Origin of the sequence: Leptospira interrogans (assembly GCF_900156205.1) — a bacterium.
GTDB classification, from domain to species: domain Bacteria; phylum Spirochaetota; class Leptospiria; order Leptospirales; family Leptospiraceae; genus Leptospira; species Leptospira interrogans.
Window position 1 is genome coordinate 17210 of the sequence record NZ_FTNA01000019.1, and the last position, 45876, is coordinate 63085.

36 protein-coding genes and 2 pseudogenes are annotated in these 45876 nt (G+C 34.7%); 18 read left to right on the forward strand and 20 right to left on the reverse strand.

The features are described from left to right. Positions 1-285 precede the first annotated feature (285 nt). Positions 286-561 carry an RNA recognition motif domain-containing protein gene (locus BW942_RS14710; RefSeq protein WP_001028883.1) on the reverse strand — a complete coding sequence of 92 codons (276 nt, stop codon included), beginning with the start codon at positions 559-561 and terminating at the stop codon, positions 286-288. 89 nt (positions 562-650) lie between these two features. Between BW942_RS14710 and BW942_RS22140 the strand changes: the two are divergent. Beyond that, positions 651-864 (forward strand): annotated as a pseudogene (locus tag BW942_RS22140) (hypothetical protein). 1172 nt (positions 865-2036) lie between these two features. Beyond that, positions 2037-3632, forward strand: coding sequence for a BTAD domain-containing putative transcriptional regulator (locus BW942_RS14715; RefSeq protein WP_000355585.1), 1596 nt, complete (start codon positions 2037-2039; stop codon positions 3630-3632). A 173-nt stretch (positions 3633-3805) separates the two neighbouring features. Here BW942_RS14715 and BW942_RS14720 read toward each other — a convergent pair whose 3' ends face one another. The 3 genes from BW942_RS14720 to BW942_RS14730 form a co-directional block, all read right to left on the reverse strand. Continuing rightward, positions 3806-4075, reverse strand: a complete 270-nt coding sequence (locus BW942_RS14720; RefSeq protein ID WP_000276100.1) for a hypothetical protein — start codon at positions 4073-4075, stop codon at positions 3806-3808. Positions 4076-4279: 204 nt separating this feature from the next. Beyond that, entirely contained in the window at positions 4280-5017 is a 738-nt protein-coding gene (locus BW942_RS14725) for a hypothetical protein (protein ID WP_000411557.1), read from the reverse strand. A 46-nt stretch (positions 5018-5063) separates the two neighbouring features. Beyond that, positions 5064-5972 (reverse strand): early set domain-containing protein, encoded by a 909-nt coding sequence (locus BW942_RS14730; protein WP_000898918.1) that lies wholly within the window; start codon positions 5970-5972, stop codon positions 5064-5066. A gap of 153 nt (positions 5973-6125) precedes the next feature. Here BW942_RS14730 and BW942_RS14735 point away from each other — a divergent pair. Further along, positions 6126-9726, forward strand: a pseudogene (locus tag BW942_RS14735) (tetratricopeptide repeat protein). Between the two features lie 538 nt (positions 9727-10264). On the opposite strand, the gene BW942_RS14740 reads toward BW942_RS14735, so the two are convergent. Next, positions 10265-10801 (reverse strand): hypothetical protein, encoded by a 537-nt coding sequence (locus BW942_RS14740; protein ID WP_000701525.1) that lies wholly within the window; start codon positions 10799-10801, stop codon positions 10265-10267. 216 nt (positions 10802-11017) lie between these two features. Here BW942_RS14740 and serA point away from each other — a divergent pair, with 216 nt between their 5' ends. From serA to BW942_RS14755, 3 genes are all read left to right on the forward strand, one after another. Beyond that, a complete protein-coding gene (serA, locus tag BW942_RS14745) occupies positions 11018-12241 on the forward strand; it encodes a phosphoglycerate dehydrogenase (protein ID WP_001982325.1) in 1224 nt (407 codons plus the stop codon). A 159-nt stretch (positions 12242-12400) separates the two neighbouring features. Beyond that, entirely contained in the window at positions 12401-12706 is a 306-nt protein-coding gene (locus BW942_RS14750; protein ID WP_000559149.1) for a hypothetical protein, read from the forward strand. Between the two features lie 861 nt (positions 12707-13567). After that, on the forward strand, positions 13568-13996 hold the full coding sequence (locus tag BW942_RS14755; RefSeq protein ID WP_001115336.1) for a PaaI family thioesterase: 429 nt from the start codon (positions 13568-13570) through the stop codon (positions 13994-13996). 384 nt (positions 13997-14380) lie between these two features. Here BW942_RS14755 and BW942_RS14765 read toward each other — a convergent pair whose 3' ends face one another. The 6 genes from BW942_RS14765 to BW942_RS14790 all read right to left on the reverse strand — a co-directional run bounded on the left by BW942_RS14765 (position 14381) and on the right by BW942_RS14790 (position 20302). Then, complete coding sequence (locus BW942_RS14765) at positions 14381-14596, reverse strand: hypothetical protein (protein ID WP_001157786.1); 216 nt, start codon at positions 14594-14596, stop codon at positions 14381-14383. Between the two features lie 84 nt (positions 14597-14680). After that, complete coding sequence (locus BW942_RS14770; RefSeq protein ID WP_000761157.1) at positions 14681-16018, reverse strand: LIC11996 family lipoprotein; 1338 nt, start codon at positions 16016-16018, stop codon at positions 14681-14683. Positions 16019-16027: 9 nt separating this feature from the next. Then, complete coding sequence (locus BW942_RS14775) at positions 16028-16876, reverse strand: LA_0442/LA_0875 N-terminal domain-containing protein (protein WP_001010148.1); 849 nt, start codon at positions 16874-16876, stop codon at positions 16028-16030. Between the two features lie 327 nt (positions 16877-17203). After that, on the reverse strand, positions 17204-18079 hold the full coding sequence (locus BW942_RS14780) for an alpha/beta fold hydrolase (protein ID WP_001289449.1): 876 nt from the start codon (positions 18077-18079) through the stop codon (positions 17204-17206). Between the two features lie 242 nt (positions 18080-18321). Further along, a complete protein-coding gene (locus tag BW942_RS14785; RefSeq protein WP_000667109.1) occupies positions 18322-18786 on the reverse strand; it encodes a DUF309 domain-containing protein in 465 nt (154 codons plus the stop codon). Further along, entirely contained in the window at positions 18776-20302 is a 1527-nt protein-coding gene (locus BW942_RS14790; RefSeq protein WP_001067923.1) for an aldo/keto reductase, read from the reverse strand. Before BW942_RS14790 ends, BW942_RS14785 begins: the two co-directional genes overlap by 11 nt. A 272-nt stretch (positions 20303-20574) precedes the next feature. Here BW942_RS14790 and BW942_RS14800 point away from each other — a divergent pair, with 272 nt between their 5' ends. From BW942_RS14800 to BW942_RS14810, 3 genes are read left to right on the forward strand one after another with little or no spacing between them, the layout of a single operon-like run. Beyond that, positions 20575-21255 (forward strand): hypothetical protein, encoded by a 681-nt coding sequence (locus BW942_RS14800; RefSeq protein ID WP_000345920.1) that lies wholly within the window; start codon positions 20575-20577, stop codon positions 21253-21255. Positions 21256-21273: 18 nt separating this feature from the next. Continuing rightward, the gene (locus BW942_RS14805) at positions 21274-23187 is read left to right on the forward strand and encodes a fumarate reductase/succinate dehydrogenase flavoprotein subunit (RefSeq protein WP_000050920.1); all 1914 of its coding nucleotides are present in this window, start codon (positions 21274-21276) and stop codon (positions 23185-23187) included. Continuing rightward, a complete protein-coding gene (locus BW942_RS14810; RefSeq protein WP_000364422.1) occupies positions 23187-23918 on the forward strand; it encodes a succinate dehydrogenase/fumarate reductase iron-sulfur subunit in 732 nt (243 codons plus the stop codon). The genes BW942_RS14805 and BW942_RS14810 overlap by 1 nt, the downstream gene beginning before the upstream one ends. Before the next feature lie 197 nt (positions 23919-24115). On the opposite strand, the gene BW942_RS14815 is transcribed toward BW942_RS14810, so the two are convergent. Together BW942_RS14815 and BW942_RS14820 are read right to left on the reverse strand one after the other, a co-directional pair. Continuing rightward, on the reverse strand, positions 24116-24337 hold the full coding sequence (locus BW942_RS14815; RefSeq protein ID WP_000820621.1) for a hypothetical protein: 222 nt from the start codon (positions 24335-24337) through the stop codon (positions 24116-24118). Beyond that, positions 24321-24770 carry a DMP19 family protein gene (locus BW942_RS14820; RefSeq protein ID WP_001038648.1) on the reverse strand — a complete coding sequence of 150 codons (450 nt, stop codon included), beginning with the start codon at positions 24768-24770 and terminating at the stop codon, positions 24321-24323. The genes BW942_RS14815 and BW942_RS14820 overlap by 17 nt, the downstream gene beginning before the upstream one ends. 140 nt (positions 24771-24910) lie before the next feature. On the opposite strand from BW942_RS14820, the gene BW942_RS14825 reads away from it, so the two are divergent. Together BW942_RS14825 and BW942_RS14830 are read left to right on the forward strand one after the other, a co-directional pair. Continuing rightward, positions 24911-25603, forward strand: a complete 693-nt coding sequence (locus BW942_RS14825) for a hypothetical protein (RefSeq protein ID WP_000021692.1) — start codon at positions 24911-24913, stop codon at positions 25601-25603. A gap of 395 nt (positions 25604-25998) precedes the next feature. Further along, on the forward strand, positions 25999-26262 hold the full coding sequence (locus BW942_RS14830; RefSeq protein ID WP_000395359.1) for a hypothetical protein: 264 nt from the start codon (positions 25999-26001) through the stop codon (positions 26260-26262). 100 nt (positions 26263-26362) lie between these two features. Here the strand turns inward: BW942_RS14830 and BW942_RS14835 are convergent, their stop codons facing one another. The 6 genes from BW942_RS14835 to BW942_RS14865 form a co-directional block, all read right to left on the reverse strand. Beyond that, the gene (locus tag BW942_RS14835; RefSeq protein ID WP_000007746.1) at positions 26363-27088 is read right to left on the reverse strand and encodes an acetyltransferase; all 726 of its coding nucleotides are present in this window, start codon (positions 27086-27088) and stop codon (positions 26363-26365) included. A gap of 223 nt (positions 27089-27311) precedes the next feature. Continuing rightward, positions 27312-27443 (reverse strand): hypothetical protein, encoded by a 132-nt coding sequence (locus tag BW942_RS21995; protein ID WP_002082743.1) that lies wholly within the window; start codon positions 27441-27443, stop codon positions 27312-27314. 536 nt (positions 27444-27979) lie between these two features. Then, complete coding sequence (locus BW942_RS14845) at positions 27980-28921, reverse strand: 1-aminocyclopropane-1-carboxylate deaminase (protein WP_001050843.1); 942 nt, start codon at positions 28919-28921, stop codon at positions 27980-27982. Positions 28922-29251: 330 nt separating this feature from the next. Further along, the gene (lepA, locus tag BW942_RS14855) at positions 29252-31054 is read right to left on the reverse strand and encodes a translation elongation factor 4 (RefSeq protein WP_001280999.1); all 1803 of its coding nucleotides are present in this window, start codon (positions 31052-31054) and stop codon (positions 29252-29254) included. 125 nt (positions 31055-31179) lie between these two features. After that, the gene (locus tag BW942_RS14860) at positions 31180-31938 is read right to left on the reverse strand and encodes a diacylglycerol/polyprenol kinase family protein (protein ID WP_000797975.1); all 759 of its coding nucleotides are present in this window, start codon (positions 31936-31938) and stop codon (positions 31180-31182) included. Positions 31939-31949: 11 nt separating this feature from the next. Further along, the gene (locus tag BW942_RS14865) at positions 31950-32300 is read right to left on the reverse strand and encodes an STAS domain-containing protein (RefSeq protein WP_000602531.1); all 351 of its coding nucleotides are present in this window, start codon (positions 32298-32300) and stop codon (positions 31950-31952) included. Between the two features lie 44 nt (positions 32301-32344). On the opposite strand from BW942_RS14865, the gene BW942_RS14870 reads away from it, so the two are divergent. The 4 genes from BW942_RS14870 to BW942_RS14885 all read left to right on the forward strand — a co-directional run bounded on the left by BW942_RS14870 (position 32345) and on the right by BW942_RS14885 (position 37596). Then, positions 32345-32968 (forward strand): hypothetical protein, encoded by a 624-nt coding sequence (locus BW942_RS14870; RefSeq protein WP_000231490.1) that lies wholly within the window; start codon positions 32345-32347, stop codon positions 32966-32968. Next, on the forward strand, positions 32965-33318 hold the full coding sequence (locus BW942_RS14875) for a hypothetical protein (RefSeq protein WP_000865509.1): 354 nt from the start codon (positions 32965-32967) through the stop codon (positions 33316-33318). Before BW942_RS14870 ends, BW942_RS14875 begins: the two co-directional genes overlap by 4 nt. A gap of 18 nt (positions 33319-33336) precedes the next feature. Beyond that, positions 33337-34854, forward strand: coding sequence for an LIC12015 family putative lipoprotein (locus BW942_RS14880; RefSeq protein ID WP_000810942.1), 1518 nt, complete (start codon positions 33337-33339; stop codon positions 34852-34854). A gap of 2334 nt (positions 34855-37188) precedes the next feature. Further along, a complete protein-coding gene (locus BW942_RS14885) occupies positions 37189-37596 on the forward strand; it encodes a helix-turn-helix domain-containing protein (RefSeq protein WP_001969787.1) in 408 nt (135 codons plus the stop codon). 146 nt (positions 37597-37742) lie between these two features. Here the strand turns inward: BW942_RS14885 and clpB are convergent, their stop codons facing one another. Continuing rightward, the gene (gene clpB / locus BW942_RS14890) at positions 37743-40325 is read right to left on the reverse strand and encodes an ATP-dependent chaperone ClpB (RefSeq protein WP_000762669.1); all 2583 of its coding nucleotides are present in this window, start codon (positions 40323-40325) and stop codon (positions 37743-37745) included. A 406-nt stretch (positions 40326-40731) separates the two neighbouring features. Between clpB and BW942_RS14900 the strand changes: the two genes are divergently transcribed. The 3 genes from BW942_RS14900 (at position 40732) to BW942_RS14910 (ending at position 45317) form a co-directional block, all read left to right on the forward strand. Then, positions 40732-42324: a sodium-dependent transporter gene (locus tag BW942_RS14900; protein WP_001969726.1), complete on the forward strand. Its 1593-nt coding sequence runs from the start codon at positions 40732-40734 to the stop codon at positions 42322-42324. Positions 42325-42442: 118 nt separating this feature from the next. After that, positions 42443-44419: an ATP-dependent DNA helicase gene (locus tag BW942_RS14905; protein WP_001082079.1), complete on the forward strand. Its 1977-nt coding sequence runs from the start codon at positions 42443-42445 to the stop codon at positions 44417-44419. A 34-nt stretch (positions 44420-44453) separates the two neighbouring features. Then, positions 44454-45317: a hypothetical protein gene (locus tag BW942_RS14910; RefSeq protein WP_001009261.1), complete on the forward strand. Its 864-nt coding sequence runs from the start codon at positions 44454-44456 to the stop codon at positions 45315-45317. Positions 45318-45876: the final 559 nt, after the last annotated feature.

The following is a 45876-nucleotide window of genomic DNA, read 5'->3' on the forward strand; positions in this document are numbered from 1 at the left end:
ATCTGTGGGAGTTCCCACATTTTCAGGGTTAAACTGTTATATTTGAAATCTGTGGGAGTTCCCACATTTTAGAGTTAAACTATTATATCTGAGATCTGTGGGAGTTCTATTCATCAAATCAAAACCTAACTCTAAACGATGACTCGTATTTTAGGACTTAAGAATAAACAGACAAAAATGAAATGATTAGAATATAGAAAATAAAAATCCTAATCCTCTCCCAATAATACCAAGACCTGTTTTCAGAAAAGGGAGAAAAACAATCGCCTTTCTCCCTTTAAAAGATCAATATCTAGATCTAGATTTTTCGGGAAAAGGCTTTTTGGGAAGCGCTTCATTAACTTTAATTTCTCTTCCACGGATTTGAGTTCCGTTTAAGCCGTCAATTGCCGCATTTCCTTCTTCTTTGTTCGCCATTTCCACAAATGCCAATCCCCGGGATTTGCCGGAAAGCTTATCAGTGATGATGCGTACAGAGGTTACTTCTCCAAAAGACTCAAATGCTTTACGGAGGTCGTCTTCGGTTGCCTGATAGGCGAGGTTGCCTATATAAATGTTCATGAGAAAGGGTCCTTACTAAAAATTACTGGCTCCTAAATTTTAATAGAATGCAAGGTTAGACCAATCAATCGGCGGGATTCGGGAGAGAAATGACCTTTCCTGGTGTTCTATTATTTAAAAGTTCTCAACTGACCCGGGAAAAGGCAGCTTAAGATTCCAGTCGCGCTTACGGTAATCATAGTCAAAAAATTGTCAAGAAAATCTCATATTTTACGAATTGACTTTAAGAAAAACAGATTTAGATTTTTAACCCCCATCAACAGAGTAAAATCGGGTTATAACTTGAATACAAGATGCTTTTAAACATAAGATTTCTTGATTGATCCATCTTAGATTTTGATTTTTACTAAATTTTCGCTATTTTTCTAATTTTTATCCCCAAATTTAGACCTACAAAAGTAGGCTTTCGCGAAAAGATACAAAATCAAAGAATTTACCCTCAATTTTTTAAATTCGATTAGAATAGCACTAAGATCAAAAACCTGGCTTTCGATCGTTTATAACAAAATCACAGTTTTTAGTCTTTTACTTAGAAATTTTAGAGTAAATCGTATACCTCTTACTTATTTTTTAAAAAGAGAATCGAGAACCATTTTTCCTAAGATAACGTGTGTTCGACGTAAAAAATCTATAATTATTTTCTGAACTTTGCAGATTATGTGAGAACTACCACAAATCAAGTTTTTAAAAATAAATTCTAAAATTGTAGGAACTCATACTTTTATAAAATTCTTTCTCAGCCAAATCCACGTTAAAATGCCAAAATCCACTCTCAAATTTTGAATCCAGCTTTGTTTTTTACAAAATTTTAAAAAGCTAAATCACCTTCGAAATCGGAAACACATTTCAATAAAAAGACTGTTTCTAATTTTTACTCAAAACTATATAGTAAAACACCTAATACTTTTATTTAAACAATGTTTTGTAATAAAAATCCAGAGGATTCAATTTTATAGGTTCAGTAATTTCAGATATAAAAAAGCTTTATATTTTAGTTTAAAAGTTCTGAGTAGATAAATGCTCTAAAATGACTATTATATAAATAACTCGCAAAATATTCAATTTATTGAATGTAAAATTTAAATAAACTGTTTTTGCACCAAAACAGTGTTTTGTAATAAAATTTACAGTATTCAATCTTATAGAGATCAGCAATAGTCGAGTAAGAAATGGTATTCTTATTTCTTATGAAACTTAAAATAATTTTATAAAATTTTTAATTCTTTCAATAATCAAGATTTTGGTCTGCATCTTGTTAAGTGAATACTCAAGTCCTTAAGTATATTTTTAGGCGAACCCACCTATTTCAAATCGAATTGGAATATTCTTTATTATCAATTTATTCTTTTAAAAACTTTGCAACATTTATAAACAATAAACCCAACAAAAGAATTTTCGTTGATAAAAATTTATCTACTTATATTCAAAAATGAATTTATAAAGGCTACAAAGACATCAAAAGGAATCGCAAAACAATGGATATAACACTTTATCAAATCTCCTGTTACTTAGTGGCTACCATGCTTACTTTTAAAGCGTTTTATAATTTATTCTTATATTATAAAAACAGAAATCAAATACATTTATTACACTTCGCTTTTTTACAGATAGCTTATGGTTTATACATTTTATTTTTTACACAAACAATCAACACGACAAATCCGGAAGAAGCCTTAATCTGGAAAAGATTAGAAGATATTATACTTCCCATATTTGGAATCTTTTTGATTCTATTCGTAAATTCCTATCTTAAGATTTTCAGCACCGATTTCGTATATTTTTATATACTACTCAACTTGTTATTATCCGTAGCAATTTTATTTGATTTCAATTCATATCATATCGGACTTCTTCACGAAAAAAAAATTTCTTCTCTCGGAATTATAATCTATGAAACCGATCAACCGGTCCTGGTTAATTATTTATATGTTTCTAGAATTTTGACTATCTTTTGGATTTTATTTAAGGTTGTTACTCAATTCATCCATTATCTATTCAAAAATTTATTTTTATTTATAGGATTCACATTGTTTTGTGCAAATGCACTCTTAGACATTTTAGTAACAATCAATTTGATTCCATTACCCTATACTTCTCATTTTAGTTTTTTAATTCTATCGTTCTCCGTTGATTTTTTTCTCAAATCGAACCAATTCGAAAAAAAATCTAAAGAAGAATTCAAACAGATTTTGGCTTCACCTAAAAAACCGACCGCCTTTTCTTTTTTGCCCAAAGTAAAAAAGATAGAATATGAAAACCAAAAAGAAAAAATTCATCCGATCAAAATCAATTCTCCACTTTCCGATAAGAATCCTTTTTTTATTCGCACTCTCGGTAATCTGGAATTAGAAAGAGGAGGAATTCGGATTCCTCAAAAGGAAATCTCTACTAAAAAGAAAATGTTGAAACTTCTCAAAATTCTTCTCATTCGTTTTGAAAAAGGAATTCATAGAGAAGAGTTGCTTGAGTTCCTCTGGCCTAAAATGTCTGAAAAAAAAGCGCTCAATAGTTTACACGCTCTTTGTTTTCGTCTGAGAAAAATTATCGGAAATCCAGAAGCACTCGTTTTTTCGGAAGATCGTTTATTTTTTAGACAGGATTTAGTTCAGACTGACTTTCAACTTTTTGAAAAACACTACCAAGTAGGAATAAAATCTATACGCAAAGGAGATACTGAATTAGCAATTCAAGAATTTCGTTGCGCAAGGAGTTTTTACAAAGGCGTTTTTTTTGAATTCGATCTTTATTTTCCGGAATCGGAAATTAGAAGAGAATATATTCGAAAAAGCTTAATCGAAATCTTCCAATTTTTATGTGAAAAAGATTCAGAGAAAAATGAAATCAAAAAACTTTTAGATGATTCTACGAATTGGATTTATCTAGACGACTTGGATGAAAGAGCTTGGAGATTTCATTTCGAAGCCCTTTTCCAATTGAATCGTAAAAACGAAGCTCTGCGTAAATACCAAGAATTTAAAAAATCTCTGAAGAAAGAATTAGACATCGAACCAGAATCTGCAACGTTCAGTTTGATCGAAAAAATCCGTTCCGGAGAAGTAAGTCGTGTTTAAGAATACAACTAATAGTCCCTTTCGCATTCGTTAACCGAGTTCACGTTGTTCTAAAGTTTTAGGCAAGTTTTAAATCTGCAAAAACTCACATAAAAAAAGAATCGGTGAACTCGACCAACAAACAATGTAGTTTTAGAACAAGTACTCAACTTCAATCCGTTATTGAAATGGATTTAACAATTTTTCCATTTAGTTTTTCTAAGCTCTTTCCAATTTTTATTCCGATCTCTTGAATAACTTTTGTCATCCCAATGAGTTGGAAGCATCCTGTAAGATCTTTTTCTTCTGGGTTGAACTTTGATCCACGATCCGTCTTCTAATTCCCAATCCGTATCGAACGTTTTTCTGAGTTCATTTGTAGTTTGAACTTTTCGAAAATAAGGAAGACGATAACTAAATTTAGTCCGCCAAGGAAACCCTAAATTTTCAAAATAGATATACATACACTAACTTCTCCAAAATGAGGTTAGTGTTTATTAAATTCCTTTTTCATAATATACCGTCTATAACCTGCTTTCATTCTTTATAAATTGAAAATCGATTTTTTCAATAAAAATTCCATATCTATCTATAAACAATTTTTCCATTCGTTTTAATGAAAAAACATAAGAAAATTAATCTTTCAATAACTCTAATAAATATAATTTTCAAGGACGTTCTACAAGTGTTCCTCTTCCTTTTCGAATATCATAAATATAGAATGTGATTTCTGGTAGTTTTACCGTGGCCGCAGATTTTTTCTTTTTAGATTCTTCTTTTTCTTCTTCCAAAGAAACAATCATCACCAATCTTTCTTTTCCGGGAGATGTAAGAAATTTTTCCAAAGAATATTTTTTCGGTAGAACACCTACAAGATTTGCACTCACAGGATTGTAGACAAAAACCTGCTTTCTATCTTTTTGATTTAAAAATCCGTCCTTATTTGTGTCCTCAGTCATTCCAATCAAGATTAGATTTTTTCCGGTGGAAATCCCGGATGCCAAAACGGAATCCAATTCTGATTCTTCCGTAGTATTACCTACAACATCTGTACCAGTAAAATAATCCCAAATATAAACGTTTCTATGAAATAGTTTACGCGGATTTCCTGATTCCAAATCGACTACGGTCAAATTTCTTGCGTGATTCAGAGTTTTTCTATGACCTGCTACAGTTTCTCTGGAAAGTTCAAATGGATAAAAAAGATAACGTTCCCAAAGAACCACAGAATGATTGAGTAAATCTCCACTTCTATCTGCAGGAGTCAAAGGTTCTTCTTTAGAAGAACCAGGTTCGACTAACTCAACTCCTCTGTCTAAAATGAACCAACTTTTAGAAAGTGTAAAAACTAAAATTCCGACTATAACAATTCCAAATGCGTAAACTCCTAGCCGGATTTTTTCCATGAGTAGAAAAAAGCCCGGGAAAAGATCAGGTCAATGAAAAAATAGACTATTTTCTCTCCAAAGCATAAGAACGTTCAGGTACAATCAGATAAGAAGATATTTCACCCGTATCTTCCCTAAGTCTTGTATTTTGATTAAACGTATCTAAAATGATCTTTCCATCTTGTACAAAGTTATAGAGATAATTTCCAGGTTTCATTTTTTTTATGAGAGTAAATACTTCTTTTTCCTTTTTTAAAATGTCTTCTTCCGGATCCCAGTGATTAAAGTCTCCCACAAGAGTAACCATCTCCGCATCTGGAGCATAAATTCTAAATTCCACAGTTCTATATTCTAATTCTTCATAGGGAGAATCTTCCAAAATCCGAGTGGTCACCAATTTATCCGGTCCGGTTGAAATCGCAATCAATCTAGAAATCAAAGAACCGTCTCCGTCTTCCACCGAATCGGGGTTAGACGGATCATGGGTAAATAAACCGTCCACTCTAAATTTATATTCTAGTATTTTGAGTTCTTCCCGAATCGTGTCCCTACTCTCCGGATCAAATACAATATAAAAAACTCCGTGATCGTTTTTTTTCAAAGGGATACATCTCCAAAGAGAAAAGTTTCCACAAACGGAAACTTCCTCGTTCTCAATTCCTTCAAAAGTAAATAAAATTCCCCGGTTGAGAAGTTTTCCAGTTTCTAATGTTAAGGAAGAATCTATATATCGGATATATCTGGGGGCTACCGCCCTTTTCAATTTTTCCATCTGCCAGTAATAATAAATTTTTTCTTTTTCCACTGGTTCTAAAAAATCTTCATAGTCTTCCGATGAAAAGGATCCGATCCAGTTACCCGCATCGTCGGCACCTATTGCAACGCTAATCATTAGAAGTAGTACTAATAAAATTTTTATCTTAGGGATCGATTTCATTCTGAATAGAAGTTCGATCAGTTTTCTAAAAAGCATAAGGCAAATCCGAAATCGATCCGTAAGAAATCGAATATAGTCCCAATCCTATATAAAAAATTTTTTCGACTCGAATCAAGTTTATGCGTTTTTAGAGATAGTTTTTTCCTTGGAGAATTGAAAAGCCTACCGATATAATCTAACAGAAATATCATGGCTGAGGCGAATTCTACCCCATTGAGCGAAGCTGAATTAGAGCAAGTTCGTTCTATTCTACAGCCTCTATCCAAAAATCCGGACATTTCGGAAGAACTCAATCCGATGCTTTCCGTATTCCGCCAAAAAATGGGATACGGAACTCAGATGTCTTCTCACGACGATGAAGACATAGAGGAAGAAACAGAATCTAATTCTGACTTTGAAGAAGGGGAAGAAGAATTCGCACAATCTGAAAGTCCTCAAAGACCCCCCACTAAAGTTTTCGAAGACGACGATATAGATTTAGACGAACTCTTAGCAGAACCAGGACAAGCTCCGACGGCAAGCCCGCCGACTGATGATTTTTCTTTTGAAGAAGAACCCAGCGCAGACTCAGGTGATCCATTTGCAGATTTTGGAATGGATTCCGAACCAGCTTCTGATTCGTTGGATGATTTCGGATTGCCCGAAACTTCTCCGACAAGTGACTCCGATGATTTCTCTTTTGGGGAAGAATCGACCCAAAACGCAGATACGTCCGATCCTTTTGGCGATTTAGCAGAATCAACATCCGAAGATCCATTCAGTGGAACCGACTTTAGTTCGGAGCCGATAGATGATTTTTCTTCAACACCAACTACATCTTCCGACTTAGATCCATTCGCGGATACATTCACTTCTACTCCGGACACGTCTGGAGATCCATTTGCGGACATGGGAAGCTTAGAAACTTCAAGTTCGGGAGAAGACGATTTTGGACTTTCTGGATCAGGGTCTGACAATGAAGTTACGTCTTCCGAACCGTCCCCAACCGACGATGATTTTTTTAGCCAGCCAATAGATTCTGAACCTTCTTCGACGGAAACCGATCCTTTTGCAGACTTTGGCGATCTAGGTTCTCCGGCAAGTGGAGGACAGGATCCATTTTCAGATCTTTCTTCTTCGGCTACAGTTTCGGAAGATCCTTTTGCAGACTTTGTTCCTTCCACCGAAGAAGACACGTTATCCGACATTGTCACAGGCGCAGATGCGTCCTTCGACACCTTTAGTCCCGATTTAGAATCGGATACAGGAGGAGGAGAAGATTTTGATTCCGGAAGTTCTTTCGGTCTGGAAGCAGACCTACAAGGACTTGCAAGTGAAGAAAAAGAAGAAATAGACAAAGGACTCAAAGACGAAGAACTCGCAATCATTCAAAAAGAAATTCTAAGATACCCTCCTACACTTCGTCGTGCGGTGATAGACGCAATCGTTCAAGATAAACTCACCCCTAGGGATCAAAAAGGTCTTTTAGAATTAATCAAAATTGAAAGTTCACCTGAAGAAATCGCGGACTTCCTCTCCGGCGTTTTAGGAGAACCCGTTTCTGTTTCTCAAAGAATGAGTGGATTTTCCAAAGACGGAGTTCCGATCATTTCTACAGATCCTGTTTATACAAAAGAAGGACTTCAAAGACAAAAAAAATTAATTCGAAGAACGATTTTAGGAATCGCCGCTACCATCTTTATTGTAGTAGGTGGAACCTTATTTTATAGAAATTTTATTGTTCCCAAACAAGCGGCCCAATACTACGATCAAGGTTTAACTTTAATTCGAGAAGCTGGCGCTTATCCTAAAAATAGTGAAACAAGAAAAAGAAAATTTTTCGAAGCAGAAGAATCTTTCGCGAGAGGTGAGAACATTTTACCAAACCACCTCAAATACCTGAATCTCTATGGAATCGGAATACACACGAGTTGAGGAATACGATCGGGCTTTTGAAAAATTATTCGGCAAGGTAAGTCCCGATTTTGGAGCAGGAGGAGAAGAACCTTCTTCTAACGCTTGGGATAAAAGAGAAAAAGTACCTATCATCACACTTGCCAAAGGCCAAGTTTGGGACAACAGTAAACTTCCAATTGCAGGTAAAGTCGGAAGTGAAAATCGTATGACTTTAATCGCCCAAGACGGAATTCAAAGAAAAATTCTGAAAGCGGGCGCGTATATCGTAATGCGTTTGGAAAAACAAACTCACGATAATCCTACATATAAAAATCTTGGAAGGTTCCATTCTTCCATCATGCCTTCGTTCACCGAATCTTCGTTAGGTGGTGGAAAGTATAAAAACGATCAGTTAGCGATCAATTTTTACAAACAGGTTTATACAGATGGCAACGAACCCTACGACGAAGAATCTACCGCTGGAATCGCAAAAATTTATTACAACCGTAGAGAATTCGGTAAAGCCGCATCCTTTTATAATAAAATTGTAGAAATCGATCCATCAAGTCCAATGGGACAAGGCGGTTTACTTTCCACTTATATAGAGATGTGGAAAGAAGATGGAAATCCTCAATTTGTCATCAATCATCATAGACAAATCAAAAATAACTTGGAGATAGAAAAAAAACTTTCTCTTCACGTTCTTTCTAAACTCGCTTCCTTTTACACAAATCTGAACAAAAAAGAATTAAGAATTCGTTATAATATCAATCCGATAGATCAGGTTTCCGGAATGGAAGTTAACGATAACGCTCTTGAAATTTTAGATTTGATTTATCATAAAACTGAAAAAGATCCAATCACCGGCACAGAAATCGAAGGTTCTAATTACGCGGAAGGATATTACCAAAGAGGAAGATATTTTGCCTCGATCAAAGAATCAATCCAAGCTAGAAGATTTTTTGAAAAAGCGGCTACACTGGATCCAGCACATTATTTAGCTTCTATGGAACTTGGGGAAAACGCAATTCGTTTGGCAAACTTTGGAGAAGCGGATAAATTATTAAACGAATCTCTTAAACGTTTTGAAAACTTCAAACAAAGTTACGGTGCAAGAGAAGAAGACGAAACTTTAATCCAAGGAAACGTTGGCCGTATCTATTTTGACAAAGCGAGAATACAATATTTATCTGCAGCAGGAATCCACGAAAAGGATAAGATCACAGAATTTCCAGGCCGTAAAATTTATCCATTCCGAGCAAGGGCCGCCATGGATACAGTCGCTAAAACCAGGTCGATGGAACTCAAAAATTCTTTGGAAGGTTTTTCTAAAGCGGAATCGGTTCAAACTGACGAAAACGAATATACTCTGATCCGCAGATGGAGAACCCCTCTTCCTCCCGAAATTCAAAGAGAACTTCGTTATTTTAAAGGTTGGGTGGATTATATGAGCGGTGATTTTGCCGCTTCTTTAAATGAATGGTCCGGTTTTGAAGACGAAGAAGAATACAATCATTCCACCTTACTCATGGGCAAAGCAAATGCCTTTTTTTATACCGGCCAATACAAAGCAAGTTTAGGAAACTACCTTAAAGTTCAAGACGATATGGAAGAAAAACTTTTGAATATGGGACTTCCTAAACCGGACGATCCATATCACCAAGAAGTATATCAAACGTTAGTCGCAGCTTACAATAACATTGGCGCCGTTTATGAAAAACAAGGAAACACTTCGGAAGCTCTAAAACACTATTGGAAAGCAATCGAAACCGCAAGAAAAATTAACGAAGTTTCTGAAATTGCAATGTCAAACAAAGATCTTATGTTCAAAAAAGAAGCCATCGGACAAGACCCCCTTTTGGAAGACTGGCTTTCTCCTACGTTAGACAGCATTAAAAAATTAACAAGAGAATGAGTTTTTATTTTTTTATAAACTCTAAATCAAATTAATTAGTCGTCCTGATTCCTTTTGAAAATCATCTTTCTAAAATTCTTTAAAAGTTGCAGTAGTTCCCACATTTTAGATTTCTTTGATAAGTTTTTAAACCGTCTTTGCATCGTTAAACAAGATATTTTACAATTTAAGATATTCGTTTTATAAAACCTAACTCTTCAGCAAAAAAATAAAATGTGGGAACTCATACCAGAAGTTTTAATGGTAGAGAACTTGTTCAAGGATCGATAAAAGACACAATCTTGATTAGAATTGTTGAAAAATTAATTCTCCACCTGTTTCTATTTTATGTAAATCGGCAATTGAAGCAGTTTTGTTAATCGCCACCATGGAATTTTTCAACAACTCTAATATAGTAGCTCACACAGATTGGAAATGTATCTTTCAATGACAAACTCAAATCAAAGATCAAATCTAAAAATGTGAGAACTGTTACAAATTAAAATTGTATTGTCCTAACGACAAATTCAAAAATTAATTCTTATTTCAACTAAAAACATTATGGATTTAAAATATTCAATTTTGTTTGAGCGTTTAATCGCTCCTTAAGAGTTTTTAAGAGAAGTTGAAATTTTGCCGTTTCTGAGTGAGAAAGAAGTTGATTTGTGGTTTTTTCTCTAGAAGAAAAACTGAATATGATTTCTTTTGCTTGTAAGATTTTATCTGAGGCCTCCGCCGAAATAGAAGAAGAAATTTTTACAGAATCCGAATATTCTGTCCCTACTTTTCTTAGATTGAACCAAGTTCCATCTAATCTCAAAGAAACTCCAATTGGAAAACTGACCTCGAAAGAACTGAGATAGTAGTCTAAAAAAATCGTCTTTTCAAAACTTAGATTCTTAAAAATGCCTTTAAAATTCAGAGACTTAGCATCTCCCTCAGAACAAAAAAAATGAAATCCGTAACAAAGAGATTCCGAATGGAATACTACCTGTTCCAGAGCAGGCTCAGGAGTATACCGAATTAAATCTTTGGAACAACCAATTCCCGCAAATAAACCGAAACTAAAAAGAAGAGATAAAAATTGAATCTTCAAAAGTTCCCTCTAAAAATTTTTCCCAGTTTTTTGGAAATGCTTTGGATTTGAAAGAAAATTCCAATTAGAGTCCGTACATTTGTTTTGAATTAGTTCAACCTTTCATTTGAATTTTTTTAGTCGATCATCACACAATGAATATATTCAAACAGAGCGGAAACCAAAATAAAAATTCAATTTTCAGAGAATTGCGTTTTTGAAACCTTGGTAGGTAGAATGATTTCATTTCCAAAAGATAAAATTCAAGTTCTCCTTTTAGAAAACGTCCACCAAGACGCATTTGATATGTTCCAAAAAGATGGATTTAATGTACGCCTTCTTCCCGCTGCCTTTTCGGAAAAAGAACTTTTAGACGAAATCGAAAACATTCATGTTTTAGGAATTAGAAGTAAAACCAACGTCACTTCCGCCGTTTTAGAAAAAGCCAAAAGACTTTTGACAATTGGTTGTTTTTGTATCGGAACCAATCAAGTGGATTTAGTTGGAGCAGAAAAAAAAGGAATCCCTGTTTTTAATGCCCCCTATTCTAATACTCGTTCCGTAGCGGAATTAGTAATTTCAGAAATCATCATGTTGGCCAGAAGAGTTCCGGATCATATTCGAAATACTCACTCTGGTATTTGGAATAAAATTTCCAAAAATTGTTTTGAGGTTCGAGGTAAGACGATTGGAATCGTGGGTTATGGTCATATTGGAAGTCAGGTTTCAGTACTTGCAGAAGCGATGGGAATGAAAGTGATCTACTACGATATTCAAACGGTTCTTCCTCTTGGAAATGCAACTCCAGTTTCTAGTTACGAAGAACTTTTAAAAAATTCGGACTTTATTTCTTTTCACGTTCCCGAAACTCCACAAACGATGAATCTTTATGGAAAAAAAGAAATCGAAGTTACTAAAAAAGGCGCTTATATGATCAACCTTTCCAGAGGGAAGGTTGTGGATCTGGAAGCTCTTGCAAAAGCAATCCAATCGGGTCATATTGCTGGAGCGGGAATAGACGTTTTTCCGGAAGAACCCGAATCCAACAACGATCCATTTCTAACTCCTATGCAAAATCTGCCGAATGTAATTTTGACTCCTCATATAGGCGGTAGTACCGAAGAAGCTCAAAGAAACATCGGTTCCGAAGTAGCCAGTAAACTTTTGAAATTCATAAACAACGGTTCCACTACATTTTCCGTAAATTTTCCTAATTTGGAAATTACTCCGTTACCCGCAGGTCAATATAGAATTTTGAACGTCCATAAAAACCAACCAGGGTTTTTAAAAGACATCAACTCTATGGTATCCGCAATCGGCGCCAATATCAGTTCCCAACATTTAGGAACCAGTGCAGAAATCGGTTATCTTTCCATGGTAATCGATAAATCTGTAGGAGACGAATTGAAAGAAAAAATCGAAAAACATCCTTTTTCGATCAAAACTAGGATTCTTTACTAAAAGTCTGTTCCAAAAGCCTTCTTTAAGCAAATTGCCTTTATACAAAACAATTTGTTGTAACAAAAACATAATAGAACTGTAATATATAAAATATCTATTATAGACGAATTTTCCGAATTTTGCTTGATCGTTTTGATAAAAAGCACTTAAAATTACCCCATGCACTATAATAGAATTCCAAACACCGTAACCGTTTATTGGAGCAAATTGGCGGATCAAAGTCTTAGACTGGCCGAGAACATCCTAAAAGGTCTGCTTCATAGAACCGATTCTCCAATCGAGCCCGGCACCGTTTTAGAACTCAAACTAGGTACAATCAGTCTTTCCGGGGGAATCCAAATTCCAGTAAAAGTAATTCGTTGCGAAAAAATTTCAGAGGCCGAATACGATCTTTATTTAAATTATACGGAAAGAGATTTCAACAAAATTCAAGAAATTGAAGATTTAATTCGAGACCTTTCTTGAAACTTATTTTATAAAAATGAAATTGAAACAGAATCATTTTTTTCAATTTCTCAATTAGAAAATTATAATATTTCTAATCTTTCTTTTTTCCATCTACTGAATTTCAAAAATTTTCCATTTCTTTCTTAAATAACGTGAGTTTAATGTAAGAAACTTGTCTTATAAATATAAAATCTAATTTTTCCCTAAAAATAAAATGCGGAAAAATTCATACTTTTCAAAAATTTTTACTCACGCCGAACCCAGGTTAAAATAGGATTTAAATTTTAATGATGGTCACCAAACAGCAGTTTTGTGTAAAAATCTGATTGGAAGATGATTTTTTTGTATTTCATAGTAGTTCCCACAATATTCAAAGTTTAACTGTTAAATCCACGATTTGTGAGAGTTCCCACATTTATTTTTTACGAAAAAATTGACCTAAGATAAAATGGATTTCTCCACGAATCCACGTTATTTAAGCAATAACCTAAGGAAATCCCTACCATAAATCATAATTTTACAGTAAAATTATGATTTGTAGGAACTCATACTTTTTTTAAAATAATGCTATAAAACCCAAGATTTACTTACATTCTGTTCTACGGTTCTTAAGTATAAGTCGTATTAAAAATTTAAACAATGTCTTTTGTTAAGGATCATTCTGTAAATTTTAAGCCAAAGCAATTTACAAAACGAATCTAATAACAAATAAACTCTAAACAATCATACAAAAAACTTCTCCAAAAGATCACTCATATAATGTTAACTGAAATTAGGTTTTGATTTTTTCAAAATCGATTTCAATCTATTCAACCTTTGTATGAATTGACAAAGAAGTTATCATAAAAGATCTAATTCTGTATGAATCCATTTTACTCAATGCCGGAAACAAATACCCAAGAATTTGCAGAATATTTTCAGAAACAGGATCGTTTTTCTCATAAAATCGGTTATAAAATTCTTTCCGTTAGCCCAGGAGAAAGCGAATACGAAATTTCAGTCGATGATACTTTTTTCAATCCTGTAAATATCGTTCATGGAGGTGTACTTTTTTCAGCAATGGATAGTTCCGCCGGAGCCGCTATGGCCGCTTGGATCCGATCTTCGGATTTAAAATATAAATTTATGGCGACTGCATCCGCAGAAATCAAATATCGTAAAAGTGTTACAAAAGGAAAAATTAGAATTCAGAGCAAAATTACCGATCAAAAACGCTCAATCGTAAAATTACACTCTCAAGCCTTCGACGAAGAAGAAAACTTAGTAGCAGAATTATTTTCTACCTGGGTAGTAAAATTAGAAAATTAAAAAACTCTAAACTACTTGTAAACAATCAAGAAATAGTTTATAAGATTAAAAACTATCTCAGAATGAAATATATTACTGACCCTACTCAAAATTATATAACAAAGTATCTAATGTTTTGCACGTTAATATTGCTTTGTAATAAAAATTTACGATACTCAAATTTTATAGCTCTAAGTAATATACAAATTCTAAAACGAATCCAGTTTGAAGCAAAATTCTATAAAATTTATACTCCAAACTTTTCTACCCAAAAGATCAATGCAATCCACGGATCTTTTGGGTGTTTTCATCTTTTGTAGGATTTTTTTTTTAACTTCAGTAAAAGTATTTTTTCATAAGTTATGCGAAAATACTTTTTATTTATTTTACGAATTCAAATAAATATTAAGCCACAAAAAATTCCGCACGACTGATATTTGCAAGTTCAACCGCACTGGTCAGATTTTTGGAAGGAAAATAAACGATTTGTTCTCCAACCATTTTACGATTCCGATCCAATTCCACACGAGAGCCGTCTTTGAGATGTAATACGATATCAATCCCACGATAGTTAATATATCTCTCCAACTGACTTCTAAACCTTGCAGCTTGTTCTTGCATGAAAACATCCTTAAAAATTGCTGAAAGAATGTTCCAAAAATATCAATGAAAGTACAAGCTTTTTTTCTAAATATATAGATTTTTTTATTCGGAAGTTACCTGAATTGTTTCCTGCAAAGTCCAACTAACTCCGCTATTTGTGGAAACATAACGTCTTAAACCAGATCCTTTTTTATTAATAAACACATGCAGTTTTTCTGTTCCGGAATTTGTTACAAACACGCCTAACGCAGAAGTATAACTTGGCGTCTGATCTTCCGTAAATTCTGGAGTAGGCAAATCCAAACCGGTAAGGTTAATTCGTTCCCAAGAATTACCAGTATTTAGTGTTCTGTATAAATAAGCGGAAGGAGCAGAAATGGAACTTGGAATTGCAACAAATGCTAAGAATGTTGAAGTCCCAACGTTAAAAGAACGAACCGGATTGATTACATCTGTAACTAAAATACCGGAAGCAGCAACGATTGATTGATTTGAATTTCCGGGAAAAGTAAGCGGCCCGCCTAACGAAGTCAAATCCCCCACTGTAGTAGTGATTCTAATCGAATCGTTCGTATGTTCAATGTAATGCGATTGAGTAAAATCAGATTGTATATCAAAGTTATAACTTCCAGAAAAAGAATCAAAAGGAAGAGTTTTGTAATTTGCAACCAAACCTACCGGCTGCACTCCAAATACATTAGCTGTTCCGTCTGTAGAATAAAAAGAATAACTTGGACCAGACAATGGATCAACACACCAGCCCACTGCGTTATTTCTAATTACATAAGTACATTTTGTATTGATTGGACCCGCGATTGTAACCCGATTCGTAAAATCGTTATTTACGTTATAACAAGTAGTCGTGCTTCCGAAAGTAGGTTCTTCACAAAATACCACTTTTTCCGTTATACCTACGTTATACGTCCCAAAGCCTACAATTTTTTCTGCTGTGATCACAGGAGATATTTTTGTAAATGTCATTTTAGATCCAGCCCTTGGAAGTGCGGAACCATTCCAGTAGTAGTATTCGTAAATAGAAGTTCCTAAAGAATCTACAGTTTTGACTTCGAAAAGAATTGAGTAACTATTAGAATTTATAGGATTAAATCCAAATCCGATCATACTCGTAATTTGTTCTCCTACCATCGGAACATTTGTAGGAATCATATCCGTAGAATTTTCGTAAGCGATGATCAAATCGATTCTATTTCTAGGATCATTCGAACTACCAAAATTCCTACGAATATAGGAAATATACATACCCGTACCTGCGTATCGGAATGCAGAATATTTGTTTAACATAAAATTCGTATAACCGTTGGAAGCAGAAGCCAGAATTCTAAATAAACCGAAGGTTCCTTTGGGATCCCAAAAACTTTCTTCAAATTTATAACAATTCAAAAACGAAAAAAATATTAGAATAAAATAATATTTTTTCATATCTATTCCTTAAAAAAACCAGCTATATCGAACTTCCATTTTCCAACCGAAAACCTTAGATTCCGAATTTAAGAAATTGGTTTCTCTCATAGAATCCAATTGGATTCCTTTCTTAAGAATCGAACCCTGTGGTGTAATTGTGATTTCCTCTCTTTCCCAATCGATGCCTGTAAAATAAGAATGGGTCAATTGAATCAAATAAACGAGAACTGTTCCCATTGTCAGATTTTGATAGTCATCTATAGATTTTTTATATTCAGAACGTTTTTCATGTACGATCATTTCTCTGATTAAGGCGTAGTCACTGATTTGACCAATAAGTGCAGAATTTTCATACTCCGATTTTTTTTCTCCGATTCGATCGGATGCGATCAGAGTGAGCATCACTCCAGACCAAAAAAGTGAACCATATACAATTCCTACTTTTTTTCGATCCGCCTTGTAATGTCCCCAACCTGGAAACACTGCGGACCTCCAAACCAAACTCCAACGGTTCCTATTTCCGGTAGTTTGTGTTTCGACCGAACTACGAATTGTTTCATCCTCAATTCCCTTTTTATCTTCCACAGATTTTGTTTCTTGAATTTTAGTTTCTTCTTCTCTACGAATTCGTTTTGCTTCCTCTTCATTTATATCTTTATAAATTACTTTGAGAATCCCCTTCTTTGACAAGATTTGAACGTTTCCATTTTTGGTTCGAATAGTTATATTTTTTTCATTCTGACTGGTCACGTTCGCTTTGATTGAAGTTCCATTTTTTAAAAGAATTGTCTGTTCGCTTAAAAGAGGAAACGAAAGCAAAGATAAAAGTAAAAAGACAAAAACCCATCTCGTTTGATTCTGTAAAAGAAAATTCATTCAAATTTAAAAAAGAATTTTTAAGATTTTCGCATTGAAACGAGTATAAATTCTTTACAGAGGACGTTAATTTAAGCGAATCACTTTCAGCAATATTTTTTTAGATTCAATTTGTTTAGAAACGTAAACAAACACTTACATTTTTAAAAATATTTTCCTTATGGATTGGTCTTAGAGATTTACTCAAATTCTATAACGACTCTGAGTTGTAGAATAAAAATACCAAATTTTTTGCACTGAAACAGTGTTTTGAGATAAAAATTAATGGTAGTCAATTTTGTAGGATCAGTAGAAATCCTGAGGAAGCAATAAAAAATTCTTTTCTTTTTATATTATAAATCTATGTTTTAAATAGAATTCGTTTAACAATTTCTCTAACTTTTCCGGTTGATCATGGTGCATGTTATGCCCCGCGTCTTCCATTTCAATATATTCTAAAAATTTAAAATGAGAAAGAATCTCTTCTCGATTTTCTGGAACCAAATGTGTTTCCTTTCCATAAATAATCAAAGTCGGAGAAGAGATACATTCCCAAAGATGACGAGTTAGATAAGGGGAAAAAACAAATGGAAACCCCCTTTTATAAAGCGGATCATTTTTCCATTGAAATCCAGTGTCCGTCTTTTTAGAAAGATAAGTCGCTAAATCCCGAACCTTTTTAAAATCCAACCTAGGATAAACCGGTTTCAAACGATGAGTCAATTCGTCTAAACTCGAAAAAGTTTTATTCTTCCTCTCTTTAATTCCAACTTCATTGTTCTCTAAAGTATCCAGCCAAGCTTTCAGACGTTTTTTTTCTAGCTCCGGATTTTGAATCGACATAAAACCTTCCAAACATACTATACTTAAAATTTTTTCCGGGTAAATCCCAGCAAACCTGGCACCAATTCCTCCTCCCATAGAATGCCCTAAAATATGAAACTTTTCAGGAAGAAACTTAGAAACGAAAGTTTTAACGTCTACCAGAGTTTGAATAAAATGATAATTTCCTTCTCGAATCCATTCTGAATCTCCATGACCTCTATAATCAAATCGGTATATATTAAAATGTTTAGATAAAAACGGAAACTGATAGAGAAACGTATCCGATGCGTCTTGAAATCCATGAAACAAAAGAATAGAATTTTCCTTTCCGTTTTTATGAATCTTATAGGAAAGATTGTATCCCCCAGATTGAAAAAAACCACTTTCAATTTCACTCATATCATTTCCTTTTCAGAAGGCAGACTAACTTTGTTTATTCTATACTACTCAGAACTATATAACAGAGTACCTAATATTTTGTATTCAAATAACTTTTTATAGCAGAAATTCCGGTACTCAATTTTATAGAGATTATTAAAAACAAAATTGTAAACCTACGTTTTATAAAATATAATATAATTCTAATATTTTACAACATTCTCTGTTTTTTATAAAAAAAGCCCATTCATAGTCTTCTGTAATTAGTCTCTGAATAACTCTCGCCATTCTTTTGGAATCCTTGGAATACAGAAAGCAGAAACTTTTTCGGGCAAAATATCGTCTCCTTCGTAAAGATTTAAGATCTGATCTAAACTTTGGAGCAAACTTGATACAATTTGTTTTCCATTTTCACTCAAATCATTAGAGTTAAAAACAGTTTCCAATTTTTCTTTGGACCTTTCCGCCTGCATTCTGGAACCTCTGCTATTCGGTTTAACATAAATCTTATGTAAGGAAACACAAAGTTGAATGATTCCCTGAAGAAATATCTTCCTGATACCAAAATCTTTTTTCCATTGAAACTCTAGTACTTCGTGCGCCTCAAAATACTTTCCTTCCCGAAAAAGTCTTTCCGCATTGGAATAAGCAAAATCGATCGTTTCTTCCGGATCGGTAGTAGACGTAATTTGCTCAAAAAGAGCTACAATTTCAGGATCAAACTTCAAATTGTTTCCAATCCTGATATTGGATTTCGGTTTCAGATGCTGCAAAAGAAAACGTTGCGTCTTTTACGTATTCTTCTTTTCTCATTCCGAGCAAAACGACACCTTTTCCCAAAGAGGAATGAAGCAAATGAAGTGAGATCGTAGATAAATTCCAACTCTGATAATTAGGATATAGATTTATAATTTTAGAATATAATGATTTTATACTTTCTATATTTTTTTGAAACACATATTGTTCTAAAATCGGAAGCGCCTCGTTTAAAGTTTCAATATATTCGGTTTGAACCTTTACCCCACCTATTTTTTCGATCTGTGCAATCAATTGTTGTAGGATAGGAATTACGGTTCTTTCTAAAAATTGATTTAGATGATTTTGGTTTTGAAACTGGTTTAAATAGGGTTCGGTTACCGTTCGAAACGTATATTTGTAGGAACCTTGAGGTAAAACGGCAAGTAATACTTCTTCTCTTTTATAAATCGTATCTAATCTTTCTTTCAGAAGATTGAGAATATGCTCGCTTTCTTTTTTTGGATCGTAAGAAAGTCTATAAATGTTTCCTGAATTTGATATTGCGTTTAAAGGACGATTGATCAAAGGCAAAAGTCCGTTTTCATGAATGATAGAAATTAAATTTTTTCCTTCGAACTTAGGATCTAAAAATCCACTTTCTAAAAGATTCCCCGGAAATTGAACGACCGCAAAACCGGATTCCTCTAAGCCGAGTTCACTTTGAACTTCTTTTGCGATTTTTAGGATTTTGATAAGCGAAGTGGAAGTATATTTTTCCGGGTTTTCTGAAAACGTATTGGATGAAACCCCGTAGTATAAGATTTTACCTTCTTTTCGTTTTTGTTCCAGAAATCGGAAAGAGCTCTTAATTCTTTCGTAATATTGTTCTGTCGCCTTTTCTTTGGGAACATTATGTTTCTCTCGATCCATAAGAAAATATTCCGGATTGTGTAGAAGAAAAACATCCACGGTTTCAAGACCCAGTCTTTTGAGAGAATATTCGAGTTGATCCTCCAAAAAAAAAGGATGGATACAGTGGTAACATCCTTCCTGATAGTAAGTGATTTCCGGAAATGCCCGATTGGTATTTTCTAGCTCGGTTACGATCTCTAAATTTTTTCCTTGGATATATCCCACCTTGGTGATTATAAAAACGTTTTCTCTTTTGAGTTCTCCTTTTTGTATTTTTTTTTGAAGAACCTTTCCAATTAAACTTTCACTTTCTCCATCTCCATAATTAGAAGAAGTATCGATTACGTTAAATCCCATTGAAAGGGAAAGTTCGATCGACTTTTCGTGTTCCGTAGATTCGAGTCCTACTCTATAACTTCCGAATGCGATCTTAGACAATATCCTTCCTCGAAAAGAAAAATACGGATTTAAAAATTCACTCTTACCCAAATATTTTTTAAATAGAAAAGAATTTTCAGAATATTCTTTTGTTGCCTTCGAATCGGAAACGCCTTTGAGTTTATTTTTTTGATAAAGTTCCTGAAAAGGATTCATTGTTTTATCCTTCGAAAAAGTTTTGTTACGCGACGCACTAAATCCTTCTAAGATTTGAATTGTAATTTCTGAATCTCTAATTGAGAAAGAATCTTAATAACTTTAGATCTAATTCAATTTTTTCTCTTCAAAATAAAAATGCTTTTCGTCATAGCTCGTTTTTTTACTCTCATTTTAGAAAGTACGGGTTTGTTCTAATTTTAAACCCATCTTTTTTGTTCATTCAAATTTTTCGATGAATTCTTTCCACCAATCAAATAGGAGAAAATGGTATGGATTTTAAGGCTGGATACCTCCGGTCTTCCATCGGGAGAAAAACTCTCGTGGCAGCAACCGGACTTGTTTATTTCGGCTTTGTGGTTGTTCATATGTTAGGAAATCTTCAGATCTTCCTTGGACAGGAAAAAATCAACGCATATGGTCAATCGCTCAGAGATATTGCCCCTCTTCTTTGGGTAGCCAGAATTATTTTAATTGTTAGTTTTATCATCCACGTTTACTACGCGATAAAACTTACAATTGAAAATAGACAGGCCCGCCCAGTTCCCTACTCTAAAAAGAACACAGTGCAAGCGACACTCGCTTCTAGAACGATGGCTCTAACTGGGCTTTTAATTTTTTCCTTCATCGTATATCACCTTCTTCACTTCACACTCGGAGTTACCAATCCAGATCATTTTGCAATGACGGATGCAAAAGGAAGACATGACATTTATACGATGGTAGTTCTAGGTTTTCAAAACCCAATCGTTGCGAGTTCGTACATCTTTGCGATGTTATTACTTGCTACGCATATCAGCCACGGAGTGGCGAGTGTGTTCCAAACATTGGGACTGAACACTCCTTACTTTAGTGGTAAAATCAAAGCGGGAGCGATTTTATTCGCGCTTTTGATCTTTATAGGCAATACTTCTATCCCACTTTCGATTTTGCTGGGATACGTTCATCCGTAATTCTTTGGAGAAACTTTTATGAGTTTAGATTCTAAAATTCCAAACGGCTCGATTGATAAAAAATGGTCCAATCACAAGGCTAATATTAAGTTAGTCAATCCGGCTAACAAAAGAAAATTCAATATCATCGTGGTAGGTTCCGGTCTTGCAGGGGCTTCCGCATCGGCAACGTTAGCCGAACTAGGTTATAACGTTAAAACATTCTGTTTTCAAGACAGCCCTCGTCGTGCTCACAGTATCGCGGCTCAGGGTGGGATTAACGCAGCTAAAAATTATCAAAATGACGGAGATTCCGTCTATCGTCTGTTCTACGACACTGTAAAAGGTGGAGACTTTCGCGCAAGAGAAGCGAATGTTCACCGTTTGGCGGAAGTTTCGGTGAACATCATCGATCAGTGTGTGGCACAAGGTGTTCCATTTGCAAGAGAATATGGTGGGCATCTTTCTAACCGTTCTTTTGGCGGAGCTCAGGTTTCCAGAACCTTTTATGCAAAAGGTCAAACAGGACAACAGCTTTTACTAGGAGCCTATTCCGCTCTTTCTCGTCAAATTGGCCTAGGTTCTGTAAAGATGTATCCTAGAACCGAGATGGTGGAATTGATCGTAGTAGACGGTCACGCGAAAGGAATCGTGGTTCGAGATCTTGTAACCGGAAAACTTTCCACTCATATGGCGGACGCAGTAGTTCTCGGAACCGGAGGATATGGAAACGTATTCTTTCTTTCTACAAACGCAAAAGGTTGTAATGTAACTGCTACCTGGAAGGCTCACAAAAAAGGGGCATTCTTTGCTAACCCTTGTTATACGCAAATTCATCCTACATGTATTCCTGTTTCGGGAGATCATCAATCTAAACTGACTCTGATGTCCGAATCTCTCCGTAACGACGGTAGGATTTGGGTTCCGAAAAACAAAGGGGATAAACGAAATCCAGCAGACATTCCTGAATCGGAAAGAGACTATTATCTCGAAAGAAAATATCCAAGCTACGGAAACCTTTCTCCACGTGATATCGCATCTCGCGCGGCCAAAGAAGCCTGCGACGCAGGGTTAGGCGTGGGAGAATCCGGTCAGGGTGTATATTTAGATTTTGCAGACTCGATCAAACGTCTGGGAGAACCTAAAATTCGAGACCGTTACGAAAACCTATTCCAAATGTATGAACAAATCACAGGAGAAAATCCATACAAACAACCGATGAGAATTTATCCTGCGGTTCATTACACAATGGGAGGTCTTTGGGTAGATTATAATTTAATGAGTAACCTACCTGGTTTATTTGTAATTGGAGAAGCGAACTTCTCCGATCATGGTGCTAACCGACTTGGAGCTTCGGCTCTAATGCAAGGTCTTGCAGATGGATATTTTATTCTTCCTTACACGATCGGAAACTATCTCGCAGGAGTTGGATTTAATTCTCATCCGAAAGAAGATCATCCAGAAGCGAAGAAAGCGCTGAACGACGCGGAAGAAACCACAAAAAAACTTCTCTCCATCAAAGGAAAAAGAACCGTAGATTCTTTCCATAGACAACTCGGCAAACTAATGTGGGATAAATGCGGAATGGCTCGCAATGATAAAGGACTCAAAGAAGCATTATCCGAAATTCCTAAAATTCGTGAAGAATTCTGGCAAAACGTAAACGTCCCAGGAAGTGGAACAGAGCTCAACCAATCTCTTGAAAAAGCGGGAAGAGTGGCAGATTTCTTGGAGTTTGGAGAGCTTCTCTGCCTCGACGCTCTTACAAGAGAAGAATCCTGTGGAGGTCATTTCCGAGAAGAATACCAGGAAGAAGGAGAAGCAAAACGCAACGACGATAAGTTCTGTCATGCCACAGCTTGGGAATTTAACGGAGTCGGTAAAAAGCCAACCGAACACAGAGAAAAATTGGAGTTCGAAAACGTTCACCTCGCCACAAGGAGTTATAAATAATGGATCTGAAACTCAAAGTCTGGAGACAAAAAAGCGGAGAAACCAAGGGAAAAATCGTAGATTACAACGCGAAAGATATTTCCCCCAATATGTCGTTCTTAGAAATGCTCGATGTGGTCAACGAAGAACTAATCACCAAGGGAGAAGATCCAATCGCGTTCGAACACGACTGCCGAGAAGGAATCTGCGGTTCTTGCAACCTGATGATCAACGGACAAGCACACGGACCTCATCAAGGAGTCACTTCTTGTCAATTGCACATGCGTTCCTTTAAAGACGGTGACACCGTTTATGTGGAACCTTGGAGAGCGAAGGCATTCCCCGTTCTTAAGGATCTCGTTGTTGATCGTAGCGCGTTTGATCGAATCATCCAAGCTGGTGGTTTTATCAGCGTAAACACCGGAGGAGCTCCGGACGCAAACGCATTACCAATTCCTAAAGTAGACGCGGACGTTTCCATGGATGCGGCTACTTGTATCGGATGCGGGGCCTGCGTGGCTTCTTGTAAAAACGCAAGCGCGATGTTGTTCGTTTCCGCAAAGATCACCCACCTCGGTTTGTTACCACAAGGAAAAGTGGAACAAAAAGAAAGAGTGAAAAAAATGATCAACGCAATGGACCAAGAAGGTTTTGGAAACTGCACCAACCAATACGAGTGCGAAGCGGTTTGTCCAAAATCGATCAAGAGAGATTTTATCCGAACGTTAAACAGGGATTATATCCTCTCGTAATCGATCGCGATTCATTTCGAAAACGATTTTTCAAACGTTCGTAGTTTTTGTTCCGAAAGGAAAAGAAACCGATCTTAAAAACTTGAATCGAGCGAAAGCCGCCTTTCCAACAAGGGCGGCTTTTTTTACTTCTAACGCAATTTCCGCGATTGAAAATTATAGATAATTTTCACTCAAAGAATCGCGATTGATATTTCTTAAATTCTAAAAAAATACGATTCGAAAGATTTTTCATTCTTTCCATCGTTTAAGAATTCTAAAAAATGTGAACTCGGCGTAAGAAAGTTTGGGCGAATAAAAAACTCAATGTGTTGTCTACGATCGCAACATAATGCTCCAATTCCTTCGGAATTTCTGCTACAACCCAACTTTCGCATTTGTTGTATCGAACTCACGTTATCCTTACGATGTCTTTTCAATCTCCCCAAAATCTTTAGAATTTTTCGAAACAAAATCAAAGAGCAACTCTGTCAGGTTATCGGGATACTCATAAAATTTGCTATCAATAGACTCTAAATTTTCCAACACTCCATCAGGGAATTCAGAAGCTTCATTTGAGATTTTTTGAGGATCTGAGGGAAGACCTTTTGGAAAGGCAACTTTAATTGCATCGCTGCAGATTTGAGCCATTTTTTCAGCACCGATAGTTTTTAGAGCTTCGATCAAAAAATGAACGGTTTCAGCGCTGCCATTTGAAAAATACTGAGTAAACCCACCGTTATTTACTTCAGATTCTAATGACCAAATCGTTGAAAATACTTTTTGTTCCTTTGACTGTTTTAGAAAATCCTTTTTACCGAAGTCGCTTTTTTTAGACTCCGAAAGCGAAATTAGCATCTCATTTTTGTTCATTTTTCCCCCAGGAATGTTACATCTGATTTATGATTCCTAATTTTGTTGAAACAAATTGGGATTCCATAGAAATGATTCCAAAACTCAAGAAAAAATAACTACAACTGTATCTGTAAGTTCAAAAATAATTTTAAAGATCCATGAGCATTTTCCTACATTTAACTCCTTTGAAAAATAAAAACTCAATCCTTAGATCGGGTATCAAAACTTCTTCGATTCATTATGAAAACGTTCGAAGGGGAGTTTTTTGTATGCCTGTCATTCCTGATTTTTGGATTACACACCAATGGTTAAGGGAAATTAAAAGATTTTCAAATGGACCAGTCATCGGAGTTTATTTTAAAATACCGGATTTAGAACCGGTCTGGTCTGGAAATTATACTTCGAAACTAATACTTTCTTCCGTAATCGAATCCACCCAACTTTTATTATCTACGGAAAACAAACTAGGTTTTCAAATCGTTCTTCCTAGAAAAGTAACTAAAAAAGAAATTCTAAAGATCAAAAATCTTCCTCAGACAATCGGTTGGCGTTATTTTCCGGAAGCACATTCTAAACCTAGATGTCTTTGTCCTGCTTGTTTACCCAAAGGACTTGCTTTTAACAACAAGTTAAAAGAAAATAGATATTATTCTTTGATTTCTAAATTCAATCAGACTCAAAATGAAGGCGAAAAAATTTCAATTTTAGACTCGATAGACGATCTTCTTAGTTTTGGTTTTAGAATTAACGATTATGAACCTTTGATTCAAATTTTTCGATCCAGTTCCGAAAAAATCAAAGAACAAATTTTAAAAATTTTTCCAAGATTTCCATCGGATAAAACCTCTTAAAATTGTTTCTAATTTGTTACATTCTGAAAAAAAGAAAATTGAACGGAATCTATTTTCAAAATGAAAGTAGAACATGATTCAAAAAAATCGGAAGCGGACTTAACAGAAGGATTCTTAGAATAAAAAACAAAATTATAATTTAAAACTACTTTTTGATTTTATACTAAACGAGAAGAATTTAAAAAAATTCTCAAGTCCACACATGCAATATTCAAACACGTCGACCAAAATACTTCTTACGAGTCATTTTGAAAATTTTGTGATATATAGTTGAAACAATAAAATCTTTCGACTATTACATTCTAAAATAGATAAGGGCCAAATTCTCACGCTGCATAGTTGGACTATTAGGACAAAATGATACAGATACAAAAACTCGGGACTATACCTTTGTAATGGAGTTTATGGGTGGGACTTATTGTTCTCAAGTAAAAGCAAAAGACTTAAAAACAGCTTTAAATTCATGGACTCAAATCTTGACCAGGGACAGACTTAAAATCAAACATCTAACATTGAACAAACTAAAAAGACTCGAGAAAGAAATTCAAGATGGAGAAAGGCCAACAAAACTTAAGGGACTCAAAAATATTTGGTTTACTTCATTTCTGACAAAAGAAAACATCATACACGTTAATATTATAAAGACGGCCAGCCGCTAACAAAACGCAAATTTAATAATAGCAAAGTTTAATTTAATTTCGGTAGGTTCTTTCAAACTTTCTTTTCCTTATTTTTTAAATCAAACTTCTCATTAATTTATTAAATAACCGCCTTAATTTTTTTTCCGGGAACTCCAACAACTTTAGAATTCGGCTCTACATCTCGTATGATAACCGTTCCCGCACCAATAATTGAATTGGATCCTATTTTAATTCTATTGATGATAACCGCACGAGTGTGAATTGTACAAAAATTCTCTATCAAAACATTCCCCGCAAGAGTAACTCCTGGATCAATTGTAACAGCCTTTTCAATCTTACAATGATGATCTATCTGAGTTCCAATATTAACAATTACCCCGTCATCTATTTCGGCTTTATAACCAATGGTTGATCTAGGATGTATAATAATATTTTTTCCTAAAATACATTCCTTTAATAATAAAGTTGAAGGATGAATTGCATTAATTAACTCAAGCCCGGAATCATATGCCTTTTTCATTTCTATCCATCGTTCAATAGGATCAGAAATCGTAATTAATACCTTATTTACTTTATTTTGAATTAAAAATTCAGGCCAATTTTTTTTACAAATCAGGGGAACATTCTTAAACTTTCCATCTTCCGGATAAGAAAATTGAGATACTACTCTACTAATTTTTTTAATTTCTGGGGGATCATTCTCAGGATGAATAAAAAAAACAATTTTCCCAAGATTTGATTCTTCGAACCAAGAGTGAATTTGACCAGCAGAACCTTCGTGCCAACCTACAAAAGCAACTCGATTTTCACTTTGAGAATCTAATTTAAATGAAAAAAAGGACATAGTATTTAATGAAAAATAGCCCCGTAAAAATAAGGAGTTTGGTTATAAGAGATCTTTAGAAGAAGACCTGTGGATAACGATACCCAGCTTTCAATTTTAAAGATACCAATAGATTTTGCGAACGCCGTGGATGACGTTTTCAGTTCTTCGATTTTTATTTTCTTAAGTATAAAACTTCGGTTAGAGTACAGCCGTCTTTCAGACTCATTGACCATTTTCATGCTCAATAGTAGATAGAAATAACTTCTTTAGAAAGAGACAGACAACTTCCGATAATGTCTAATATGTCTACTAAAGTAATAGATTTGTTTGGTCTTGCATATTGATAAAAACATAAATTAACCCAAAAAGACATTGTTTTTATTCCTACTTCTCGAATGACAATTTTATTCTAATTTATATAGCCTACCTATTAGAGTATATTTCATCACTGTCAATAAAATTTTCATTTTATTGCCTGAAGAACACTTAATATTTTTTAAACTAGGCTTTTCTATCCTGTCATTTATCATAATAAGTTTTCTCCTTTTCTAAATTCATATCTTTTAACATACAAAACTAAAAAATTTACTATAATATGACTATCATTGTTATAATATCCATCTTCTATCAGATTTTCAAATAAAGTATGTATGATTACATTTAAATATAAAATATTTATTAATACAACATATTAGACATTATAGGTAGTCTACTAACGCAAAATAAATTTTCACTACCTGTTTAAAATATAAAAACTTAAATAATGAACTACTAAAGGATTATTCCAAAAATTATCTATAATTACTTAATCATCAGATCAAAATATAAAATTTCTTTTTATCATTAAAAATGAAATGTGAGGCTCATATTTTTAAAAAATATTTTTAATTTTATTATACAAAATTTACATTAAATATTCATAAAATGATCCAAAAAATTCCAAAGTCCTCCCTGATGTAAATAAAGCGTATGTCCTTTCCATTGATCGCCTTGAATCAAAGATTCTATTACATACAAAGATTTACCAGAATAAATAGGCTCCAAAGGAATTTTATTTTTTCTATAAAAAGAATTACAATATTCTAAAATAATACCATTCTTAGATCCAAAACCACCTAAATTAGAAATTTCTAAAATTTTTTCAACCTCGATCTTTACTTCAGAAAAACCTAATAAACTCTTTTTTTGCTCCAACCAGTCCAGCATCTTCTTTTTAGGAAAACCAATATTTACTCCATAAATTGGAATTGAATTTCCAAAATACTTTTTTGCAGAAAGAAAGGTAAGACCAGAACCAAGATCCACGACCAAACGATCATATTCAGAAATTTGAATTTGACTCCAAAGAGAATTTAAACCTTCAGCTGCATTCAGACTCATTCCATATTCCGGAATCAAAATAGGTCTAAGTATAATATCTTTTTTTATATCGGTCTTCGAAAATACATCCCGTAGGCCAGGTAAAAACTCAGAAAGAATTTGAATTTTTTTCTTCCATTCGTCACGGGAAGAAACAATTTCCAATTCGTGAGAATTCCATTTTACAAAAATAGAATTTGCAGTAACCCGCTTTGGATCGCGAGTATAAGCAATCGATCGTATTTGATATCCGAAATTATAAAACAAAAAACAAAACGCAGCTAATGCATTACTATGTAGTTCCCCTTGAAGAACTACCTTTTTAACATTTTGAACTTGCAATTTAGAATGAATGCCAAGGAACTTTCGAAACTTCGTTCCCATGCCAAAAGCCAAACGATCGTCTCTCAAGATCGAAAGTTTTGCCTGAGTATCAAGAGAAACGATTTGAATATTTCCCGAAGAAAGAATGAATTTTTGCAAAAGATTCAAAAATTAAAATTTACTAACGTATTTCAGCGGCAATAAAAATCTAACCGAAAAATTATAGAACCTATTTTGAAAATTTAGATGTGAACTGTTCCAATGTTGAACGTATTTCTTTTTTTCTAACCCTGTCTTCTCTTTTTTGGTCGTAAAATATTTCATCACAGTTTTACGCACTATCTGTAAAGCCAATATATCCTATAGATTTTGTTTTTTAGAATTTTGAATCTGACAAAACTCAAACATAAACGGTTCACCACGCAATAGAACTTATATTCCGTTCTTCCTAGATTTTATTTTATGAAAAGTTGCAATCAAAAGTTTATTAGAAAAACATTAACTTGTTTTCAGAACCGCCAAAAACGCTTCCTGAGGAATTTCTACGTTTCCGATCTGTTTCATCCGTTTTTTTCCTTCTTTTTGTTTTTCTAATAGTTTTTTCTTACGAGTAATATCCCCTCCGTAACACTTCGCAGTTACGTTTTTACGAAGAGCGGAAATACTTTCTCTTGCCAGAATTTTTCCACCTACAGCGGCTTGTAGAGGAATCATAAATTGATGCCTTGGAATCAGATCCTTTAACTTCTCTATAATTTCTCTTCCTCTTTGTTCCGCCTTAGACCTATGTACAATCATAGAAAGAGCGTCTACTGGCTCTCCATTTACAAGAATATCCATTTTTACGAGCTGAGAAGCCTTATATCCAGAAGGTTCGTAATCCAGAGAAGCATAACCTCTCGTAAAAGATTTGAGTTTATCATAAAATTCGAATATAAGTTCGGCCAAAGGGATTTCATACGTTAACTGCACCTTATCTTGTGTAAGATAGACAGTATCTAACTGAATTCCCCTTTTATCCATCGCAAGAGACATGATATTCCCTACGTATTCGTTCGGTGTGATTACGGTAGCTTTGACATAAGGTTCTTCCGTAGACTCGATCGTTATCGGTTCCGGAAAACGGGAAGGATTATCAATTTCTTCCACTTCTCCATTCTTACTTCGAATAATATATTTTACGGAAGGCGCAGTGGTGATCAGATCCAGATTGAATTCTCTTTCCAATCTTTCCTGAACGATCTCCATATGCAGAAGCCCTAAATAACCAACTCTAAATCCAAATCCTAACGCAATAGAGCTTTCCTTTTCAAAAACAAGAGCAGCATCGTTAAGTTTCAGTTTTTCGATCGCGTCCACAAGTTCGTCAAATTGTTCTCCATTAATCGGAAATAAACCCGCAAATACCATTGGTTTGGCTTCTTTATAACCAGGCACAGATTCTTTTGTAGGATTAGAGAATAACGTAACTGTGTCTCCAGTTTTTGCGTCCGAGACCTTCTTAATTCCGGCGATGATATAACCTACTTCCCCAGTTTCTAAACTTTCTTTAGGAGTTAGATTAATTCGATTGATCCCTACTTCGTTGACCGTAAAATCTTTTCCGGTACTCATCATCAAGATCCGATCACCCTTTTTAATTCTACCGTCAAAAATTCGAATCTTAATCACAACTCCCATGTAAGGATCAAAATAAGAATCATATACGAGCGCCTTCAAAGGGGCATTCGAATTTCCCTTGGGTGATGGAATTTGTTTGGTGATTTGTTCTAAAACTTCTTTTACATTGAGTCCTGTTTTTGCAGAAATCGCAACCGCCTTCTGTGGATCCAAACCTAAACTTTCTTCGATTTGGATTTTCGTTTTTTCCACATCTGCAGCTGGAAGATCAATCTTGTTCATTACTGGAAGGATCTCCAAATCTTGCTCCATTGCGAGATAGAGGTTTGCCAAAGTTTGTGCTTCTACTCCCTGACTTGCATCTACAATTAAAAGTACTCCTTCACATGCCTTTAAGGAACGAGAAACCTCGTAGGTAAAATCCACGTGACCAGGAGTATCCAAAAGATTCATGATATATGTATTTCCATCTTCCGCAAGATAATCAAAAGTGGCATTATTGGCTTTGATTGTGATTCCCCTTTCTCTCTCTATGTCCATCGAATCCAGAATCTGGTCTTTTTTAGTACGATCGTTTGTTACTTGACCGATTTCTAAAAGTCTGTCTGCCAAAGTAGACTTTCCATGGTCGATATGGGCTATGATTGAAAAGTTTCGGATGAATTGTTGTTTATCACTCATGAGGGTTCAATCTGATGATTTTTGGTCCCACCCTAGTCTGAAAAGCAAAATACTTTTGTAATAAAATTTGTGGGAACTATTACAATTTAGAATTTTACAGTAAAATTTAGAAAATGTAGGAACTATTACAAAATCGATTCCATTTTTAAAAATAGCACTGTTGGATTCAAAAAAATGGTGGAAGGCTCCACACCTAAAAATAGCCAGGCCGTAAAACCCAAAACCAGCGCCGAAACAGCCGGAATCAAAAGGTTATCGTCCACAAGACCATTCCAATAAGTACCACAATAGAGTTCTGTAAAAGCAGAAACCAAAATCGCAGGAATTAAGAAAATCAAACTATTATAAAGTACAAAACCTTCTCCCTTTAAAAAATTCGGTTTATTAGAATTTTGGGAAAGATATAAAAAAACAAAACCTACGATTGTACAAACAACTATAAATGCAATGATCCCTTCTACGGACTTTCCGTTGGAAAATCTACGTTTACCATAAAAAGTTCCAACCCAGGCGGCAGTTGGATCTCCAATCACAAGAAAAAGCATAGATAAAATGGAAATCTCCGGAGGAAATAGAAAGACTACAAACGCACAGGAAAAAAAATAAGGAAGAGTTCCGTTCAATCGATTCTTTTCTTCTTCTTTCATCAAAATTCCTAGAGTCGATAAAAAAAATTTTTGAAAACCAGAAAATCGAAATCTAAGATATTCAAACAAAGAAACAACTCCAAGACAAAATACCAAAGCAACCGTAACCAGCACTCTGGTAGCATTCAAAAGCCCAAATGCACCTTGAAAAACATCCAGATAATAACAGATCGGAAAAATTAATCCAAGAAGATGCCAAAGTTTACGAGCGTAGTTAAATCGAATCGAATTTTTCACTTATATCCTACCTATTTTTTCATCGTCATTTTTAAAGCGGATTCTTCATCCGGGGCGATTAAAAAGAGTCCATTTAACGCCGCCATTTTGATAGAGTTTCGAGCTGATTCGGTAGGATGGATCAAAACCAATTTATTACGAGAAGTAAAACTCAATTGATTCATTTCTTTCAATGCCTGAATTCCTCGGGAAGAAATCAAACTCACTTCCTCCAGATCCAAAATTACCGGACCGGAACGAATCGAAACCGAAAGTTGTTCTCTGAATTTTTTTTCAGTAAATGAGTTGATAGAACCTTGAAGTTTTATAACCTGAACGTTATCGATTTTTTCCGTAGAAATGATGATTTCGTTCAAAATCATAATGCTTGGAAAGTCAATCTATAAGTGTTTCGTCCCTGAGACAAATGGTTTTTCTATTCTTATCCGTTCTATTTTTGGTTTTAAGGTCCTATTCCTTTTTATTTCCAGGGGCTGTCATTTTAAGTCTTTCTGTATTGTTCTACCATAAAAAAGCCAGTTCTCATCAGAATAATAAACTAATATTTTCACTTTCCATTCTAACCTTGATTTTTCTCGCAATTGGCGGGTTAGACGGTTCCACGCCTACAGATCTACTCGACCTGATTTGTATTCATTGTTCCGGAATTCTATTTTTAAAAGGAACAGAAGAAACTAAATTCGACATAGTAAGAACCGGATTTTTAGAAGAGATCGTTCAGAAAAAAGAAAGGATCCTATTTTTATTCTTATGGATCGCAGGATTTAGAATATGGTGGCAAGGGGATATCCACTTTTGGGAGAAACTAAACTTCCTATCCATAGTTAAGTCTGGAATCTTAGTTTGTATTTTAAGTTTTCTTTACTTACGTTCTCGCAAAACAAAACTAATTACTTCTTGTTTTGTACTTCTTTCACTGAGTGTTTTACTCGTACAACCTACCCTTTTGAATTTTTCCTATTTTTATCTTTTTTCATTCTTGCAAACCGACATAGAATCCAAAAATATCAACGCTGGGATCAATGTATGAAGGTTAAGGTAGCGCATCTTTTTCGAAAGATTGAAGAAGTAGACCGAGACATACTCGAATTGGGAAAGATTCAGGAAAAAATTTCCTCAGACCGAGACTATTCCGAAATTCTAAAAGATTCTATTAGAAAAGAAATGAAAAGTTTAGAATCCGGAAAGGCCGAAATTCTATCTTTAAAAATCAAAGAAGAATCCGGTAAAATCGGACTGTTGAAGAATTCAGTCAAATCTTCTCCAACCGAGATGAAAAATCTATACAGCTCCCGAGAAAAAAATTTAACTCGGGAAATTTCCGTAGAGATCCCAGATCCAAAACCTCAGACAACTCGAAAGACAATTCACAAATACTAAGACTCAAGACACAATTTCATGAAACAAAAAACTTTATTTCTAACCATTTTCTCTCTGTTGTGTGCGATCAACTGTAACAGGGATTCGGACGTTCTCGCTTCTTTTAAATCTGGCACCGTAACACGGGAAGAATTGAGAGCTTATTACAAACTACGCGGCATTGAACCAGATCCAAACACCGCTTCGATTACCACTCAGGCTAAGATCGTAGAAGAAATCGGAATTCAAAAAATTGCAGAAACCAATAACCAGAATACAAACATAGTTACAAAAGATGAATATGATAGAATTATGAATTTCGTAGAGCCTCAAGTAGCGTTCAATGACTATAGAAAAAAATTCTCCGAAAAACTGATCACTTCTGGGATGTTAGAATTTGCATTTGGTAGAATTCTTTTTGTAAAAGCAGACCCAGACAAACCACAAGTTAACGAAGAAAGGGCAAAAACACTTTTTCAAGAAATTCAAAAGCTCAAATCTGATCGTGAAATTTCTGAATTTATTACAAAAAATACAGACGAAATCCAACGAAAAGCGATCGGAGGAAGACTGGAGCCGCATTGTATCAACTGCGGAAACGATCCATTTACCTCAATTCTTAAGGAAGCAGCACAAAACAAAGGAACTTTTATTTTAAAACAACCTTCCGATCCGGACCCATCTATCCCTAAACAGACGGCAAAAGATTATTATATTATTAAAGTAGAAAGAATCGAAAAAATTTATCCTAAAAAGATCGATAAGTTTTTTCAAAACGAACTGGATAAGTTAAAAACTCTCGCATTAAAATACGTTTCTAAAGAAGGAATTACGGAAGAGGAAAAAAACTCTGCTAAATTTTATTCCGAATTAGCTGTAAATGAAAGAGCCAACCAAACCGCAGAACACTACGGTAACCGTTTTTTAAGAGAAGCCTGGAAAAATGAAATGGATTCGTTAAAAGCAAAGAGCGGTTTAAAAATTGTAGACTTAACTCCTAAATTCATCAAAGATTTAACGTCAGAAACGATTCTTTTCGAAGATCAAAAAGGATCTAAATTCTCTTTTAAAGATCTGATTGCAGAGTTTAATAAAATCGCTCCTATTCTTCAAAAACGTAAAGGTTCTCCTGAAGAAGACAAAAATGATCAACTTTCGTTTTATGCTCAAATTTATCTTCCGATCCGGATTTCTTCAGAATCTAAAGAAATTCAGTCTCTCAAAGACACAAAAGAATTTAAGAAAACCCTTCCACTGCTTGGTAGATCTGTTCTTTTTATGCTGATTCGAAATCGTTCCATCGATTCGGAAGTAAATATCACAGAAAAAGAAATCAGAGATACTTACGAGGCTGGTAAACTCTATGCCTATTCCAAACCTTCTTCTACTAATCCTAACGAAAGAATTCCTGAAGATTTTGGAAAGGTAAGGGAAAGAATTAAACAAGAGTTAGTCGAAAGTAAGAAACAATCTATTTTTCAAGATTATATTTCAAAATTAAAATCCGAAAACGAATTTAAAATCTCATCGGAAAGTTTGAAAGCAGGACAAATCTAAAATTTCAAAAATCCGGTTCTATTTTAACGTGAGTTCGACGTCAGAAAATCTGGGCAAATCCGGCTACCACAAGGTAGCCGGGCTCTCGGCTCTGGTCAATAAATTGTATATAGTAAACATAATACAACAATAGAACGCGATCCATGGGAGTGTAGGACGTTGAGTTACTTCGAACACCCATAGAAGTTAAGATACTGGAGAGGCATTCCGCTAAGTTTCCTCGCATCAATCTCTTTTGTGTTATACCAAATTCATGTTTCTGAGAAAAACCGAATTTATGTACATCTTCTCAAATTCAATTTTCATTTTAGCTTCTTAGAATCTTTCAATTTTTTATTTAAAAACGACCATAAAATTCTTTCGTTACTATAGTTCGTTTTGAAACGACTAAATCTACTTTTGAAATAGTTTAACGTGAGTTTGGCATAAGAAAAAATTTTCTTAAAGTATGAGTTTCTACAATTTTAGAATTATTTGTAAAATCGTGATTTGCTGTAGTTTCATCCATTTTACAAAAAAAATTTAAGTTTTATGGGAGTTCCCACACTTGAATACGACAGATTCAAGTGTTATAAACTTCTATTTTATAAATTGTGGGAGTTCCCACATTTTAAAGAATCGATCTTGTAAAATTCAGATTCCCACTTTTTTCAGAATCATGAGTTTCTTACGCCAAACCTATGTTAGTTTAGTAGATTATTTTTCCGTAGAAAAATTAAATTTTTAAAATAGAATTGTTGAAAAATTAATTCTCTATGGGTTTTCGTTGTATGGAAACGGTCAATTGAAGCGTTTTGTTAATTGTTGCTATGGAATTTTTCAACAACTCTAATATATTTCAAATCGTTTTTTCATTTTTATAATAGTTACAAAACAAAGACTTTATACAAAAATTTAGAGCTTGCCCAAAACCGTCTAATGTGGGAACTACTACGAAAAATTAATAATATTAGAACTACTCGAAATCGCAAATTGCCAAATGCGACTTAATTTGTAGGAACTACTGCATTTCATTAAAAATTTTGCGTAAAATTATTTGAGGTTTTGGGACAAACTCAAATAAATATCTTACACAAAACTCAAGTTAATTTCAGTTTTTTTAAAAAGTCGATAAACGCTTTCAAGAAACTTAAAGTATTTAAAAAATAGATATTTATCTTTTCATTTTATAGATCCAAAATTTCTAAAACTAAATACTTAAAAAGTTCATAATATTTTTTATAATAAAACGATTTTCAAAATTAAGGTTGTTAAAAAATTAATTCTCCATGTGTTAAAATGGACAATTGAAGCAATCTTGTTAATCTCCACTATGGTATTTTTCAATAACTTTAATGTAAAATTTCATTCAAATCCGTTTTGTATTAATCAATAACCATTAACACAAAATAGACAAGCCTCTAGTAATTTCTTTTTATTTAAAAATTAGATTTTGAAAATTTCTATAAAATAAATTTTGAAATAATCTAGTAGTGAATGCAGAATTTTGAATACTCTATTCCATAATACTTACTCAAAACTATAAAACTGAGTATTCATAAATGTTGTGATACAACTTTGACTAATGTGAGTTCTATATAATTCAATACGAAAGCGATCGAGGTGAAAAAAGGTCTATAGGCGCTCGACAGATCGCGTTCTGTAATAAATTAGTTTTTGTTTTTAAACGAACCCTCAATTTTTTGACCGAAGCTGGAAGCACGGCACGGCAACGACAGATTCGTCCCTTGTTTTCTTAAACAGAATTTACATGATTGATGTATAAACTATTACTGGGTATTCCATTATATAATTCTGAATAATAAAAACAAGATATTCTCACAAATACATTTCTCAAAGTATTTTTCAGAAATATTATAAATCATGAATACTTCCAGGTTTTAGGACAAACCATAATAACAATTCTTATTCAGAACTATATAACAGAACTTTGCAAATTTTTATTACAAAAATCTATTTAATTGTAAAATAGTTATGTAATTATTAATAAGATAAAGATCTAACAATAAATTTAAATGTTATCTTTGGTTTAATATAAGTTTCTATTATATAAAAATAAATCCATTGAGTTTTACTCACTTAAATAAAAACAATTTTATAAATGAACTTCATTTTATAATTTGTTAATCTATTATTACTTTGAATTTAAAATTTATTTTCCATTCTCTGCATATGTTTTATTCTTGATTTGACTTATTTGTCATAATCCTTTCGGCTTACTAAATCATAAAATTGTAATCTTGTTTAAGCTCGTTGGAAATTTTTTCTTGAATTTACATTTCATCAAAATACCTTTGTGTTCGAGAGGGGAATTGAATGAAAAACCACATATACATGCTTCGAAAAAAAAGAGGCATAAAACAATACGATATGGCAAGAGCGCTCGGGGTTTCTCCAAGCTACCTTTCAAAAATTGAAACGGGCAGTCAGGATCCTACCGAAAAATTCAAACAAGCCTGCGTAAAATATTTGAAAACCACTCTTGAAAAATTGTTTAATGAAGAACCCGTTGAGGATGTTTATCCTGAATTTACGGAAGGACTCACCAACAAACTCTGGGCAAAACGAAGAGAATTAGGTATTAAACAATATGATATGGCTAAAAAACTAAAGGTATCCACACCTTTTCTTTCCAAGGTGGAATTGGGACTTTTAGAACCGCCAGAAGATTTTAAAAACATGGCGTCTAAGGCCTTAAAAATGAAAAAGGAAGAATTGTTTCTTCAAAAAGTTGAATATTAAAAAATAAGATTACACTCGATAAAAAAGGAAGCTTGTGCTTCCTTTTTTATGTAGATGAAAGGTTTCTATTTCTATTTGGTTTGGCTTATAGCCCAAACTATCAACGGCAAAATCATTTTAAGATAGTTTGTGGTCATTAAATACCATTAAACTACAACAACTACCTTTCCCTGTCTATAATCCACGGTTACGTTTTGCCCGTTTGTAAACTTACCGTCTAATATATATCGACTCAGTGCATTTCCTACTTCTCTTTGGATCAAACGTTTGAGAGGTCTGGCTCCATATTCTGCGTCAAAACCGGCTTTAGAAACATAATCTTTTAACTCGTTTGTAAAACTTACGTCCAGCCCGTTTTCTTTCGCCTTTTGTCTCAAACCTTCTAATTGAATATCCGCAATTTTATGAATCACGGAATCCGTAATCGAATGAAACAAAATTACTTCGTCAATTCGATTTAAAAATTCTGGTTTAAAATGCTTTTTTAATCTTTGTTCCACCAATCTTTCTTTTTCTTCCGAAGTGTATTCAGAAGATCCTAAAATTTCGGAGCCTATATTCGAAGTAAGAATGATCACCGTATTCTTAAAATCAACGTTACGTCCCTTTCCATCGGTCAATCTTCCTTCATCTAAAATCTGAAGGAAAATGTTGAATACTTCCGGATTTGCTTTTTCAATCTCGTCAAAAAGTATCAAAGAATATGGTCTTCTTCGAACCGCTTCCGTAAGCTGTCCTCCTTCATCGTATCCTACATAACCCGGAGGTGCACCGATCAGCCTGGCTACGGAATGAGCCTCCATGTATTCACTCATATCGATCCGGGTCATCGCGTTTACATCGTCAAACAAGAATTCGGCGAGTGCTTTTGCAGTTTCGGTCTTTCCTACTCCAGTAGGTCCAAGAAATAAAAACGTTCCTATGGGACGATTTGGATCTGCAATTCCGGCCCTAGATCTCTGTACCGCTTCCGAAACGAGTCTAAGAGCATGATCCTGTCCGATCACTTTGGTTTTTAATACATCCTCCATCAAAAGAAGTTTTGCCCTTTCGCCTTGAAGCATTTTAGAAACTGGAATTCCAGTCCAACGAGAGACTATATTCGCTATATCCTCTTCGGAGACTTCTTCTTTTAAAAGTCTGGAAGCACTTTCTTGTTTTTTTAATTCTTCGTTTGCGGATTCGAGTTCTTTTTGAAGATCTACTAACTTTCCGTAGCGAATCTCAGCCACTCGATTAATCTCTCCTCTTCTTTCTGCTTCCGCTTCTAAATTTTTATACTTTTCTATTTCTTCTTTAATTTGTTTCAAACGACCAATTTTAGATTTTTCTAAATCCCATCTCGCCTTTAAAGTTTGAAAATTTTGCTCTTGTTCGGATAAATCCCTTTCGAGAGTTTTTAATCTTTCTTTCGAAGCCGTATCCTGTTCTTTTTTTAGAGCTTCTCTTTCTATCTTTAGAGATTGAATCCTTTTGTTTGCACGATCGAGTTCCTCGGGCATAGAATCTATCTCAATCCTCATTTTAGAAGAGGCCTCATCGATCAAGTCCACCGCCTTATCTGGAAGAAATCGATCGGATATATAACGATTAGAAAGTGTAGCGGCAGCAATCAAAGCAGAATCTAATATTCTAATTCCATGATGTAATTCGTAACGCCCCTTAAGCCCTCTTAAAATCGTTACGGTTTCCTCTACGGAAGGTTCCTTGACATAAACAGGTTGAAACCTTCTTTCTAAAGCCGCGTCTTTCTCTATATATTTCTGATATTCTTTTAGAGTAGTTGCACCTATACAACGTAGTTCTCCTCTAGCAAGCATGGGTTTTAACATATTAGAAGCATCTAATGCTCCTTCTGTGGCTCCAGCGCCTACAAGAGTATGAATTTCGTCTATGAATAAAATCACTTCTCCGTCTGAAGATTTGACCTCGTCTAACAACGCTTTGAGTCTGTCTTCAAATTCCCCTCTATATTTAGCCCCGGCGATCATGGAACCTAAGTCCAAGGTATAAAGTGTTTTATTTTTGATTCCTTCAGGCACTTCTCCTTGAACGATTTTGTTAGCTAGCCCTTCCACGATTGCAGTTTTTCCAACTCCTGGTTCTCCAATAAGCACAGGATTGTTTTTTGTTCTTCTAGATAAAACTTGTATTGTCCTTCTAATTTCCTCGTCTCTTCCTATGACAGGATCTAATTTTCCTTGTTTGGCAAGTTCATTTAGGTTTTTTGCATACTTTGCAAGTGCATCCGTTTTTCCTTCTGGCGAGTCGTCCATGATTGTTTTTCCCTTTCTATTTTCCAAAGTGATTTTAAGTAATTTATGATATTCTAATCCTAATTTTAAAAACTCAGTTTTTAACGACCCAGTACCGTTTTTCATGAGCCCGAGTAAGATATGGTCCGTAGAAAGATACTCGTCTTTTAATTCTTTTCTTACTTCATCGGCGGCTTTTAAAAGTGAAACCGCCGAACGCGAAAAGCCTACATCTGCAGACGTATTTCCTCCTACTTTCGGTTGTTTTCCCAAAGCATTTTCTGTACTTTCCAAAAATGATTTTGGACTCAGATTGAGTTTAGAAATTAAAAGAGGTACAAGTCCGTCCGGCTGTGATAGAACTTCCTTTAAAATATGTTCTTCACTAATTTCCGGATTTCCCAATTTTTCGGCAGACGCTTGTGCGTTATAAATCGCTTCGTTTAATTTGGATGTAAGTTTATCTAATTTCATTTTCCGACTCTTTCTAATAAAGTTCTGATTTTTTAGTTTAGAATTTAGACTTTTTGATCTTTAAAATTTCTCGTTTTTTCTGCCATATTGGCATTTTATTTTCTCATAGCCAGAATTTTCTCTATTAAATGTGGGAACTCATACAAACTTCTGGTACACTGTAAAATTTGCGGCAGGGATCGAAGTGAAAATACTGCAATGCAACATGCTCTCAATTTTTATCTTTTCAGATAGAATCTGACTTTCATGTTGCTTTGCAGATTGAAACGAAGAGCCCGGTCCAGCATTGGTCCCAACCCAATGCTGGAGCCGCCCACATGAAAATTTATGTCTCGTTTTTTACTCAACCCGCTCTGCTTTTCCTTTGACAGAGAGGGGTTGAAAGTATGTTTTGCAAGTAAACATCATGCAAAAGGAAGCTCCAAAAGAAAGTTGGAAATCTAGAACCGGACTCATCCTTACTGTGGCAAGTGGTGCAATCGGACTCGGAAATTTTATCCGTTTCCCTGGCCAAGCAGTTGCTAACGGTGGCGGAGCCTTTATGGTTCCCTACATTATCAGCTTTATTCTAGTAGGGATTCCGGTTTGTATCACGGAATGGATTATGGGTAGAATGGGAGGTCGCACCGGTCATAGTGCTCCTTTTTTATTTAAAAGTTTCCTTTCTGGCTTCCCCCTCAGAATCGTAGGGGCCATTGGGATTACAATTCCTATTCTGATTTATGTATATTACGTTTTTATTGAAGCTTGGTGTCTTGCCTACTCCTTTGATTTTTTAACTGGACAAATTCAATTCAATTCAAACGGTCAAGTTCCAGAATCTCAAATCATCCAAGCCGCCGGTAATTATTATCTAGATTTAACTGGAGCCAGACACAACGGAGACGCAATTTCGAGTAAAATCTTTTATGCTACGATTACTTGTTTTATTCTCAATTTTGCCCTAGTCTTTCGAGGAATTTCCAAAGGAATTGAAACCTTCGCAAAGATCGCGGTTCCTTTGATGTTAGTCTCTTCGATCATCATTCTAATTAGAGTCCTTACGTTAGACAACATTGATATAGGTCTCGGAAAGATGTGGAATCCGGATTGGTCTGCTCTTTTAAAATCAGAAGTCTGGATTGCGGCGGCTGGTCAGGTATTTTTTACTTTATCCGCTGGTTTTGGAATCGCTCTTGTTTTTTCTAGCTATCTCAAACGAGATAACGACGTGGTTCTATCTTCTATTTCCGCTGCTTCTTTAAACGAATTCGTAGAAGTTGCCGTTGGAGGTATGATTACAATTCCTGTCGCCTTTTTATTTTTAGGATCTTCGATCAATGATTTTGGTATGTTCGGAATGGGATTTATAGCTCTTCCATCCGTTTTTTCTCTGATGCCAGGCGGTCAATGGTTCGGCGCCATTTGGTTCTTCGTTCTTTTTCTTGCAGCGATCACTTCTTCAGTTACTATGTTACAACCAGGAATTATCTTTTTAGAAGAATCCTTCGGTCTGAAAAGAAAAACATCTTGTCTAATTCTATTTTTATTTACCGCAAGCCTTTCTTTTCCAATTCTTTATTTCAATCAAAACTTTGAAGCCCTCGAACTCGCAGATTTTTGGATCGGTACCATCTTGATTTTTATACTTGCAAGTATTCAAATTTTCTTATTCGGTTGGAAAATAGGCGCTAAAAAAGGTTTAGAAGATGGTAATGAAGGTTCTCATTTAGAACTTCCTAAATTCTTTTGGTTTGTAATTCAATACATTACTCCCACATTTTTACTAGTCATATTCATAGCCTTCCTAATTCAAAACCTCCCCGGTCATTTTGAAAGAATGAGTATAGATTCTATGTTAGCTCAAGCGATTTCTAAAGGAACTTCCCTAGAAATCGCGCGTATGAAGGCCTTAGTTGCTAGATCTGTTTTTTTTGGTATTTTATTAGTTTTTAGTTTGTTGGTTCTTCTAGTACACTATGCTTTGAAATATAAGGAAAAGAGAGTTCAATTAAAATGATGTTTTTAGCACAGGAAGGTTTAAACTGGCAAGGTATTTCTATCATGACTCTTTCTTTATTTTTAGTAACTGGTCTTTCCACGTTCTGCATTTTCAAACTCTTTAAAACTAGAAACCATTGAACCGTTCTTTAGAATATTTTGATAAACTTTCTTCTCTTTGGGACGATTTTGAGCCTAGAAAAGTACAAATCCAACTTTCTCAAAAAATTGAAGATTCTCTTTATAATGGAACCCATTTGATCGCAGAGGCAGGCACCGGAGTCGGTAAATCCCTTGCTTATTTGATTCCTGCAGCTCTCATTTCGATCGAAACAGAAGAACCAGTAGTTATTTCCACAGAAACTAAATCCCTCCAACAACAACTTCTTTCCAAAGACATTCCTATGGTTTCTAAAATTTTAGGAATTGATCTAAAAGCAGAAGTGGCAATGGGTGCTTCCAATTACGTTTGTAAACGTAAAATGAATCACGTTTTTAGAGATGGAACCTTTGGTCCGGAAATGATTCCTCATTTGGATTCTTTCAACCAATGGATTCAAAACACTGAGTCGGGTCGAAAACAGGAATTTAATGGAACTGCTTCTTATGATTTTTGGAATCGAATTACAAGAGAAGCGGATAATTGTTTGGGAAGAAATTGTCCTAACTTTTCTCATTCCTTTTATTTTTTAGAAAGAGAGAAATGGAAACGTTCTAATATACTAATTATCAATCATCATCTTTTAGCAGCTCATATCGCAAGTGATTTTAAAATTCTTCCGGAATTTAATAGGATCATCTTAGACGAGGCGCATAACTTTCCGGATATTATTGGTTCTTCTTTCCGGAGAGAAATCCGTTCTCAGGAAATTCAAAAACTTCTACAACAAATCTGGCTTCCAAATAAAAATTCGGGTGTTGCCGTTTCCATCGGATCCAGCCCTCTTAAAGATTTAGCCACACAAGCAGGGGAAGCCCTGACCATATTTTTCAACGCTCTTTCCGGAGAAGTTCCTCTTAATTTTTACAGTCCTCAAAGAATCAAAAGACCTCTGAAATTGGACAGAGGAAAGTTCGCCGAAATTCTTTTTGAAATCGTAGAAATTCTACAGAAACATCTTTCTAAGTTGTCCAAGGATAACGAGGATATCACGGAAAAAGAATCCGCACTCGTCTTAGAAATGTTAGCCGGAAGATTAAACGAAATAGCTTCTAGTTTAGAAACTTTTAGACAAGTAGACGATACAAATCTTGTCTATTGGATCGAACCTCCCGACCAAAATTCAAAAGAAATCTATTATAAAATTTGTATGGAACCGTTAAGTCCGGATGAAATCATCCGAGACCAATTCGCTTCCAGAATGCAATCGATCGTTTTTACTTCTGCTACTCTTTCTACTTCCGGAAACGATTTTAAGTATTTTCAGAAAAAAATTGGCAATCTTAATACTTCTAATCTTTCTGTCCCTTCCCCATTTCCGTATCAAAAAAACGCTCTTTTATATGTTCCGAAAGAAATCAGAGATCCGGTTGCAGATCCGGACGGTTATCACGCTGATTTGGCAAAACAAATTCTTTGGCTCGTTGAATTGACTCAAGGAAACACATTCGTACTTTTTACTTCTTTTAAGTCCTTAAAACTAGTTTATGATGCCATTCGCCCTCATACGGATTTGCCTTTATTTTCTCAATCCGATCTAGGGCCGGATGGTGCAAAACAAATGTATCTACAAACTCCAAATAGTGTTTTGTTTGGAGTTTCTACCTTTTGGCAAGGGATTGATATTCGAGGTGATAAACTCAAATCAGTCATTATTGCAAAACTTCCATTTCAAGTTCCAAACGATCCTGTTTTAGAAACCAAAAGTGAAAAATTAAAAGAATCCGGTGGAAATCCGTTCGCAGAACTACAACTCCCCTATGCCTGCACAGTTCTCAAACAAGGTTTTGGCCGTTTGATTCGTTCCGGAACTGATACTGGCATTGTTTCCATTTTAGATCCTAGAATGTTCACTAAAACATATGGAAGAGATCTTTTGAAATCTCTTCCTCCCGCTAAACTGATCCAGAATCGAGAAGATTTGAGAAGAGAATTTAGTAATCTGCCGAAATAAATAGAAGACTCATTTCTATTTTTAGAGTAATCAGATGAATTTCATAATTCGATTTTTTTTGATCCTTCTTTTTTGGATTCCAATTCATAACTCATTCTCTTTTGAAAGTAAAGATTTTACAGATACTTGGGTTGATTGGAAAAAGGGGGAAATCCAAAAGATTCTTTCTCTAAAACTTCCAAAACTGACTTACTCCATCGAAGACTCGGATTGGGGTGCAGAGAATACCGCCAGAAATCTAACCGAGGCGAGAAAAAAAGCATCTTCTACTGCGGAAGTGGAACTTAAGAAATTTCTTTTTAGAAAAATTGATACTCTCAAATTAGATTCTGATTTTACTCTTCGTGAAAAAATTAAAGAAGACTCTATTTTTCGAGAAATCTTCAATCAAATCTATGAAATTGAACCAATTTTTACGACGGTTAACTTTGTAGAAAATCGTGCAATCGCTAAAGGCACAATTCAATTTAAGGGAAAACGTGGTATTCTAAATTACGTTTTTCTTTCTTATGAATCCGAAAACTTTCCAGAATATCCTCCGACTACTTTGGCCGCCGAATTTACTTCCTTAATTGTAGATGCTAGACATCTCAAGTTAGAAGTTGCACTTTTTCCAGAAATACTTTCGGAAGAAGGAAATAGTCTTTATTCTCCTTATTTCGTTTCTAAAGAAAATGCAGTTAATCATGGTTATGTGAGTTATATGAAAACTCCGGAAGAAGCGTTTCGTTCCCAAATTGCTGGAAACAAACCTTATTTTGTTACTGCGTTAGGTGTCACAGGACATTATCCCGTAAATCCTGTCATCGCAGGTGAAGACGCTAGAAAAATTCTCGCTTCTATGAAAACGAAAACTGCCCTTAAAAATTGCAGGGTAATTATTTTGAAAGATAAGTGATTTAGAATTTGTCCCAAAACCTCAAAGAGTTTTACGCAATCATTCTTTAGAAATTTTTAATAAAATGTAGTAGTTCCTACAAATTAAGTCACATTTGGTAGTTTGCGAACTTTCAAGTAGTTCTAATGTCGTTAAAGTTTCGTAGTAGTTCCCACATTGGACGGTTTTAGAACAAGGTTTCTTATTTTGTAGTAGATGTGGGAACTCCCACAAAATTAGAATTTTACAGTCCCATTCTGAAAATTTACTAAGAAATGAGCAATAGATTGAGATTTCCGTTTCTAAAAGATGATTTACACTTAAATTCAATGCGATTTTATTCTTACAGTTATCAATAGTGACTAACCTCTACTCAATATCTATAAAATTGAGTACCGAAATGTTTATCACAAAGTGCCGTCTTACGTAAATTTGATAGAACACTATTTCAACTTAGCGTCTCACTCCTCCTTGAATGCCAATCCTTAGAGAGGCATTCGCTGAGTTTTCTGGGTCGTTCCAGGTAATAAACAAAGCCGTATCACTTCTATGGTCGTTCGAAGTAACTCAGCGTCTCACT

Coding starts and splice junctions, on each gene's coding strand:
- BW942_RS14710 (WP_001028883.1), bottom strand. CDS start 561: ATGAACATTTATATAGGCAACCTCGCCTATCAGGCAACCGAAGACGAC.
- BW942_RS14715 (WP_000355585.1), top strand. CDS start 2,037: ATGGATATAACACTTTATCAAATCTCCTGTTACTTAGTGGCTACCATG.
- BW942_RS14720 (WP_000276100.1), bottom strand. CDS start 4,075: ATGTATATCTATTTTGAAAATTTAGGGTTTCCTTGGCGGACTAAATTT.
- BW942_RS14725 (WP_000411557.1), bottom strand. CDS start 5,017: ATGGAAAAAATCCGGCTAGGAGTTTACGCATTTGGAATTGTTATAGTC.
- BW942_RS14730 (WP_000898918.1), bottom strand. CDS start 5,972: ATGCTTTTTAGAAAACTGATCGAACTTCTATTCAGAATGAAATCGATC.
- serA (WP_001982325.1), top strand. CDS start 11,018: ATGATTTCATTTCCAAAAGATAAAATTCAAGTTCTCCTTTTAGAAAAC.
- BW942_RS14750 (WP_000559149.1), top strand. CDS start 12,401: ATGCACTATAATAGAATTCCAAACACCGTAACCGTTTATTGGAGCAAA.
- BW942_RS14755 (WP_001115336.1), top strand. CDS start 13,568: ATGCCGGAAACAAATACCCAAGAATTTGCAGAATATTTTCAGAAACAG.
- BW942_RS14765 (WP_001157786.1), bottom strand. CDS start 14,596: ATGCAAGAACAAGCTGCAAGGTTTAGAAGTCAGTTGGAGAGATATATT.
- BW942_RS14770 (WP_000761157.1), bottom strand. CDS start 16,018: ATGAAAAAATATTATTTTATTCTAATATTTTTTTCGTTTTTGAATTGT.
- BW942_RS14775 (WP_001010148.1), bottom strand. CDS start 16,876: ATGAATTTTCTTTTACAGAATCAAACGAGATGGGTTTTTGTCTTTTTA.
- BW942_RS14780 (WP_001289449.1), bottom strand. CDS start 18,079: ATGAGTGAAATTGAAAGTGGTTTTTTTCAATCTGGGGGATACAATCTT.
- BW942_RS14790 (WP_001067923.1), bottom strand. CDS start 20,302: ATGAATCCTTTTCAGGAACTTTATCAAAAAAATAAACTCAAAGGCGTT.
- BW942_RS14800 (WP_000345920.1), top strand. CDS start 20,575: ATGGATTTTAAGGCTGGATACCTCCGGTCTTCCATCGGGAGAAAAACT.
- BW942_RS14805 (WP_000050920.1), top strand. CDS start 21,274: ATGAGTTTAGATTCTAAAATTCCAAACGGCTCGATTGATAAAAAATGG.
- BW942_RS14810 (WP_000364422.1), top strand. CDS start 23,187: ATGGATCTGAAACTCAAAGTCTGGAGACAAAAAAGCGGAGAAACCAAG.
- BW942_RS14820 (WP_001038648.1), bottom strand. CDS start 24,770: ATGAACAAAAATGAGATGCTAATTTCGCTTTCGGAGTCTAAAAAAAGC.
- BW942_RS14825 (WP_000021692.1), top strand. CDS start 24,911: ATGAGCATTTTCCTACATTTAACTCCTTTGAAAAATAAAAACTCAATC.
- BW942_RS14830 (WP_000395359.1), top strand. CDS start 25,999: ATGGAGTTTATGGGTGGGACTTATTGTTCTCAAGTAAAAGCAAAAGAC.
- BW942_RS14835 (WP_000007746.1), bottom strand. CDS start 27,088: ATGTCCTTTTTTTCATTTAAATTAGATTCTCAAAGTGAAAATCGAGTT.
- BW942_RS21995 (WP_002082743.1), bottom strand. CDS start 27,443: ATGTCTTTTTGGGTTAATTTATGTTTTTATCAATATGCAAGACCAAAC.
- lepA (WP_001280999.1), bottom strand. CDS start 31,054: ATGAGTGATAAACAACAATTCATCCGAAACTTTTCAATCATAGCCCAT.
- BW942_RS14865 (WP_000602531.1), bottom strand. CDS start 32,300: ATGATTTTGAACGAAATCATCATTTCTACGGAAAAAATCGATAACGTT.
- BW942_RS14870 (WP_000231490.1), top strand. CDS start 32,345: ATGGTTTTTCTATTCTTATCCGTTCTATTTTTGGTTTTAAGGTCCTAT.
- BW942_RS14875 (WP_000865509.1), top strand. CDS start 32,965: ATGAAGGTTAAGGTAGCGCATCTTTTTCGAAAGATTGAAGAAGTAGAC.
- BW942_RS14880 (WP_000810942.1), top strand. CDS start 33,337: ATGAAACAAAAAACTTTATTTCTAACCATTTTCTCTCTGTTGTGTGCG.
- BW942_RS14885 (WP_001969787.1), top strand. CDS start 37,189: ATGCTTCGAAAAAAAAGAGGCATAAAACAATACGATATGGCAAGAGCG.
- clpB (WP_000762669.1), bottom strand. CDS start 40,325: ATGAAATTAGATAAACTTACATCCAAATTAAACGAAGCGATTTATAAC.
- BW942_RS14900 (WP_001969726.1), top strand. CDS start 40,732: ATGCAAAAGGAAGCTCCAAAAGAAAGTTGGAAATCTAGAACCGGACTC.
- BW942_RS14910 (WP_001009261.1), top strand. CDS start 44,454: ATGAATTTCATAATTCGATTTTTTTTGATCCTTCTTTTTTGGATTCCA.